This window comes from Neobacillus sp. KR4-4 (genome assembly GCF_042136325.1).
GTDB lineage: Bacteria > Bacillota > Bacilli > Bacillales > Cytobacillaceae > Neobacillus.
This window is the reverse complement of the sequence record NZ_JBHHJU010000001.1, coordinates 1-57,671: the sequence shown is the minus strand read 5'-3', so window position 1 is coordinate 57,671 and position 57,671 is coordinate 1. Positions and strand designations below refer to the sequence as shown.

At 40.3% G+C, this 57,671-nt stretch carries 54 protein-coding genes, 8 tRNA genes, 2 rRNA genes and 1 riboswitch; of the genes, 25 read left to right on the top strand and 39 right to left on the bottom strand.

Features of this window, described 5'->3' with window-relative positions; all coding sequences use genetic code 11:
* Nucleotides 1-39: 39 nt before the first annotated feature.
* The 10 genes from ACE198_RS00320 to ACE198_RS00275 form a co-directional block, all read right to left on the bottom strand.
* A complete protein-coding gene (locus ACE198_RS00320) occupies nucleotides 40-825 on the bottom strand; it encodes a DeoR/GlpR family DNA-binding transcription regulator (RefSeq protein WP_375374278.1) in 786 nt (261 codons plus the stop codon).
* A gap of 319 nt (nucleotides 826-1,144) precedes the next feature.
* Nucleotides 1,145-1,936 carry a triose-phosphate isomerase gene (locus ACE198_RS00315; RefSeq protein ID WP_098576090.1) on the bottom strand — a complete coding sequence of 264 codons (792 nt, stop codon included), beginning with the start codon at nucleotides 1,934-1,936 and terminating at the stop codon, nucleotides 1,145-1,147.
* Between the two features lie 47 nt (nucleotides 1,937-1,983).
* Nucleotides 1,984-2,883, bottom strand: coding sequence for a sugar phosphate isomerase/epimerase family protein (locus ACE198_RS00310; protein ID WP_375374277.1), 900 nt, complete (start codon nucleotides 2,881-2,883; stop codon nucleotides 1,984-1,986).
* Nucleotides 2,884-2,969: 86 nt separating this feature from the next.
* Nucleotides 2,970-3,782 (bottom strand): class I fructose-bisphosphate aldolase, encoded by an 813-nt coding sequence (locus ACE198_RS00305; RefSeq protein ID WP_251462017.1) that lies wholly within the window; start codon nucleotides 3,780-3,782, stop codon nucleotides 2,970-2,972.
* A 75-nt stretch (nucleotides 3,783-3,857) separates the two neighbouring features.
* The gene (locus ACE198_RS00300; RefSeq protein WP_375374276.1) at nucleotides 3,858-4,781 is read right to left on the bottom strand and encodes a dihydrodipicolinate synthase family protein; all 924 of its coding nucleotides are present in this window, start codon (nucleotides 4,779-4,781) and stop codon (nucleotides 3,858-3,860) included.
* A gap of 45 nt (nucleotides 4,782-4,826) precedes the next feature.
* Nucleotides 4,827-5,495, bottom strand: coding sequence for a dihydroxyacetone kinase subunit DhaL (gene dhaL, locus ACE198_RS00295; RefSeq protein ID WP_375374275.1), 669 nt, complete (start codon nucleotides 5,493-5,495; stop codon nucleotides 4,827-4,829).
* The gene (locus ACE198_RS00290) at nucleotides 5,485-6,516 is read right to left on the bottom strand and encodes a dihydroxyacetone kinase subunit DhaK (protein WP_098576095.1); all 1,032 of its coding nucleotides are present in this window, start codon (nucleotides 6,514-6,516) and stop codon (nucleotides 5,485-5,487) included. Before ACE198_RS00290 ends, dhaL begins: the two co-directional genes overlap by 11 nt.
* A gap of 214 nt (nucleotides 6,517-6,730) precedes the next feature.
* Complete coding sequence (locus ACE198_RS00285) at nucleotides 6,731-8,050, bottom strand: MFS transporter (RefSeq protein WP_375374274.1); 1,320 nt, start codon at nucleotides 8,048-8,050, stop codon at nucleotides 6,731-6,733.
* 143 nt (nucleotides 8,051-8,193) lie between these two features.
* On the bottom strand, nucleotides 8,194-9,093 hold the full coding sequence (locus ACE198_RS00280) for a sugar phosphate isomerase/epimerase family protein (RefSeq protein ID WP_098576097.1): 900 nt from the start codon (nucleotides 9,091-9,093) through the stop codon (nucleotides 8,194-8,196).
* Complete coding sequence (locus tag ACE198_RS00275; protein ID WP_375374273.1) at nucleotides 9,093-9,920, bottom strand: sugar phosphate isomerase/epimerase family protein; 828 nt, start codon at nucleotides 9,918-9,920, stop codon at nucleotides 9,093-9,095. Before ACE198_RS00275 ends, ACE198_RS00280 begins: the two co-directional genes overlap by 1 nt.
* A 385-nt stretch (nucleotides 9,921-10,305) precedes the next feature.
* Here ACE198_RS00275 and rpiB point away from each other — a divergent pair, with 385 nt between their 5' ends.
* The 3 genes from rpiB (at nucleotide 10,306) to ACE198_RS00260 (ending at nucleotide 12,786) form a co-directional block, all read left to right on the top strand.
* The gene (rpiB, locus tag ACE198_RS00270) at nucleotides 10,306-10,770 is read left to right on the top strand and encodes a ribose 5-phosphate isomerase B (RefSeq protein ID WP_375374272.1); all 465 of its coding nucleotides are present in this window, start codon (nucleotides 10,306-10,308) and stop codon (nucleotides 10,768-10,770) included.
* A 57-nt stretch (nucleotides 10,771-10,827) separates the two neighbouring features.
* Nucleotides 10,828-11,790 (top strand): class II fructose-bisphosphatase, encoded by a 963-nt coding sequence (glpX, locus tag ACE198_RS00265; RefSeq protein ID WP_375374271.1) that lies wholly within the window; start codon nucleotides 10,828-10,830, stop codon nucleotides 11,788-11,790.
* Between the two features lie 150 nt (nucleotides 11,791-11,940).
* The gene (locus ACE198_RS00260) at nucleotides 11,941-12,786 is read left to right on the top strand and encodes a DUF2935 domain-containing protein (RefSeq protein ID WP_098576100.1); all 846 of its coding nucleotides are present in this window, start codon (nucleotides 11,941-11,943) and stop codon (nucleotides 12,784-12,786) included.
* A 62-nt stretch (nucleotides 12,787-12,848) separates the two neighbouring features.
* Here the strand turns inward: ACE198_RS00260 and ACE198_RS00255 are convergent, their stop codons facing one another.
* Nucleotides 12,849-13,811, bottom strand: a complete 963-nt coding sequence (locus ACE198_RS00255) for an alpha/beta hydrolase (RefSeq protein ID WP_375374270.1) — start codon at nucleotides 13,809-13,811, stop codon at nucleotides 12,849-12,851.
* Between the two features lie 240 nt (nucleotides 13,812-14,051).
* Here ACE198_RS00255 and ACE198_RS00250 point away from each other — a divergent pair, with 240 nt between their 5' ends.
* Nucleotides 14,052-14,834: a GNAT family N-acetyltransferase gene (locus tag ACE198_RS00250; protein WP_375374269.1), complete on the top strand. Its 783-nt coding sequence runs from the start codon at nucleotides 14,052-14,054 to the stop codon at nucleotides 14,832-14,834.
* A gap of 178 nt (nucleotides 14,835-15,012) precedes the next feature.
* Here the strand turns inward: ACE198_RS00250 and ACE198_RS00245 are convergent, their stop codons facing one another.
* The 3 genes from ACE198_RS00245 to ACE198_RS00235 all read right to left on the bottom strand — a co-directional run bounded on the left by ACE198_RS00245 (nucleotide 15,013) and on the right by ACE198_RS00235 (nucleotide 18,716).
* Entirely contained in the window at nucleotides 15,013-15,798 is a 786-nt protein-coding gene (locus tag ACE198_RS00245) for an SDR family oxidoreductase (RefSeq protein ID WP_375374268.1), read from the bottom strand.
* A 148-nt stretch (nucleotides 15,799-15,946) separates the two neighbouring features.
* Nucleotides 15,947-17,419, bottom strand: coding sequence for an alpha-ketoglutaric semialdehyde dehydrogenase GucD (gene gucD / locus ACE198_RS00240; RefSeq protein WP_375374267.1), 1,473 nt, complete (start codon nucleotides 17,417-17,419; stop codon nucleotides 15,947-15,949).
* A 79-nt stretch (nucleotides 17,420-17,498) separates the two neighbouring features.
* Nucleotides 17,499-18,716 carry an iron-containing alcohol dehydrogenase gene (locus ACE198_RS00235; protein WP_251463320.1) on the bottom strand — a complete coding sequence of 406 codons (1,218 nt, stop codon included), beginning with the start codon at nucleotides 18,714-18,716 and terminating at the stop codon, nucleotides 17,499-17,501.
* 281 nt (nucleotides 18,717-18,997) lie between these two features.
* Between ACE198_RS00235 and ACE198_RS00230 the strand changes: the two genes are divergently transcribed.
* The 7 genes from ACE198_RS00230 to ACE198_RS00200 all read left to right on the top strand — a co-directional run bounded on the left by ACE198_RS00230 (nucleotide 18,998) and on the right by ACE198_RS00200 (nucleotide 26,123).
* Nucleotides 18,998-19,903, top strand: coding sequence for a LysR family transcriptional regulator (locus ACE198_RS00230; RefSeq protein ID WP_251463321.1), 906 nt, complete (start codon nucleotides 18,998-19,000; stop codon nucleotides 19,901-19,903).
* A 268-nt stretch (nucleotides 19,904-20,171) separates the two neighbouring features.
* On the top strand, nucleotides 20,172-20,954 hold the full coding sequence (locus ACE198_RS00225; RefSeq protein WP_375374266.1) for an IclR family transcriptional regulator: 783 nt from the start codon (nucleotides 20,172-20,174) through the stop codon (nucleotides 20,952-20,954).
* A gap of 404 nt (nucleotides 20,955-21,358) precedes the next feature.
* A complete protein-coding gene (locus ACE198_RS00220; protein WP_251463339.1) occupies nucleotides 21,359-22,591 on the top strand; it encodes an MFS transporter in 1,233 nt (410 codons plus the stop codon).
* A gap of 307 nt (nucleotides 22,592-22,898) precedes the next feature.
* Nucleotides 22,899-23,999 (top strand): amidohydrolase family protein, encoded by a 1,101-nt coding sequence (locus ACE198_RS00215; protein ID WP_251463323.1) that lies wholly within the window; start codon nucleotides 22,899-22,901, stop codon nucleotides 23,997-23,999.
* Between the two features lie 23 nt (nucleotides 24,000-24,022).
* Nucleotides 24,023-24,397: a Rieske (2Fe-2S) protein gene (locus ACE198_RS00210; protein ID WP_251463324.1), complete on the top strand. Its 375-nt coding sequence runs from the start codon at nucleotides 24,023-24,025 to the stop codon at nucleotides 24,395-24,397.
* 206 nt (nucleotides 24,398-24,603) lie between these two features.
* Nucleotides 24,604-25,845 carry a CynX/NimT family MFS transporter gene (locus tag ACE198_RS00205; RefSeq protein ID WP_375374265.1) on the top strand — a complete coding sequence of 414 codons (1,242 nt, stop codon included), beginning with the start codon at nucleotides 24,604-24,606 and terminating at the stop codon, nucleotides 25,843-25,845.
* 110 nt (nucleotides 25,846-25,955) lie between these two features.
* Nucleotides 25,956-26,123 (top strand): hypothetical protein, encoded by a 168-nt coding sequence (locus tag ACE198_RS00200; protein WP_155928503.1) that lies wholly within the window; start codon nucleotides 25,956-25,958, stop codon nucleotides 26,121-26,123.
* 106 nt (nucleotides 26,124-26,229) lie between these two features.
* On the opposite strand, the gene ACE198_RS00195 is transcribed toward ACE198_RS00200, so the two are convergent.
* The gene (locus tag ACE198_RS00195) at nucleotides 26,230-26,763 is read right to left on the bottom strand and encodes a hypothetical protein (RefSeq protein WP_375374264.1); all 534 of its coding nucleotides are present in this window, start codon (nucleotides 26,761-26,763) and stop codon (nucleotides 26,230-26,232) included.
* Nucleotides 26,763-27,233 (bottom strand): hypothetical protein, encoded by a 471-nt coding sequence (locus tag ACE198_RS00190; RefSeq protein ID WP_375374263.1) that lies wholly within the window; start codon nucleotides 27,231-27,233, stop codon nucleotides 26,763-26,765. The genes ACE198_RS00195 and ACE198_RS00190 overlap by 1 nt, the downstream gene beginning before the upstream one ends.
* Before the next feature lie 251 nt (nucleotides 27,234-27,484).
* Here ACE198_RS00190 and ACE198_RS00185 point away from each other — a divergent pair, with 251 nt between their 5' ends.
* From ACE198_RS00185 to ilvA, 4 genes are all read left to right on the top strand, one after another.
* Nucleotides 27,485-28,567 (top strand): branched-chain amino acid aminotransferase, encoded by a 1,083-nt coding sequence (locus tag ACE198_RS00185; RefSeq protein WP_375374262.1) that lies wholly within the window; start codon nucleotides 27,485-27,487, stop codon nucleotides 28,565-28,567.
* Between the two features lie 148 nt (nucleotides 28,568-28,715).
* Nucleotides 28,716-29,498, top strand: a complete 783-nt coding sequence (locus ACE198_RS00180; RefSeq protein WP_375374261.1) for a cation:proton antiporter — start codon at nucleotides 28,716-28,718, stop codon at nucleotides 29,496-29,498.
* Nucleotides 29,380-30,762, top strand: coding sequence for a cation:proton antiporter (locus ACE198_RS00175; RefSeq protein WP_375374479.1), 1,383 nt, complete (start codon nucleotides 29,380-29,382; stop codon nucleotides 30,760-30,762). Before ACE198_RS00180 ends, ACE198_RS00175 begins: the two co-directional genes overlap by 119 nt.
* A 171-nt stretch (nucleotides 30,763-30,933) precedes the next feature.
* Nucleotides 30,934-32,106, top strand: a complete 1,173-nt coding sequence (ilvA, locus tag ACE198_RS00170) for a threonine ammonia-lyase (RefSeq protein ID WP_098576169.1) — start codon at nucleotides 30,934-30,936, stop codon at nucleotides 32,104-32,106.
* Nucleotides 32,107-32,505: 399 nt separating this feature from the next.
* Here ilvA and ACE198_RS00165 read toward each other — a convergent pair whose 3' ends face one another.
* On the bottom strand, nucleotides 32,506-32,844 hold the full coding sequence (locus tag ACE198_RS00165; protein ID WP_375374260.1) for a zinc ribbon domain-containing protein YjdM: 339 nt from the start codon (nucleotides 32,842-32,844) through the stop codon (nucleotides 32,506-32,508).
* A gap of 646 nt (nucleotides 32,845-33,490) precedes the next feature.
* Between ACE198_RS00165 and ACE198_RS00160 the strand changes: the two genes are divergently transcribed.
* Both ACE198_RS00160 and ACE198_RS00155 read left to right on the top strand, forming a co-directional pair.
* Nucleotides 33,491-35,701, top strand: coding sequence for an HYR domain-containing protein (locus ACE198_RS00160; protein ID WP_375374259.1), 2,211 nt, complete (start codon nucleotides 33,491-33,493; stop codon nucleotides 35,699-35,701).
* A 227-nt stretch (nucleotides 35,702-35,928) separates the two neighbouring features.
* Entirely contained in the window at nucleotides 35,929-36,072 is a 144-nt protein-coding gene (locus tag ACE198_RS00155; RefSeq protein WP_375374258.1) for a hypothetical protein, read from the top strand.
* Between the two features lie 753 nt (nucleotides 36,073-36,825).
* Here the strand turns inward: ACE198_RS00155 and hxlB are convergent.
* From hxlB to ACE198_RS00105, 10 genes are all read right to left on the bottom strand, one after another.
* Nucleotides 36,826-37,374 (bottom strand): 6-phospho-3-hexuloisomerase, encoded by a 549-nt coding sequence (gene hxlB / locus ACE198_RS00150; protein WP_375374257.1) that lies wholly within the window; start codon nucleotides 37,372-37,374, stop codon nucleotides 36,826-36,828.
* Complete coding sequence (gene hxlA, locus ACE198_RS00145) at nucleotides 37,368-38,009, bottom strand: 3-hexulose-6-phosphate synthase (RefSeq protein WP_251463328.1); 642 nt, start codon at nucleotides 38,007-38,009, stop codon at nucleotides 37,368-37,370. Before hxlA ends, hxlB begins: the two co-directional genes overlap by 7 nt.
* 136 nt (nucleotides 38,010-38,145) lie before the next feature.
* Nucleotides 38,146-39,123: a LacI family DNA-binding transcriptional regulator gene (locus ACE198_RS00140; RefSeq protein WP_375374256.1), complete on the bottom strand. Its 978-nt coding sequence runs from the start codon at nucleotides 39,121-39,123 to the stop codon at nucleotides 38,146-38,148.
* A gap of 33 nt (nucleotides 39,124-39,156) precedes the next feature.
* Nucleotides 39,157-39,282, bottom strand: a complete 126-nt coding sequence (locus ACE198_RS00135; RefSeq protein WP_257148606.1) for a hypothetical protein — start codon at nucleotides 39,280-39,282, stop codon at nucleotides 39,157-39,159.
* Entirely contained in the window at nucleotides 39,275-40,558 is a 1,284-nt protein-coding gene (locus ACE198_RS00130) for an MFS transporter (RefSeq protein WP_375374255.1), read from the bottom strand. The genes ACE198_RS00135 and ACE198_RS00130 overlap by 8 nt, the downstream gene beginning before the upstream one ends.
* 1 nt (nucleotide 40,559) lies before the next feature.
* The gene (locus tag ACE198_RS00125) at nucleotides 40,560-41,519 is read right to left on the bottom strand and encodes a sugar kinase (RefSeq protein WP_375374254.1); all 960 of its coding nucleotides are present in this window, start codon (nucleotides 41,517-41,519) and stop codon (nucleotides 40,560-40,562) included.
* Nucleotides 41,507-42,274 carry a sugar phosphate isomerase/epimerase family protein gene (locus tag ACE198_RS00120; protein WP_375374253.1) on the bottom strand — a complete coding sequence of 256 codons (768 nt, stop codon included), beginning with the start codon at nucleotides 42,272-42,274 and terminating at the stop codon, nucleotides 41,507-41,509. Before ACE198_RS00120 ends, ACE198_RS00125 begins: the two co-directional genes overlap by 13 nt.
* A 189-nt stretch (nucleotides 42,275-42,463) precedes the next feature.
* The gene (locus ACE198_RS00115) at nucleotides 42,464-43,429 is read right to left on the bottom strand and encodes a quinone oxidoreductase family protein (RefSeq protein ID WP_375374252.1); all 966 of its coding nucleotides are present in this window, start codon (nucleotides 43,427-43,429) and stop codon (nucleotides 42,464-42,466) included.
* A gap of 108 nt (nucleotides 43,430-43,537) precedes the next feature.
* The gene (locus tag ACE198_RS00110; RefSeq protein WP_375374251.1) at nucleotides 43,538-44,047 is read right to left on the bottom strand and encodes a hypothetical protein; all 510 of its coding nucleotides are present in this window, start codon (nucleotides 44,045-44,047) and stop codon (nucleotides 43,538-43,540) included.
* Nucleotides 44,044-44,517, bottom strand: coding sequence for a hypothetical protein (locus ACE198_RS00105; protein WP_375374250.1), 474 nt, complete (start codon nucleotides 44,515-44,517; stop codon nucleotides 44,044-44,046). Before ACE198_RS00105 ends, ACE198_RS00110 begins: the two co-directional genes overlap by 4 nt.
* A gap of 210 nt (nucleotides 44,518-44,727) precedes the next feature.
* Between ACE198_RS00105 and ACE198_RS00100 the strand changes: the two genes are divergently transcribed.
* The 6 genes from ACE198_RS00100 to ACE198_RS00075 all read left to right on the top strand — a co-directional run bounded on the left by ACE198_RS00100 (nucleotide 44,728) and on the right by ACE198_RS00075 (nucleotide 50,913).
* Nucleotides 44,728-45,489 carry an SAM-dependent methyltransferase gene (locus ACE198_RS00100; protein ID WP_375374249.1) on the top strand — a complete coding sequence of 254 codons (762 nt, stop codon included), beginning with the start codon at nucleotides 44,728-44,730 and terminating at the stop codon, nucleotides 45,487-45,489.
* A gap of 366 nt (nucleotides 45,490-45,855) precedes the next feature.
* A complete protein-coding gene (locus tag ACE198_RS00095; RefSeq protein ID WP_375374478.1) occupies nucleotides 45,856-46,275 on the top strand; it encodes a MarR family winged helix-turn-helix transcriptional regulator in 420 nt (139 codons plus the stop codon).
* A 13-nt stretch (nucleotides 46,276-46,288) separates the two neighbouring features.
* Nucleotides 46,289-47,503, top strand: a complete 1,215-nt coding sequence (locus tag ACE198_RS00090; protein ID WP_375374248.1) for an MFS transporter — start codon at nucleotides 46,289-46,291, stop codon at nucleotides 47,501-47,503.
* A 94-nt stretch (nucleotides 47,504-47,597) separates the two neighbouring features.
* The gene (locus ACE198_RS00085; RefSeq protein WP_251463336.1) at nucleotides 47,598-47,783 is read left to right on the top strand and encodes a hypothetical protein; all 186 of its coding nucleotides are present in this window, start codon (nucleotides 47,598-47,600) and stop codon (nucleotides 47,781-47,783) included.
* A 97-nt stretch (nucleotides 47,784-47,880) separates the two neighbouring features.
* Nucleotides 47,881-48,060: riboswitch (Lysine riboswitch) on the top strand.
* A gap of 129 nt (nucleotides 48,061-48,189) precedes the next feature.
* Nucleotides 48,190-49,077 (top strand): 4-hydroxy-tetrahydrodipicolinate synthase, encoded by an 888-nt coding sequence (gene dapA, locus ACE198_RS00080; protein ID WP_375374247.1) that lies wholly within the window; start codon nucleotides 48,190-48,192, stop codon nucleotides 49,075-49,077.
* 162 nt (nucleotides 49,078-49,239) lie between these two features.
* Nucleotides 49,240-50,913 (top strand): ribonuclease J, encoded by a 1,674-nt coding sequence (locus ACE198_RS00075; RefSeq protein ID WP_375374246.1) that lies wholly within the window; start codon nucleotides 49,240-49,242, stop codon nucleotides 50,911-50,913.
* 73 nt (nucleotides 50,914-50,986) lie between these two features.
* On the opposite strand, the gene ACE198_RS00070 is transcribed toward ACE198_RS00075, so the two are convergent.
* Both ACE198_RS00070 and desA read right to left on the bottom strand, forming a co-directional pair.
* Nucleotides 50,987-51,505 carry a response regulator gene (locus ACE198_RS00070; protein WP_375374245.1) on the bottom strand — a complete coding sequence of 173 codons (519 nt, stop codon included), beginning with the start codon at nucleotides 51,503-51,505 and terminating at the stop codon, nucleotides 50,987-50,989.
* A 91-nt stretch (nucleotides 51,506-51,596) separates the two neighbouring features.
* On the bottom strand, nucleotides 51,597-52,631 hold the full coding sequence (desA, locus tag ACE198_RS00065; RefSeq protein WP_375374244.1) for a Delta(5) desaturase DesA: 1,035 nt from the start codon (nucleotides 52,629-52,631) through the stop codon (nucleotides 51,597-51,599).
* A 316-nt stretch (nucleotides 52,632-52,947) separates the two neighbouring features.
* Here desA and ACE198_RS00060 point away from each other — a divergent pair, with 316 nt between their 5' ends.
* Nucleotides 52,948-54,393, top strand: a complete 1,446-nt coding sequence (locus ACE198_RS00060; protein ID WP_375374243.1) for a DEAD/DEAH box helicase — start codon at nucleotides 52,948-52,950, stop codon at nucleotides 54,391-54,393.
* Between the two features lie 246 nt (nucleotides 54,394-54,639).
* Entirely contained in the window at nucleotides 54,640-55,359 is a 720-nt protein-coding gene (gene sleB / locus ACE198_RS00055) for a spore cortex-lytic enzyme (RefSeq protein WP_375374242.1), read from the top strand.
* 56 nt (nucleotides 55,360-55,415) lie between these two features.
* Here the strand turns inward: sleB and ACE198_RS00050 are convergent.
* The 10 genes from ACE198_RS00050 to ACE198_RS00005 all read right to left on the bottom strand — a co-directional run.
* Nucleotides 55,416-55,489: transfer RNA gene (locus ACE198_RS00050), tRNA-Ile, on the bottom strand.
* A 4-nt stretch (nucleotides 55,490-55,493) separates the two neighbouring features.
* A tRNA-Gly gene (locus ACE198_RS00045) sits at nucleotides 55,494-55,567 on the bottom strand.
* 20 nt (nucleotides 55,568-55,587) lie between these two features.
* Nucleotides 55,588-55,662, bottom strand: a tRNA-Gln gene (locus ACE198_RS00040).
* 15 nt (nucleotides 55,663-55,677) lie between these two features.
* Nucleotides 55,678-55,753: transfer RNA gene (locus ACE198_RS00035), tRNA-His, on the bottom strand.
* A 280-nt stretch (nucleotides 55,754-56,033) separates the two neighbouring features.
* Nucleotides 56,034-56,126: transfer RNA gene (locus ACE198_RS00030), tRNA-Ser, on the bottom strand.
* Between the two features lie 21 nt (nucleotides 56,127-56,147).
* Nucleotides 56,148-56,224, bottom strand: a tRNA-Met gene (locus tag ACE198_RS00025).
* 18 nt (nucleotides 56,225-56,242) lie between these two features.
* Nucleotides 56,243-56,318, bottom strand: a tRNA-Val gene (locus ACE198_RS00020).
* Between the two features lie 38 nt (nucleotides 56,319-56,356).
* A tRNA-Glu gene (locus tag ACE198_RS00015) sits at nucleotides 56,357-56,431 on the bottom strand.
* A 39-nt stretch (nucleotides 56,432-56,470) separates the two neighbouring features.
* Nucleotides 56,471-56,587 (bottom strand): 5S ribosomal RNA (rrf, locus tag ACE198_RS00010).
* A 57-nt stretch (nucleotides 56,588-56,644) separates the two neighbouring features.
* Nucleotides 56,645-57,671: ribosomal RNA gene (locus tag ACE198_RS00005) — 23S ribosomal RNA — on the bottom strand; the annotation flags it as partial.

Here is a 57,671-nt window from a genome sequence, read left to right as displayed (position 1 = left end):
TCTGCCCTTGTCTTAACTTTACCATTTGATTATTATGCCTTATTCTGCAATCTCCAGTTCAATTCCATTGGAAGTGAAAAAATAACTTATTTCTTCAGAAACAGGTTCGTCCGTAATAAAAATGTCGATTTCATTAGGACGCGCAAACGTTGCAATGGAACTTTTGTCAACTTTACTATGATCCAGCAATGCAATGACTTTATTCGCAACGGAAACCATGACCTTTTTTAATTCTACTTCATATAAGCTAAAATCAGAGAGGCCATCGCGAATATTAAAAGCGTGGGCAGATGTGAATAAAATATCAATATTAATTTTCCGTAATAGCTCCTCCCCTAATAACCCTTCGATGGAATTAGAATTGTTCCTAACGATTCCGCCAATGATAATGACGGTTAAATATGGATTCTCTTTTAACATCGCCGCTGTTGCAATTCCACTTGTCACGACTGTTAATCTCTTTTTTGTGTCGCACAAAAATTTGGCTAGTTCGAAACAGGTTGTACTCGCATCTAAAAGAATACATTGCCCCTCTTGTATATACTTAAGCGCACTCTTACCGATCCTTTGTTTTTCCGCGCGGAATTTCTTTTCGCGAATTTCATAGTTTTTTTCAAGTTGATCCGATTCTTTATTAGTTTCTTCCGCTTTCAGCATCGCCCCGCCATGTGTACGTAATAGCAAGCCTTGTTTCTCCATTTGGTTTAAATCCGATCGTATGGTGGCTGCAGAAATATTAAGCAAACCGGTCAAATCATTTACAGTTACGACTCCCTTTTCTGTCAGTAATTCAATTATTAAATTTCTGCGTTGATCTGCGAACATAGTTCCACCCTTTCATTTATTTTCGAAAGTTTACTAAACATTCTACCGAAATAATATATTTATTCATATTATATAGCTAAATGGCTAAAAAGTCCTGTTTAATCACCGAATATGCTAAAATATTTATTTTTTCCATTTAAATCTACTTTCACTTTATTTTGTTTTATTTTGCTTTACCGCGTTAATTAAATATATTTGAAAATAAAGGAAAACAAAATTTCATATTTCTTACCAAAGTAACCAATAAAATCGGAAAAAAAAGTCCCCTCCGAAGTAGAGAGAAGACTTCGCTTCTCTTCCTACTAAAGAGGAGATTCAATCATAGAACTTGACTTGCTTTACTTTCTAGATGTAATTCAAGTTGCTTTAGAATGACTTGGAAACTGTCGATGTTCCAAGCAGCTCTGCCAATAAAGAGTCCATTCACATTTTCTAAATCGATATATTCAAGAAAATTATCATGATTCACACTGCCGCCATACAAAATCGGTATTTCACGGCCAACTTCTTCAAAAAGCCCTTCTAATGTATGTCGAAGAAAGTCATGGATTTCAGAAACATACCCGGCATCTGCAGGAACGCCCTGCTCGCCAATCGCCCAGACAGGTTCATAAGCGACCAGAACCTCCCTTGCCTGTTCCCTGGATACTCCCTGCAGGCAAACCTTTAGCTGTGCTGCCAATGTTTCTTTCGAAATCTGCTGTTTCTTCTGCTCTATGTTTTCTCCAATGCAAATCAGAGGCTTCATTGAATAGCGTAAGGCAGCATGAACTTTTTTATTAATTGCTGCATCCGTTTCATTAAAATATTGTCTGCGTTCCGAATGGCCAAGCTCAATCATATCAATACCAATTTCAGTTAGCATTCGCGGAGAAATCTCTCCTGTAAATGCACCACTATCTTCCCAATGCATGTTTTGGGCCCCCAAATAAATATCGGAACCAGCGGTTATCTCTTTAATAGGAAGAAGGGATGTATGAGAAGGAATAATAAATAATTGGAGATTCGAAGTGATCGCTTTTGAAATCTGTCTAAGTCCTTTCGTAAAGTCGATTCCTTCTGCGATGGTCTTTGTCATCTTCCAATTAGTCCCGATCCAAATCTTATTCATCTAGAAACCTACCTCCCTCGTCCAATCTTTTCTTGTTGATTCTATCATTATCTACTGGCTACTAAATTTAATGCTTTTTCTAAAATTGACCGGACGATTGTTTCATTCTCTTGGTAATTGTCCTTATCTTTCCCTCTTACTTCCACAGCGACACGGAGCCCATGTTCGGATTGGAGACTAAGTTCGTCAGCTTTTCGTAAAATATCACTGATTTTCTCAATAGTTAAGAAGCCTGGTTCTCCAATAGGCATATGGAAATCCCCATATAATTCACTGTTCGGATCGACCACCGCATTGGAAAAATGAATCTGATGAATCTGTGCTTTTGCTAGTTCTAATGCCTCCGAAATGTCTTCCTTATTTAAGGCAGCATGCGCGGTATCAAAGGCTAAACCAATATTGCTGTGCTTTTTAGCCACACTTGAAAGCAATTCAACGGTATCACTCATTGGACCAATCAGACGTTTTTTATGGGCAAAGCGATCCAAATGTTCGACCAACACATTCATTCGATATTTGCCGGCTTCCTCGCAAATATCACATAACGCTTCATAAAAGCCTTCCATCGCTTCAAGTCGACGCTCTGGGCCTGGATCTGGACCTGGAACAAAGGCAATATTGCTTGCCCCGCACTCTGCAGCCAAATAGATATTCTCTTTAATCTGACGAACGGATTCAGAGCGCAATTGTGAATCCAACGAGGAAACATCCAGCTTGTTTTTATCTATTAAAAAGGTTAACCATTGTGTTAGTTGAAAGTTGTATTGTTCCTTTAAGGCCAAAATACGTTTTCTCTCTTGATGGTTTTGCCCGTCTGCTATTTCATACGAGCGATAAAAACCATCAACAGCCATTTTTTCTAGCAAATTGACAGTGAAATCTTTTTCTTGTTGCATTGGAAAATAAATTTCAGGGACAAGCAGGGATGGAATAAACCGGGTACTCATTTTACATTTCTCCTTTATCGATAGGTTATCAAATGCTTCTCTTGTTATTCCTAACTATCAGTTAAATGACACAGCCATCCTATGTCTTAGGCTTGAAGCAGAGCAAAGCTAGATTGATAGCTTTGGTAAGCATCTGCGGGCGTTCCATTTTGATGAATAATTGTATTTAACCCCGCCACGACACCAATTGGATTTTCATCTAGGGTAATATTCCGACCAACAGCCACACCTTTTGCGCCCACATCCATGCAATGTTTTACATAATTGAAATAGTCAAGGATGTTATCCGTTTTTGGCCCCCCTAACACAAGAACGGGCCGTTTGGCAGCTTCAATGATTTTCACATCAGCTGGATCTCCAGTTAATCTAGTCTTAATAATATCTGCTCCCAACTCTGTCCCGATCCGTGCTGCTGCGGCAATCGTCTCGATTTGATTGGATTCTGGGCTTGTCACATGATAGCTATACGGCAGCGTCTCACACATATATGGAACATTCCAATTATCTGCCGCTTTGGCAAGTTCCCAGGCCATTTTGTGTGAGGCCGTTTCACCATCCGCACCGGGGAAAGTCATCGAAATAACACTGTCTGCCCCAAGCTTTAGTGCATCTTCAACCGAAAGAATGTCCGTAGTCTGGGGAATCCGTGCATCAAATACGCTGGTAGATAAGTCAGCACGGACAACCAACCCAACGTCCTTAAAGGACTCTGCGTATAATTTTGCCATTCCATATGTAACAATGACAGCATCAAGCCCGTTCTCAATCAGCTGTGGCAAAAGGGCAATCGTTTGATCAATTCCTGCCGTCTTGGTGGAGAAATAGTATCCATCCAACGCCAGTGTAATTGATTTACCATCATTTGAAAAAATGCGTGACATTCTTCTTGTTTTGGACATAACCGGCTCCCTTTCTTTGTTTACATCTCTAAACCTTGTAAAAAAGATCCCACGGTGGAGATCTTTTCTTCTAAATTATTTAACTGGTGCACTTTCTAATAGGTCCGCTTGAACGAGAATCTTTTTAAGCTCCTCAATCTTTTCAGCACTTAATGACCTTGCTGGTGCTAGAACGTTCGTGGAAATATCCATTCCCCGCAATTTCATGGCTTCCTTTACCACACTTACAAACGGTGAATCAAGTTTGTACATAGTTGGCAATACGGCCATTCGTTGGTGGAATGATACTGCTTCATCAATACGGTTCTCTTTGAACCCCTTGTAAACACCAAGCGCTAATTCCGGAGCGAAATTAACAGAAGCACTAATCGCACCATCACCGCCAAGAGTCAAGGTTTGTAGGAAATGATCGTCAAAACCAGAGAACACCACAAAATCCGGATGTTTCCCTTTCATGGTTAAAATCATGTCGCGAATATGTGAAACACTTTCAACTGTTTCCTTGATTCCAACGATATTCTCATGTGCATCAACCAATTTAAGGACAAATTCCGGAGTTAAATCCTGTCCTGTCATGGTTGGGAAATTATAAAGTAAAATCGGTAAGTTAACAGAATTGGCAATTTCACTATAATGAGCAAATAAGTTTTCTTCAGTTAAATTCCAAAAGTAAGGGTTGATGACCACTACCGCATCTGCTCCTACTGATTCGGCATGTTGACTGAGCAGCACGACTTCACGTGTATTCGTGCTTCCTGTACCAATTAAAACTGGCACCCTGCCGTTTACATATTCGGTTGTGAACGAAGCTACTTCTTTGCGTTCTTCCACAGACATTTGTGAAAATTCGCCGCCTGTTCCTAAAAAGAACAAACCATCCACACGAGCTTCAATTAAGAAATCAATAACAGTTGCCATTCCTTTTTTATCAAGTCTGCCTTGTTCATCAACAATAATTGATACTGGTGGAATAACTCCCTGGAATTTTTTATTTGTCATTTTAATTTCTCCTGCCTGTTTAATAGTTTTATCACAATACCAACTTTATTGTTGAACGGCGGCTTTCTCGACCCATTCTCTCATTGATTTGAACATGATCCAGACGGTTGTTGCTCCGGCATCTTGGTGACCGATTGCTCGTTCTCCAAGTGATTTTGCCCTGCCAAACTTCGCGACATATTGCTTCGACTTTTCTACACCGCCTGCTGCATGTTTTTCAGCAAGGGCAAGTCCTTCTAGTAAACTATGATTTGCTTCCACACTTAGTTTTAGTCCGTCCACGGCAGGCTCTAGTGCGTCAATCATCGTTTTATCTCCTAATTCAGCCTTCCCGCGTTCTTTAATAGATTTCACGGATCCTTCAAGAATTTGGGCTAATAGCGGCAGGGTCAGTTCCTCTTGTGGTTCAAGACCTTTCACACCGCCAGTAAACAATGTTCCAAAAATAACACCAGAAGCCCCGCCCATATTCGCAATCATCGACATACCTATTGTTTTAAAGACGTCATTGATGGTTGTAAACTCTTTTTTGGTCAAATTTTCTTCTGCCTTTGTAAATCCAACTGCCATGCCAATTCCATGATCTCCATCACCAATAGCGCTATCAATTTTGGTTAAAAACGGTTTGTTCTCAATGACTTGTTCACCAACATACAAGAACATATTCTTTACTTGTTCAGCATTCAACTTAACCTCTTGGACACTATTTGGCATAAACGTTCCCTCCGATTTTTGCAGGTATTAATCCTTTTTTGTAATACGGTGAATCTGCAGGTGCATTATATAAATCTTTTAATTCATCATCCAACTTCAGTAATGTGATTGAGAATCCAGCCATTTCTTGTGTTGTACAATAGCTATTTACATCCATGTCATACGCTTTAATCTCTTTTTCTTCTAAAATTTGTGCCACTCTGCGGTTTATGATTAATAGTTCCATTAGTGTTGTGGACCCGAGGCCATTCACTAATACAGCCACTTCATCGCCAGCCTCAATATTGCTTTCCTCAAGAAGCTTTGCCAATAACTTATCTGTTAACTCATCAGCAGGCATCATTTTCGTGCGTTCCATTCCCGGCTCCCCGTGGATGCCCATGCCAATCTCAATTTCATCGTCACCTAGTGTGTATGGCAGCTCTACCGCACCGGGAATCGATCCTGGAGCTAAGGCAACACCAATGGAGAACGTATGGTCATTCGCTTTCTGGGTTACTTGTGTAACTTCTTCTAATGACAATCCTTTTTCTGCCGCAGCCCCAGCAATCTTAACGACGAAAATATCTCCGGCAATCCCCCGGCGATCTCCTTTTCGTTCAACAGGAGCGGATGCTACGTCATCGGTTACGAGGACTGTCTTTGTCTGAATATCTTCCATTTCTAGTAATTCTTCTGCCATGCCGAAGTTTAATACATCGCCAGAATAGTTTCCGTAGATAAATAGAACTCCCTTGCCAGAATCCACTGCCTTCGCTACTTCAAATACATTCGTTGGCGGCGGAGCTGCAAAAACATTCCCCAATGTGACCCCATCAGCTAGTCCTTCCCCCATCAGCCCCAAAAACAATGGTTCGTGGCCGCTGCCGCCACCAGTAACGATCGCCACTTTATCCTTGAGATTCCGGCGAATGATTCCGTTTACATTTTCAACTTTTTGATAAGTACTTTTATAAGCTGCTAGAAAGCCCTCAATTGTTTCTTCAACTACGCGTTCGGGTTGGTTAATAATCTTCTTCAAACTAAACTCCCCTTTCTATTAAAACAAAACTCTTTGTATTTTCATTTGTTTTTATTTGTTTTCATTTATAATCATAACCTTCATGTTTTATTGTGTCAATTTTCATTTTATTGAAAATCGATTAAATTTTCTCTCTTTCTTCGACAAATATCAACATTTCTTATTAAAAGAATAAGAGGGCTACAATTAGCAGCCCTCTTATTCTTCTTCATCATTATGCTGCTTTAGTTGGTTTAATTGGCTCTTTTACAACAAACCAATAGAAGAAGGCTGCAAATCCAGCTATAACCCCACCGGAAATAAAGGCTATGGAATAAGAACCTGTTGCATCTAAAATGATACCTGTTACTAATGGCGCAAATGCTCCACCGAAGTATCCACCGAAGTTCTGGATCGCACCGACAGATCCAACCATGGCAGGAGGTGCTACGTCACCAGACAATGCCCATGCACTGCCAGTAATCGCTGAAACCACACAAAGTGCTAAAGTCATCAAAGTAATCGTGATCCCTAACCCATGTACAAATGGAAGTGCAATAACAAACGCAGCAGCTAAAAGTGCACTGATCGCAATCAGACCACGTTTCGCGTTAATTGGAGAACAAATTCCTTTATCCGCTAACACCTTTGTGATGTAACCGCCGCCTAAGTTTCCGACAATCCCTCCGAAATATGGAATAGCCGCATAAATACCGAGTTCTTTAAAGGTAATATCTTGTGTTTTTAATAGATATAAAGGTAAGAACGTAAGGAAAATATTCCAAATCCAAATCGTACAGAAGAAGCCGCCGATCATTCCCCAGACACTTCTATACTTAAATAACTCTCTCCATTTGATATTGGTTGATTCAACAGTATCATTGCTTGCGCCGCCTTCAGCCTTAATATAATCATATTCCTCTTTAGAAAGCAGCTTACTCTTATCAGGTGTTTTGTAGAATTTCATAAATAAAAGGACAAAGACAATACCAACTGCACCAGTAATGAAGAATAATGCACGCCAGCCAAATGCAACCTGAATAGCCACTAAAATAGGTGGTGCAATAGCAGGACCAACCTTTGATGAGGCATCCCAAAACCCAGTTGCTAATCCCCGTTCACTCTTAGGGAACCATTGGGCAGTAATCTTAGCATTAGAAGGCATACATGGCGCTTCCCCGACTCCAAGTAAGAACCTTGCTCCAACTAAGGTAAGCAGCTTGTTACATGCTCCTGTTAAAGCAGTTGCAATACTCCACCATAGAACAGCAATCGAGTAAATTCGCTTTGCTCCGAATTTATCAATTAACCAGCCAGAAGGAAGCTGCATACAAGCATATGTCCAAGAAAAGATCGTTCCTAATAGACCGATATGCGTCATATTTAGGTTTAAATCTTCAACCATCGCCGGTGCTGCAATGGAAAGATTGGTTCGGTCTAAATAGTTAATAATTCCACCGATTAATAGCCAAATAACAACGGTCCAACGGAAATTCTTTTTTGGTTTCGCTGCCTTGACCGGGAAATCCGTCTGAAGCGCTTGTTCTGTTTTCATGTTATTCCTCCTACATCTATTTTTATTGGTGTTTATTAATGTCTTTAGATAGCGCCTACATATGTGGTAAAAAAAGCTACCCCGATCTTATGTAAAAAGAAAAGGATAGTGCTGCTAAAAAAGCTCTAAAGGCAGCAATCGAATTATTTACTTCCGACTAAGTTCATCGCACTCTCCAATGCAGCCCGGATCGTTCTCTCATTCGCAAAATAATCAATCTTATCTCTGCCTTGCACCTCTATTGCTACAGGTAAACCTTTTTCTGCCTGGATACCTAGTTCATCGGCTTTTTGCAAAATACGAGACATCTTTTCAATCGTTAGAAAGCCTGGTTCACCAATTGGCATATGGTTATCTCCATATAAAGGGCTTTCGGGGTCTAGGACGACATTTGCAAAATGCAGACGGTCCATGGTTGTTTTTGCCAATTCTAATGAGGTAAAAATATCTTCACGATTAAGCGCCACATGGGCTGTATCAAACACGAGACCAACATTCGAGTATTTTTCCCTCACCTTTGAAATGATAGGAACAGCTTCACTCGTAAGACCTAAAACTCGCTTTTTATGCACTTCGCGATCCATTGCTTCTATGGATACATGCATATTAAACGTGGATGCCTCCTCGCAGATTTCACATAGACTTTCATAAAAAGCCTCTAGTCCCTGCTTGCGGAACTGAACACCTGGATCTGGACCAGGGACAAATGCAACCGTAGAAACGCCGCACTCCGCTGCCAAATATAGGCTTTCTTTTATCTTTTTAACGGTTTTTTCTCTTAAACTAGTATCTAGGGCGGACACATTGAGGTCCGTCTGATATGTCAAGAACGTTAACCACTGCAAGATTGATAAGTTATTTTGTTCCTTAGCCCGCAAAATTCTTTTTCGATCCTCTTGGTCATAGCCATAACCAATTTCAAACGAACGATAGAAGCCTTGAGAACCTAGGTTTTCAACTACACTTGCAGCGAAACCTTTTTCATCTTTTACCGGGAAAAACACTTCCGTGACGAGCAGCGATGGGATAATTCGGTTACTCATTAAATTCTTACTCCGTTAACAATAGGCTTTAATTTTTCATCTACATATTTACTAATATCATAGATGCATTGATCAGCATTTGTTTTCGTTTCTTCTGTTTCTTCCTCAACCATAATCCAGCCGTCATATCCATAATCAACTAATGATTGAACAATGGCAGGAAAATCGATATCACCGGTGCCCATCTTTTTCCACTCAAAGCTTTTTGAACAATCTTTAAAATGAACATGTTTGATAATTGGTAAATACTTTTTAACCACTTCGACTGGGTCCATTCCTCCAGCTGCAATGTGGCCAACATCTGGTGTGTACGCAACATATCTTGTATCTAATTCCTCAAAAAGAAGGTTGTAATCGCTTTCTGTTCTGAAATAAGAAGTTGCCGGAGAATGTGGATGAAACACCGCAACGATGCCATTTTCTATCGCACGTTTACTTACTGCATTCACACAGCTTATAATATCTCGTTGACGTTTTAATAGATTGTCGCGATTTGGCCCCACTCGTGGAGGTAAGTTTAATTTTGCATTCGGGAAGTGTTTTAGATAGTTAATATAATAATCGGCCCGCTGCTTTTCTTCTTCCGATTCTGTGTCACTTTCCCAGCTGAACGGCAAGGTAATTGCTGCTAATTCAAGATCCAAGCTATCTAGTTTTTCTTTTAGTTTTTCAGGTGCTTCATTATATTTCCCCAATAAAGCATATTGAACGTCAATCCCCTTGAATCCAGCTTTCTTCACTGTATCAATCATATGATCCAAGCAATCTACTTTTTCATCATAATCTAGTACCCATGTTGATCCGTGACATCCAAACTTAATCGTCATTTTCGATTTCCCCCTTAATTAAAATTAAACTACTTCATACTGCGAAATTTTTCATAACTCAGCAAATGTTTGCAAAAAGGTAATAAGCAAACAAGTTGTTTGTCTATTTAGAATATTATCATTTGTTTTTGTTTTGTCAATTGTTTTTAGAAAAATATTTTTTATCTGAAAACAAACGAAAGAAAAAATCTAAAAAAGTAGTGAAAATCCAACAAACTCCTGTTTATTTCATTTCTTTCATATAATACACCGATTTAGTAATCTGTCATGAAAGTAATTATCACAATCGTTTGTTTTCATTATTTTTCGATTACCAAGAAAAACATTGACATAAACGAAAATAAATGAAAAAATATGACTAATAAATTAAATTGGAGTGATAATTATGAAAATTGGAATTGGTTCAGATCACAATGCTTTTCAAATGAAAGAAGAAATAAAGTCATATATTAGTAGTTTAGGGCATGAGGTTGTCGATTATGGATGTTATTCAGAAGATGAAGTCGATTATCCTGGCTTGGCCTTTAAGGTAGCAACTGATATCACAGCCAACCAACTAGAACGAGGCATTCTCTTCTGTGGAACCGGGATTGGAATGTCAATTGCTGCTAATAAAGTTCCGGGAATTCGCTCTGCCCAATGCCATGATGTTTACTCAGCAGAACGCGCACAGCTTAGCAACAACGCACAAATCATGACCATCGGAGCTAAGGTTATCGGTGTAGAACTTGCTAAAAAAGTGGTCTCAGCTTACCTAAGTGTTTCCTTTCAAGGTGGTAATTCCGCAAGAAAAATTGATCAAATCATGGACCAAGAAAAAGAATACCTGCTTAACGGTTCATGCAGCTAAGCTAGCTTCTCTTAGACTTGGGGACTCACAGCTTATTACTAAGAGGAGGAAAACACGATGCAGACAAAAAGTCAGCCCTGTACGATTGGGCTAGTGATGGATTTCCTTGCAGTCTCACAACAAGCAGCGATTGCTGCATACCCTTGGATCGGTAAAAGGAATAAAATCATTGCGGATGGTGCTGGGACAACTGCAATGCGAGACCGCATGAACCTAATTGATATGCAAGGAACCATTGTTATCGGTGAAGGTGAAATGGATGAAGCCCCTATGTTATACATTGATGAAAAACTCGGAACTGGAACGGGGCCATTTGTTGATATCGCTGTCGATCCTATCGAGGGAACAACATTCCTGGCAAAGGGGCAAGAAAATTCACTTGCAGTCATTGCTGTGGCTAAGCGAGGAAGTCTGCTGCATGCCCCGGATATGTACATGAAAAAGATCGCTGTTGGTCCGAAAGCAAAAGGCTGCATTGATATCGAGTTACCGCTAACAGAAAATATCAAAGCTGTGGCGAACGCACTTGGAAAGGATGTAAAGGAATTAACTGTCATGATTCAGGACCGGCCGCGGCATGAAGAACTAATGAATGAAGTCATATCAGCTGGTGCCCGATTGAAGTTATTTTCAGATGTGGATATTACAGGAGCCATTGGAACCGCTTTAGATGAAGTTGATGTTGACCTATTAGTAGGAACTGGCGGTGCGCCAGAGGGAGTCATTGCTGCCACTGCCTTAAAATGCCTTGGAGGTGACTTCCAAGCGAAACTTCTTCCCCAAGATGAGGCTGAATGGAATCGATGTATGAATATGGGAATTTTACATCCCGAAAAACCCTTAACCATAGATGATATTGTCAAAACGGATGACTGTTTCTTCGTCGCCACAGGAATCACCAATGGGGTTCTGCTGAACGGGGTAAAGAAAAAGGATAACGGGACAATGCTCACCCACTCACTAGTTACCATTGGCGGTGAAACGAGAAACTCCCAATATATCAAGTCGGCTTTTTATTAATGTGCACTAATTATCTTAAATAGAATTATGTAGATACATTCTCCAGCAGCTTATACATGAAAAATTATAGCTTTATTTTTTGATGGAATTTTTTAATGGATAAGTTAATAAGTATATTACGACAGTAGTATATTTATTAGGAGGGTCGTAATGCATAGTGGTGAAGGCTTACATCCTGATACAGGTGTTACATCCAGATTATTTGTTGAGCGATCATTAAATGAAATACGTTTTTGGGCCAGGATTATGAAAGAGCACTCTTTATTTCTTCGATTAGGTTTTAGAGCAGACGACACACAACTAATCCAGGAGGCCAATCAATTCTACCGAATATTTGAAAACATCGAACAAAGAGCACATTCCTTTAACAATCAAACCGATCCTGAACAAATAAGACGATTTAATACAGAAGTCCAGCAAGCGGCAGGTAATATTTTTGTATTTAAACGAAAGATCCTAGGATTAATTCTCACATGTAAAATGCCAGGAGCAAATAATTTCCCTCTATTAGTTGATCATACCAGTCGGGAAGCAAATTATTTTAGAAAGCGCTTAATTGAATTAAATGAAGGGAAATTACAATCGCTTCCAGATGCAATTATTAAAGAAAATGTCTTCTTCTTAAGGATTATGGCAGACCATGCCAAATTTATTGGTCATCTCCTTGATCCGTCAGAAAGGAAACTAGTTGATGTAGCGCGTGATTTCAGTAATGATTTTGATCAATTGCTGTATCAAGCAAGAGACTTAGATTCTATGAAGCCACAATCTCAAACCGTTCCTATGTTAGATCAATTCCTTGATCAAAATCGTGTGTCGGTTTCCTCTCTAAGGGACTTCAAGAAAACCGCTCGTGATTTAATTGAACAATGTAAAATAAAGAGTATCATTCATCCGCTATTAGCAGATCATGTTTACCGTGAAGCTGATAGATTCTTAGAAATAATTGATATGTTTGATGCTCATCTAACAAGCGGCAACCCGCCATCTAGATAGTAGAAGAACCTCTACTTAATGTTAAAAAGAGGCGAACAGCTAATGCTCGCCTTTTTTTACGTTTATTTATTTTTCACTGTTATCTTCCGGTGCAGTACATGTTTTACGGCACCCACATACTCAGCAACGGCACGCTGACTAATAGAAGCGTTCGGATTTAGTCCTTCAAATCCATGATAACATCCAGGATAAAGGTGGAATTCCACATCAACGCCAGCCTGGCTGAGCTTTGTTACATAAGTAAGTGTCTCGTCACGGAATGGATCTAATTGCCCTACGCACGTATAGGTATATGGGAGCCCCGTCAGGTCGGTTGCTCGCGCCGGCGCCGCATATTCCGAAACATTTTCTGTACGATTTTCCCCATTGAGGTACATGGACCAGCCTTTTTCATTCAGGTCATGGTTCCAAATCATATTTCCAGTTATCTCCAAACTAGATGGAGAATTATTGTGATCATCAATCATCGGATATAGCGGCATTTGGAAACATAATTTAGGACCTTTTCGATCGCGGGCCAATAGGGCTAGTGCTGCCGTTAAGCCTCCGCCTGCACTAGCCCCCGCTGCTCCAATGCGGGACGAATCAATACTTAAGTCATCAGCATTTTCAGAAACCCATTTTAGGGCAGCATAGCAATCTTCCAAGCCTGCTGGAAATGGATCCTCTGGAGCTAATCGATAATCGACAGAAATGACCACACAATTCGCATCAATGACAAATTGTTGGCATAAAGCATCATTATCCTCAGGTGTTCCAAGGACATATCCGCCGCCGTGAATCCACAAAAGAGCAGGCAATCTCTCATCTTTTTCTTTTGGTTCATAAATTCGTACCCTAACTTCAAGGTTAGCCTCTGGACCAGGAATCATCCGGTCATAAATAGCAACATGCTCGTCTATTGGTATTTCGATAGAATCTGCCGCCTCCGCCATAAATTGTCTAAATTCTTTTAGGTTGTCCAAATCAAGCGGTGGAAATAATTCGAGCGTCTCTCTCAATTCAGGGTCAATTCTATTCTTCATCGATAATCCCCTTTACTAGCAATCTATTTTAGAAACTTCAACAATAATTTATACGCTTACAAGATAGTGGGTATGACTTTTTTTGGACAACTTTCAGTTATTCAGATATTAAAACTTATGGATACTCCCCCTTGTTTCACAACAATATGGGAAAATTCAGGGTTTAGGTTCTAGAATTCTATAAAACACTTGAAATTTTCCAATTATTTCGTTACCTTTTGAAAATAAGGGGGAGTTGCCATGATTAGAAAACTTACAGACCAAGACCATCAACGGGTTCTTGCTTTTTTAAGTGAGGAACCATCTATAAATCTATTTATCATCGGGGATATTGAGGCATTCGGTTATTCTTCGGAGTCCCAAGAACTCTGGGCCGAATTTAATGAAGAGAATATAATAATAGCCGTACTTCTAAGGTTCCATCAATCTTTTATAGCTTATGCAAAAGAAGATTTCGATACAAGCGGCTTTGTATCGATTATGAAAAACTACAGCCAGCCCATTCTCTTATCTGGAAAATCGGATATTGTAGCAAAATTTGAAGCATATGATGAGCTTCAACTTGGTAAAAAACAAGTGACTTATTTTGCCGAGTGTCGTACCAATAAATTCCTGTCTCCTGACGAAGTCGTATATAAAAAGGCTAGCATCGAAGACGTTGATCAAATTTTAGAACTCCGCAAATCTATTGAAGAATTTTATGTTAGAGATGATGCCCGGGATGTTTTGGTACAATCCATTGAGGCGAATACATCAAGAACCTATTTTACAGAGGAAAATGGGGTTATGACCGCTTGTGTTTCAACCGCAGCGGAAAATTCAATGTCGGCAATGATTGTAGGTGTCTGCACCAGAAAAGAGTATCGCCGAAAAGGCTTAGCCACTTCTATTATGAAAAAAGTGGTTCAGGATGTCCTAAATGAAGGCAAAACCCTTTGCCTATTTTATGATAATCCTGAAGCAGGCCGGATTTATAAGCGGCTGGGCTTTAAGGATATTGGAATGTGGACCATGCACCGCTGATCGTTCTGTTCAATGGCTCGAACACCAAAAGAGACTGATCATCGCTCATTGGGAAATTACTTCGAAGAGAGATTGGTTTCATTTATCACCTTAACTACTAACTGTTTAACATTTTCAATTTACCAATGAATTTAAACAAGACAGAGAGCATTTTGCCCACTGTCCTCTTTTCTGCTAACTATATGGACGTAACCATCCCGCCATCTACAAGTACAGAACTACCGGTTATATATGTACTTGCATCTGATACAAGAAAGGTTACAACTCTGGCGAACTCTTCGGGTGTGCCATACCTTCCTAAAGGTATGGCTCTTTTAGACTGAATCTCTGCTTCTTCTAAGGAAATCCCCTGCTTTTCAGCATTCAGTTGATCAAGATGAGTAGTCCTGTCTGTTTGGATTCTGCCTGGAGCAACTGTATTAACTAAAATATTATAAGGTGCAAGTTCTTCAGCAAGTGTTTTAGTCAGCCCTACAATTCCTAGACGGAATGTATTAGAAAGAATGAGGCCTGGAATTGGCTGTTTAATTGATGTGGAAGCAATATTAATAATTCTTCCTCCACCCTGCTTCATGTCAGGCAGCACTTCACGGATAATTCTAATGTAGCTAAAGAGATTCAATTCGAATGCTTTTTGCCAATCTTCATTAGAAATCTGTTCAAACGTCCCTCCAGGAGGACCCCCCGCATTGTTAATCAAAATATCGATTTTTCCAAACGTTTCGCGGGTGAACTGTACCAATGAATGGATATCATCTAGATTCGTAATATCTGCACGATGATAGGCGACCCTGCCTTTCCCGAGCTGATGTAATTCCTCCTGTACTTTTTGCAGCTTTCTCTCATCACGACTCGAAATCACCACGTTTACTCCTTCTTCTACTAATTGTGCGGCGATGGCTTTTCCAAGGCCCTGACTCGAGGCGATTACAATAGCGTTTTTCCCTTGTAAATTTAAATTCATATGTAAGCTCTCCTTATTTTTCATTTTTCAATTATCATTTTCAGCCCAGACTTTATGCAACGATTTATGGCGTCACCAAAGCTCATCCGGATACTTGATAAATAGAAGTCCCTCGTAAAAAAACGAGGGACTTCCTATTAACTTATGATTATGCTTTTACAAACACCGTTTTAATAGAAGTAAAGAACTCGATCGCAGCCTGCCCTTGTTCCCGCGAATGAGAACTAGACTGCTTCATTCCGCCAAATGGAGCTTGGAGTTCAACACCTGCTGTTTCCGCATTTACTCTTACAAGTCCCGCTTCCATTTCGTTAATGAAAGAGAACATGTTACTGATGTTTTTCGTGTAAATAGATGCGCTCAAGCCAAACTCTGTATCATTTGATTGTTCTAATGCTTCCTCTAGGGTATCGACTTTAATTAATGCAAGAACCGGACCAAAAATCTCTTCACGTGCGATAATCATGTCATTTGTGACATTTTCGAACACCGTAGGCTGTACGAAGAAACCGTTTTCCGTTCCGTTTTCTGCTGGTCTTTCGCCGCCATATAGGAGGGTCGCTCCTTCTTCCTTCCCTTTTTGAATGTATGATAGGACCGTATTTAATTGATTCTCACTAGCGCACGGTCCCATCCACGTTTCCCCTTGCATTCCGCATCCAACTTTTAGTGCACTAACCTTTTCCAAGAGCTTTTCCTTAAACTCATCATACACGTCAGTCTGTACGAAAACGCGGCTTGTTGCCGTACATTTCTGTCCGGTCGACCTTAGGCCCCCGCTAATCGTGCCTTCCACAGCAAGATCAAGATCCGCATCATTTGCAATAATAACAGGATTCTTACCACCCATTTCAAGCTGGTATTTTGCTCCACGCGCAAGAGCTCCTTGTCCCACCATTTTACCTACAGTGTTGGAGCCTGTAAAAGTGATGCCATTTATATCAGGATGTTCAATGATCCTCTGACCAATAACACTTCCCTGACCTGTGACCAAATTTACAACCCCTGCTGGGATACCTGCTTCGGCAAAACACTCGATTACTTTAGCAGCGGTAACAGCAGTCTCCTGAGCTGGTTTCAGCACAACCGTGTTTCCATAGATTAGAGCCGGGGCCATCTTCCAAATCGGAATAGCTACAGGAAAGTTCCAAGGTGAAATAACACCGACCACACCGAGAGGTACACGTGTGGTAAACATGAGCGCTTCACTATCCGTAGATGGAATAACGTCACCGATTTTTCTCATCCCCTCGCCAGCATAATAGCGAAGAATAGCTATCCCGCGTGCCGTTTCCCCTTTTGCCTCTGCGAATGTTTTTCCCATTTCTTTTGTCATTGTTTCTGCAATATCACTAAGACGTTCTTCCATTATATTGGCTGCTTTATATAAATAATCGGCTCTTGCAGCTCCAGAAAGTTTTCGCCATGCTTTTTTCGCCTGCTTAGCCGCTGCTACGGCTGCATCCACATCCTCTTGAGAGGAAGACTGCACGTAGCCAACGATTTCATTTTTGTTTGCCGGGTTGATGCTGCCAGTCACTTTGTTTGCTGATGACTCAGTCCACTCTCCATTAATAAAGTTTTTATAGGTTAATACACTGTTTTCAACAATACTCACCATAATTAATCTCCTTCTCCTCGTTAATCGATTTGTACATCAGTTTGCCAAAAGTTAAATGTATCGACGGAATTTATAATCCTTATGCCAAAATTAATGTTTCTTCCTTATTATATATATCTTTTTGAAACTCTTCTAAATTACCATAGTAAGCATTTTCAATGATCTGTTTAATATCAGCAGGCCTTGTCAGTCTAGGGTTAATAAGAACGTTTCCGCTCCTCATTGAATCTTCTACTAATTTAGACAAATATTCTAATGAGACGCCCAACTCCTTAATATTTAAGGGAATTTTCATGGCTTGATTCATTTCAATAACAGATTCTATTGCTTTTCCAGCAGCCTCCTGTATGGATAATCCGCGAACATCCTTTCCTAAAGCGATCGCGATATCTTTATATTTATCGGCACATGCTGGTAAGTTAAATTTCATAACAAAAGGCAATAGCGCTGCATTTGCGATACCGTGCGGAATGTTAAAGACTCCGCCAAACGTATGAGAGATAGCGTGAACATTCCCTAAGCGTGATTGGGAAAACGCAACGCCAGCCATCATAGAGGCTACCAGCATTTTTTCCCTGCTTTCGATATCCGTTCCTACGAAGTAAGATTTGGTTAAATTTTCGCCAATCATTTTAATCGCCTGCATCGCGAATCCCTGGCTCACTGGGCTCGCTGCTTTGGATGTATAGGATTCTATTGCATGGGTTAAAGCATCCATACCCGTCGCGGCTGTGATTTCTTGTGGAAGATTCAAAGTAAGAGTCGGATCCAGTATGGCCAGAGTTGGAAACAACATCGGGCTAAGGACTGCTAATTTAAAGTGAGTTTCTCTGTTGGTTACAATAGTGGAATTCGTAGTTTCGCTCCCTGTTCCTGCCGTAGTCGGTATTGCGATAATTGGAAGTGGCGGCCTTTTAATTTTGCCCACCCCTTCATACTCCAAGATATGGCCGGGGTTGGTAGCCATCGCGGCTATTCCCTTTGCAGTGTCTATGCTGCTTCCACCACCTATAGCTAACACAGCACCATGATTAAGTTGCTTGAGATAATCAGTTCCTCTATGTATTGTTTCAGCTGATGGGTTTGGTTCTACTTCATCGTAAATGTCATAGCGCAAGTTCGCAGCCAGGAGCGATTTCTCAATTCCTTCTAAAAGATTCGCTGCCCTAACCCCTTTATCTGTAACGATTAGAACGCTAGTAACACCTAATTCCTTTACCATTTCTCCTGTTTTTTCTGATATCCCTTTTCCGCACTCCACTCGGGTTGGCATAAAATACTTATAACTCATTGACATGTCTAGTTAACTTCCTCTCTACTTTTAGATTCAAGCCCATTTTGACAGTAATCAAGTGAATCATCCCATTTGGGAATAGAACTAACTTTGTACGAGCTTACTCATTGTTCGACGTGATTCAGCAAGGAAAAGACCTCACAAAAGTAAAAATGTTAAAAAATATTAATAATTTTCTTGCAATTTAGTGTTTACGCTTACAAATAGCATACAAGAAATGTTATAATCGGTCTACACGAATATTCTGATTATTATCATCATTAAAACCGATTTAGGAGGTAGCCATGGAACTAAAACAGTTGATGATTTTTCAAACTGCAGCCCAAGAACTGAATTTTACACGTACCGCGGAAATTCTTTGTTTTGCCCAATCAAGCATCACTGCACAAATTAAGTCACTGGAAGACGAGCTTGGTGTTCCACTGTTCGAACGATTAGGAAAAAGGGTAATCTTAAGTCAAGCAGGCCACCGTTTTAAGTTATATGCGGATAAGATTCTTGGGGTTGCTGAAGAGGCAAAGATGATTATCGGGGAAAATGTTGAGCCAAGCGGGACACTGACTATATGTGCTTCGGAAACACAGTGCACATATCGTTTGCCCTCATTGTTGAGACAATTTCAAAATAGTTTCCCTAAAGTACAACTTGTTTTTCGTCCTGGAATATCTGAAGCGGACTTCGGTGGCCTTCTTGCTAAAGGTGCTTTAGATGCAGTGTTAATATCTATGACTCCTATTGTTGCGGATAACCTAATTGTTGAACCGCTAGTTGCAGAGCCTATTGTGATTGTAAGTCATCCAGATCACTTTTTAGCCCAGAAGCAGAAAGTAACTGCTTTAGACTTAAATGGTCAGCCACTACTTGTGACAGAGGAATGCGATTACCGTCGTTTATTTGAAGATTCACTGACGGAGGCTGGTGTACAACCATTAAGCAAACTTGAACTTGGTGATGTAGAAGCCATAAAAAAATGTGTTATGGCAGGTATCGGAATAGCAGCTCTGCCGAAGATTGCAGTGGAGACAGAAGTGGCTCAGGGGCGACTTGCGGAACTCAAATGGGTTGGATCTGACTTTCCGATCGTCACTCAATTAGTTTGGCACAAAGACAAATGGATGTCACCCGCTTTAAGCGCATTTTTGGAAGTGACTCGGGAGAACATACGAAAAGAGAATATCACCTTCCAATAAAAAAATTAAATATTGACTGAAAACGACCATGTTGTAGGACAATTTCCCTTTTGGAAGTTGTCCTTTTTTCATAATTTGTTTAGGTCATAACCCCTGCTACAATCGCATTTGTACAGTCTTTACTTTGAAAACTCCCATCGGGTATTTATGCAAATAATCACAAATCTCAGAAAATACACTTGATTTTTTATTTTTTTTAATTTACGATTTACCCAGTGGAAAATGGGTAACGCCATTCACTAAAATAATTGTCGAGGAGGTGATATATGTGACGGAAAACAAGCGTGCATCCTATGGAAATGTTTCCCACGCATTAGATATCTTAATGTTTTTTATAAAACACGAGGATTGTAGTTTGGGAGAAATGGCTGAGAGACTTGACCTCAAAAAAAGTTATTTATCCAAATTGTTAGATGCTTTAAAAGACAAAGGGTTTATTGCTCAGGATAGCGATACAGGAAAGTATAAGCTGGGGTTATCCTGTTTAGAGTTGGCCACTGCATTTGAAAACAGACTGGATATTCGGAAAATAGCCCATCCACATCTTGTTGAATTATCATCTACCACTAAAGAACTGGTTCACTTAGGGGTAATGGATTCAAATGTTGTTGTTCTATTGGAACGAATCATGAATCAAGAGTCTGGCTTGAGATTGCAATTCCATTTATCTTTAACCTCACCTCCTCATTCGACAGGATTAGGTAAAGTGTTATTAGCTTACAGTGACCAAACAATGGTTGAAAACTATCTATCAACCGCAAAATTGGAACCTTCTTCTCCTCATACAACGGTTGATCCAAACAAAATTCGTGAGGAATTGGAACAGGTAAGGCTTAAAGGTTATTATTTGTCGTATGAAACATTTGAAAGTGGTGTATCGTGTGTAGCTGCTCCTGTTTTTTCGCGTCAGGGCAAAATTATTGCTGCCATTAGTATATGTGGACCAACAGTTAGGATTTTGTCTAAACAGAAAGAGTTGGTAAAACATCTACTTGCCACTACCTCTAGAGTAAACAGTGCATTAGGATACGACCTTCAACTTTCCCAATAGGCTATACATAATAGAATGTTGCTGGGTCAAAAAAGGCAGGAATGCCTTTAATCAGAATGTGAACGCTTACTTTTGTCTGATAAAACCTTTTAATCATGCGATTCTATTAAATTATTATTTAATAATAGGGAACACGACCATCATGACATTCCTCCAAGAGATTATTAATTACTACTTTTTTCAGAGGGGAAGTTCTTTTCCTTTCAACACGAAAAAAATATACGAAATATTTGTAGCTATCATGTCTTTTAACTATTTAACACTATTTTCATTGTAAAAATGTTAACAACATTTATAGAGGAGGAATGTACATGTCACAAGCTCGTGCGACCGAGGTTGTTCAGAGAGAAATTTCTAAAAAAGAAGTTTCTAAAAAGGGAACAAACAGAGCTTTATTAGCCAGTATGGTTGGAAGTTCAATTGAGTGGTTTGACTTTTTTCTTTATGGTTCAATGGCTTCTCTGGTATTTAATAAACTATTTTTTCCGAGTCACGATCCGGTAGTTGGGTTAATGCTTTCCTATCTATCGTTTGGCCTTTCATTTTTCATTCGCCCATTAGGTGGAGTTATTTTCAGCCATATTGGCGATAAAATTGGGAGAAAGAAAACACTGATACTAACTTTATCCTTGATGGGTGGAGCTACCTTTTTGATTGGTTTATTACCAAATTACAATACTATTGGGATTTGGGCCCCAATTTTACTTATTACTCTGCGCTTGTGCCAAGGGCTTGGAATTGGCGGGGAGTGGGGCGGTTCTGTACTATTAGCGGTTGAATATTCAAAAAAGGGAAACCGCGGGTTTTATGGCAGTATCCCACAACTCGGAGTACCAGTCGGAATGCTGCTTGGAGTAATGTCTATCTCATTGCTAAATAAGCTGCCAGAAGAACAATTTCTATCATGGGGATGGCGCCTGCCGTTTCTCCTAAGTACTATATTGATTTTCATTGGCCTTTGGATTCGTAACGGTATAGATGAAACGCCGAGTTTTAAAAAGGCAAAAGAAAGCGGTAACATTGCTAAACTCCCAATCGTGGATACTTTCCGTTATCATTGGAAGGCTGTGTTAATTACTGTAGGGGCTAAATTTGTAGAAACAGGACCATATTACATCTTCGCAACATTTATTATCGCTTACGCAACTGGATATCTTGGTTATGAAACGTCGACAGTGCTGAATGCAGTTGCAATTGCTAATTTAGTAACGATTTTCATGGTCCCTTTGATGGGGAAATTGTCAGACAAAGTGGGAAGAAAAGCTGTATATATGGGTGGAACAATTGGGTTGATTGTATTTGCCTTCCCGTACTATTATCTGTTAACTCTTAAGTCTGCCCTATGGTTAACGGTTGCCACCGTTATTGCGATCGGAATTATATGGGCTCCGATTGAGGCCGTAATGGGAACAATGTTCTCGGAAGTCTTTAGTACAAATGTACGTATGACTGGTATTTCTGTCGGAAATCAGATTGGTGCAGCTGTGTTTGGAGGTACCGCTCCTATGGTTGCACTTGCATTGTTAAATGTTTTTAACGATTCTTGGGTTCCTATAGCGTTTTATCTAGTGATTGCGGGTGTTATTTCTCTCATTTCTCTTTTCGCAATGCGCGATGGCAGAAATATAGAGTTGTAACAAGGATTATCGATAACCAATGAACGTTTTGGTAACAACTATCCTTCGTTAAATCTCTTATAATTATTGGTACAGGATTAGTCATTTTTGATTTGCACCGAATGCACGGGGGCATATCAGGTCGATTGGTCCAGAAATGAGACCGATCGAGCCATTATGATCCTGTGTAATTTGCTTGAATTTTTTCTTCATTCGGATATGAAATTTCGATAGTTGATGATCCCAAAAACAACTTATGGGGAAAGCAATTTCACGGTAACACCTTAACTTGCCGGAAGTCTATAAAATAAATGGAGGTAATGAAAGTATGGAGACAACTATGAAAAAGAGGTCATCCAAACCGGGCGTTGATTACGGAATTATTGATTGTGATGTCCATCAAACATTACACAGCTATGAGGATTTAAAGCCTTATATGCCTAGAGTATGGTGGGATCGACTAAAGGAGCCAGGCGGTACATTTCCATCACTCGTTTGGAGACCAATCCCTTTGGGACGCAGAGATGCATCACCTGGAAATGGAATGACTCCAGGGTCAGACCCAGAATATGCAAAAAAGGACTTCCTTGATCGATATAACATTACAAAAGGTATATTAACTGGTAGTCTTCTAACCATTTCCACACATAATAACCCGGATTATGCTGCTGCGATAGCTACAGCATTTAATGATTGGACCATGGATAATTGGATCGCTAATGATGATCGCTGGTTAGCATCTATTGTTATCGCAACACAAGACCCGTTATTGGCAGCAAAAGAAATCGATCGCCTCGGATCGCACCCAAAAGTATGTCAAGTAGTGATTAGTCCAGCATCAAGCCAACCTTATGGTCAAAGATGGTTCTACCCTATATTCGAGGCAGCTGTACGAAATAATTTGGTAATCGCTCTCCATAGTGGAGGAGAGGGCGAAGGGATTAATACTCCGCCTATCTCAGCGGTAGGACAGCCGACAACAAATTTAGAGCGACACAACATTTTGCCGATTCATCAAATGTCACAATTAAACAGTATTGTTTGTGAAGGTGTCTTTGAAAGATTCCCGACGTTGAAAGTGGTTGCAGTAGAAGGTGGATTAGGATGGTTACCGCATCTAATGTGGCGGATGGATAAGAACTATATTGCCATGCGAAAAGAGGTTCCTTGGTTGAAGCGTAAACCAAGTGAATATATCATGGATCATTACCGTTTTACGACACAGCCTATTGAAGAGCCGGAAAACTTTCAAGAAATGATCCAGATGCTTCAGTTAATGCGAGCTGAAAAAACAGTCATGTTTGCAACAGATTATCCGCATTGGGACAATGATGATCCAAAATTTGTACTTAGTAAACTGCCAGAAGAGATGCGTAGACGAGTAGCATACGAAAACGCAGCTGAATTGTATCATATTAATGCCAAATAAAGTGAACAGGGAGGTCAATCGACATGACGGAAGCTCTTCAAAAAGTAAAGCCTAAATATGCAGTAGCAGAAGTTGGGGATATTGAAGTTGGCAGTTGTAAAATTGTGACGGTTAATGGACGCAGTATTGGAATTTATTATGATGGCAGCAACTATCACGCCATTCGTAATGTATGTCCCCATGAACAAGCTGAATTATGCAAAGGTACATTTTCAGGAACGACATTGCCTTCAAAACCGCATGAATACATTTACGGCATGGAAGGTGAGGTATTACTCTGCCCTTGGCATGGATGGGAGTTTAACATCCATAATGGTGAATGTCTTGGGGATCCAAGGTACAAGGTAAAAATCTACCAAGTATCCGTTGAAAATGATAAAATTATGGTACAAATGTAGGCTGAGGAAGCAAATTTTCTCGGGTATGGTTCAATGTCTGGAGATCCATTAATTCTTTCAAGCTGTTGGGTTGTTTTTCCTTAACAGCTTGTTTTTATGTTTGGAAAAATAATGAAATGGAGTAGTAGAAGAGAAAATCAGTAGAATCTAATAAAATATTCATACAATCTGCCTGTATATAACCAGGAAAGGTAAAGGAGAATTCCATGACTTCAAAAGGCAACATCACTAAAAAACGTGCTTCCCTTCCCCTGGGAATTTGGGTACTCATCTTAGGAATCATATTTGCAGGCGCTAACCTTAGGGCTCCCCTTACAAGTGTAGGCCCTATCATTGAAACGATTCGCCAAGATACTGGAATGTCTCATACATTAGCAGGTATGTTGACTACTTTACCATTGCTTGCGTTTGCTCTTTTTTCACCCCTTGCTCCAAAAATTTCTCGTCGTGTTGGATTAGAATATACACTATTTGGAGCCTTGCTTTTGCTAGTAGCAGGGATAATCATACGCTCTATACCTTACATAACTGCATTGTTTATCGGTACAGCAGTGCTTGGTATAGCAATCGCATTATGCAATGTGCTTTTACCCAGTTTGATTAAACGAGAGTTTCCCAATAAAGTCGGTATTATGACAGGTATATACGCCGTGTCTATGAATTTGTGGGCAGCTGTTGCCTCGGGAATTACTATTCCCATCACCGAAGGGGTAGAATTTGGATGGCGAGGTGCTCTTGCTTGTTGGGTCCTTCTTTCTATCATTTCAATTGTTTTCTGGATTCCTCAAATACGTGTTCACCACCAGACAACAAGTTCTCTTGATACAGGAGGATCTTTATGGCATTCTCGTCTTGCATGGAACGTCACTTTTTTCATGGGTTTACAATCTACAGCCTTTTATGTTGTGGTAACTTGGCTCCCTTCGATTCTTCAACAACAAGGGATTAGCCCATCTGGAGCAGGATGGCTGCTATCATTAACACAATTTGCAAGCCTTCCAGCCACATTAATTGTGTCAATTCTTGCTGGTCGCTTTTCTAATCAACGTTGGCTGGTTGGGCTCTCAGTAATCTTTTTACTCTTAGGTTACGCCGGACTTTTTAGTGGCATTACCTCTTTAGCACCGTTATCCGTCATTTTAATCGGCGTTGGAATAGGGTCAGCGTTTGGTCTGGCTACTCTGTTTTTTGTACTACGTACACATAACGCACATCAAGCTGCCGAATTATCAGGTATGGCTCAATCAGTTGGTTATTTATTAGCAGCAATAGGGCCGACTCTTTTTGGATTTATACACGATGTAACTCACAATTGGACTATCCTTCTTCTAATTTTGGGTTTTGGAGCCTGTCTTCTCTTTATTGTTGGTATGGAAGCCGGAAGTAGTAATTTTGTAACCACAAATCAGGGCAATTACAGAGCCAGTACGATAAAAAAGAAGGCATAGCAAGTAAAAAAAATGGTATTGAAATGCCCTCGAGCTAATAACAGATCCTGCTTTGAATAATTAAATTAATGCTACATATACTACTCTTTAGATTTAGGGGGGGTGAGTATATGCCAAATCAACAAAACAACCAGCAAAAAGGGAAAACCAATCCTAATCAACAAGGGGCCGGGTCTCAGTATCACGAGGAGCATGCGAGTAATGTTCCGGATTATGGAGCAAACACGGTGGACCCCAATGCTTTTACAAATGCCGCTGAAAACAATGAACAATCTTGATTTTTTTTAGACGCCCATTTGTGGCGTTTTTTTACTGTTGTCGAGATTAACTGCTTATTTGATCTCTCTTCAATAAGGAGATTAATTACTATCTCTGTTGAAACATTTACCATTTATCAGCTCCACTATCTGAATGGATTGGCGTACGCTTTAATTTTTCAAAAGTGCCTTTTAAAAAAAGAAAGAAAAGCAAATAAATACATAGCGTCACGAGATATATCGGAAAGGAATACGAAAACTTCCATCCCTTGTACGTGAATACATGTAACTTAAAGCTAAGCACCTCAACTCCTAGTGAAATGATTGCCCAGGATACAATGTACCAAAATACCCCTACCCCTTTTACACTCCATTTATCATAAAAATAAACAAAGGCATAGCCAAAAGGGGGGTATAGGAACCAAGCAATAAAGTCGAACCATTCATATTTTTCTACATCGTTGATATCGTATAAATCAAATTTTGTTCCGGCCAATATATGATCAATGACTTGAGCATATGCCATGCTAAATAGCAGCATAAGAATGGCTATGGAAAGCGGAAATCGCTTAGGAAGAAGCAGAATAAATGTGTATGTAACCACTATGGAAATGGTAACGAACCACTCATTGGTATCGAAGTTCTCTGGTGAAACTAACATTATTGTTTCAACTCTTTCAAAACTAATTTTCGAAACAAATGGTGACACCCAACGCTAAATAACCAAATGGTGACCCATTGTATAAGATCATACTGCCAATTCCAATTCACATAATTTACGGCATCTACTATTTTTGCTAAATTTTCTAACCCCACGATCAGCAATATGGTAAAAAGCGAAAGTCCAATTTTCATTAACTTATGATCCGTGGAATATAGGCGGTCAATATTCCATGTCACTACTAGGGGGTATAATACTAGAAAAGTGAGATAAAATGTTATAATCCCTGCAATCTTATCTGATAATTGAATGCTCTCAAGATTTAACATAACAATATCCATCACATTGCTATCAATATATATGACAAGGATTATGATAAAAGCCAGTTCAAGTATGTTTAAATTTTTAGGCATGACCGTAAAATATATGATCACAAGTGAACATATGGTTGAAAAAATCACCAATGACATCTGTGTAACTCCCTTTATTCTTTGTCCTGTCTAAGTATTAATTTTTAGTTTTGGCATTTTTCTAGGTAATTATGTTTGTTTTTCTAAAAATATATTTTTGGAATTATTCGATTTTTTAATCAAGAGAATGGCAGTGAGTGCTGCTTAGGTGTTATAGTTAGATAATAAAGTTTATTTCATTTAGAATTTCCACAAAGCAAAAAGCCTACTAATCATCAAGATAAAGTAGAGAATCGATAAGAGGTGTAAGCATGAAACAAGAAATTGGATTTGTTCAAAGAGAAGTATTAAAGGAAAAACCTGATTTTGCTTCACTTGGTTTTGGGAAGTATTTTAGTGACTATATGTTTGTCATGGATTATCAACATGAAATCGGCTGGTATGATCCAAGAATTACTCCTTACGAACCTTTAACTTTAGAGCCGTCTGCCATGGTTTTTCACTATGGACAAGCAATCTTCGAGGGAATGAAAGCCTATAGGACAGCTGATGGTGCAATACAGCTTTTCCGTCCAGAGAAAAACATGAGACGTTTGAATGAATCTTGCGAAAGACTATGCATTCCGCAAATTGATGAGGAATTTCTATTAAAAGCCATTAAACAATTAGTTTTAACCGAAAAAGATTGGGTTCCTAATGGTGAAGGTACTTCTCTTTACATTCGTCCGTTTATTTTCTCAACGGAACCATATCTTGGCGTCCGTCCGGCGAAACAATATAAATTGCTTGTAATTCTTTCGCCATCTGGAGCTTATTATGGAGACCAATTAAGCCCTGTTAGAATTTATGTAGAAGAACATTATGTTCGCGCGGTAATTGGCGGAGTGGGTCATGTGAAAACTGCTGGAAACTATGCAGCCAGTCTGAAAGCGCAAGAAAAAGCAGATGAAAATGGATTTGCTCAAATTCTCTGGCTTGATGCGAAAGAAAATAAGTATGTCGAAGAAGTTGGCAGCATGAATATCTTCTTCAAAATTAATGGTGAAGTGGTCACACCACGATTAAACGGAAGTATTTTACCAGGGGTAACACGTGATTCCGTGATTGAATTACTAAAATATTGGAATATTCCTGTACGGGAAGAGAAAATTTCCATTGAAGAGGTATTTGAAGCACATGCACGCGGAGAGCTTGAAGAAGTGTTTGGTGCAGGAACAGCTGCTGTTATTTCCCCTGTTGGCGAATTAACTTGGAATGACCAGGCGATTACCATAAATGAGCGTCAAATCGGCGAACTCTCGCAGCGGATTTATGATGAAGTGACCGGCATTCAACTTGGTAAAAAAGAAGATCCGTTTAACTGGACAGTGAAGATTGAACAGGTAGAAGTGTAAAAGGAAAACCGGGCAAATCGCCCGGTTTTTAGTTTTGTGGCGAACAGTGTCTTCACTGTTCGCCTATTTTTTTGAAAAAGAAATTTCCCTCTCTATGTGTTGAAAAATATCCTTGTTACACAAAATACTTTAAGAGAGGAGACCTGCAATGGAATTTTTTCTACTTATCCTTTTATTACTTGCTGTCATTGGATTATCTAGTTTCATCCATCACTTTTTTCCATACATACCAGTGCCGCTGGTTCAAATTGCGCTTGGGGTGTTACTTGCTTCGCTGCCGTTAGGCATTCATATCCCCATGGAGCCGGAGTTGTTTTTCGTATTGTTTATCGCTCCCCTGCTTTTTCATGATGGAAAAAATGTTTCACGGCACGCACTATGGAAATTACGAAAACCGATCCTCCTACTTGCCCTCGGTCTAGTATTTGTTACCGTATTTACGATTGGATATTTAATTTATTGGCTGATTCCGTCCATTCCACTGCCAGCTGCTTTTGCTTTGGCTGCGATTCTCTCTCCGACCGATGTCGTTGCTGTGGGTGCTATTTCGAGCCGGGTGAAGATACCGGAAACGATTATGCATATCCTTGAAGGGGAGGGCTTAATGAACGATGCCTCTGGATTGGTTGCATTTAAATTTGCGGTTGCCGCAACGGTTACAGGTGCTTTCTCATTAGCTCAGGCAAGCGGGAGTTTTATCGTAATTGCGATTGGCGGTCTAGCAGGCGGTTCACTTCTAGCCATTCTAATCATTCAACTGAAAATCTTTATTCGCCGGCTGGGGATGGAGGATGGAGGATGTGACCATCCACATGTTGATTCAACTTCTTACCCCATTCGTGATTTTTTACCTTGTGGAGCATGTTCATCTCTCGGGTATTTTATGTGTGGTTGCGGCAGGGATTGTACATACCATCTACCGCGAACGTGATCAATCTCCTGCGATGAAATTACAATTGGTTTCACAAAACACGTGGACGGTGCTTATCTATATCTTGAACGGATTGGTGTTCCTTCTATTAGGTCTGCAAGTTCCAAGTGTTATCAGTGAAATTTTCAAGGACCCGTTGTTTAATAATTGGGAAGTGAGTAAGTATATTTTCATCCTATCCGCTGCCCTTCTCTTCTTGCGCTTTTTATGGATTGGTGCGGCATGGAAGTGGGAGTGGCTCAAAAAGGAAATCGAAATGCCTTCAATGAGAGCGATTGGTATTATCACTATTTCCGGAGTCAGAGGGGCGGTCACCCTAGCCGGAGCATTCACCATTCCCTATGTCCTAGCCGATGGAGCCCCTTTTCCTCAGCGTTCTTTAATTATTTTTATAGCCGCTGGGGTTATTCTGGTCACACTCCTAACGGCCAGTATCTTCTTGCCAATTCTTACTAGAACAGAAAAAGGAAAAGTAAACGCTAATGAACAACGGGAAATAATGGCACGAGAGGCGAAGCTGCGGACAATTGATTCCGCTATTCGGTCGATTCGTGAATTGATGAACGATGAGAATCGCGGTGCTGCGGTTTCGGTTATTGCCTCATACAATCAAATTAGAAATCAGCTGAACATGGAAAATAATAAAAACTCCGAGCACTTAAAACTACTGGAAACTGAAATTCGGATGAAGGCCTTGGAAGCTGAAGCCCTTTATATTGAAACATTAAAATTAGAGGGGAAAATCGACCGAGAAACGTATTATTTGTCCGATGAACATATTCAGAGGATGAGGCTTGCTGTAACCAATCGGATGCGCTTTAGAAGATTATTTATTGGAACACTTGCTAAAAGAAGTGTCTTCAAACTAATTCAGTTAATCATTCCGAAAAGCCAGCAACAGCTTGAAACCCGCCAGGCGCAATTGAAGAAAATGATTCAGTTAAAAGTGAATATGGCGAAAGCTGCCATTAAGTATTTAAATAACCAGATGACACCTGAAAATGAGCATGTGTATTTAGTGATTATTGGAGAATATAGCGAAATGCTCACGAAATTTAAATTGGCGAAAAAGGGGGCCGACTCTGCTCATTACAGGCATTTACAAAGAGAATTGCGTGCAAAGGCATTCCAGGCGGAACGAGATGAAATTCAGAAATTGTACGAAGAAGGAGAAATCACTGCCGATATCATCCGGAAAATTCGCAAGCAGATCAATATTCGGGAGGCCTACTGGATGGAAGAAAGCAGTCTCCATACTCATTAGTAATCCACCGCACAATTGTACAGAGAAGTGACAGCCGGCACAGACCATATGCGTCTTTTTCTTCTTTTCATGACATAGTTTATTTGCTCCAGTACATCCTAAAAAGAAGAATTCTGTGACGGAGGAGAGAATACATTGAACATTGATGATATCATCGTAGCGCGTGAGAAAATGAAGGGAATTGTTCATACCACTCCCCTCGATTATTCGAAGACTTTTAGTCAGCTCGCTCATAATGAAATTTTTTTAAAGCTGGAAAATCTCCAAAAAACAGGCTCCTTTAAAGTAAGGGGCTCTTACAATAAGCTAAATTCGCTCTCACAGGAAGAACTTTCAAAAGGTGTTGTCGCAGCATCTGCTGGAAACCATGCGCAAGGAGTAGCGTATTCGAGTCAAATGCTTGGAGTACCGTGCAAAATTGTAATGCCTAAAGGAGCTCCACTTAGTAAAATTCTAGCCACAAAACAATATGGTGCAGAAGTAATTTTAGAGGGTGCCACATTCGATGATGCTCTCTCCTATGCATTAAAACTTAAAGAGCAACTCGATGCCACCTTTATTCATGCTTTTGACGATGAGGCAATCATGACAGGGCAAGGTACGGTCGGGTTAGAAATCTTTGACCAGCTTCCTGATGTGGAGGCGGTTGTTTGTCCAATTGGCGGCGGCGGGCTGATTGCTGGTGTGGCCATGGCAATTAAGGAAAAAAATCCCGATATATCGGTTTACGGTATTCAAGCACTAGCTTGCCCAAGTATGAAGCAGTCCTTGTTTGAAAATAAACCTGTGATGGTTGACTCCACTCCTACAATGGCGGATGGAATTGCCGTTAAAAAACCTGGGTTGAAGCCCTTTGAAATTGTTCAAAAATACGTGGATGATGTTTTTTGCGTCGATGAAATGGAAATTGCCAGGACCATGCTCATGTTGATGGAAAGAAATAAACTATTAGTAGAAGGATCAGGTGCTGTATCACTTGCTTCCCTACTTTATGAAAAGTTGAATATAAGGGATAAAAAAGTGGTGGCTGTATTAAGCGGCGGCAACGTGGATATGAATTTTATTTCAAGAATTATAGAACGCGGTTTGGTTGAATCTGGAAGGTATGCGATTTTTACCATTACCTTAAAAGACAAACCAGGTGAACTGCAACGAGTCTTAAGCTCGATTACAGATTTGGATGCGAACGTTCAATCTGTTAATCTCCATCGAATTGGCAAAGATATTTATCCCGGCTATGCCCAAATTGAGATTTCAGTCGAGACAAAAAACCACGATCATATTGAGCAGCTGCATAAAGTTCTTATCGAGAAAAACTATCGCGTGGAAATGGGTCATTGTTAGAGTTATTTAGAGCTTGGGCGTCCAAGCTCTTTAACTTATTTATACTAGGTGCCCAATAATCTCCTCGTTTGTACATTGTAGAAAATCTGGGAGATCCTCTCGATTGGAAGTTAGTTGAAAATAATAAGTAACATCTTTGTCCTGATAAGATTGATAGCGTAATATATTCTTTTCACAAGCAAGTTTACTTATGATCTGTTCATAAAATTGCCCCTGCGTCATACAATCCTTCGTACCTAAATGAATGATCCCTTTAGTTGATTTTCAATGATGAAGCGTAGTTGCTTTGCTAATTGAACATCCAAAAGATTGTTACACACCAAATTGTTATAGACATCGATTGTTTTATTATTTTTTATGCTTTCTTTTAAGCTAGGCATGCTACCTAGCTCTTTGATTCTACAACTTCTTTACAAATTCAGATTTTAAACTCATTGCTCCAAAACCATCAATTTTGCAATCAATATTGTGGTCTCCATCCACTAAACGGATGTTTTTAACCTTTGTACCTGCTTTTAAGACTGATGAGCTTCCTTTAACTTTCAGGTCTTTAATAACGGTGATCGAGTCCCCATCATTTAAGACATTTCCATTGGAATCCTTCACTACTTTTAGATCTTCTTGTTCTGCTTCTGATTCTAAATTCCATTCATGAGCGCATTCTGGACAAACAAAAAGACTTCCATCCTCGTACGTATATTCAGAATTACATTTTGGGCAGTTCGGTAAATTAGACATTTGTAGAATACCTCCATTCATCCCTGTTATTCTATTACATCCGATGGGCTCTAGTCTATATCTGTTTAAGAATGCAAAATATATTCAAAACAGGCCACACCCTCCACTTGCTTAAAACCTTCCTTAATGTATAAAGCTTGTGCCCGCTCATATGATGGTCCTCCCCATCGACTCTTTTCTTAAAGTAGCCAAATAAATCATATTTTAAGTCCAAAAAAACATTGCTTATTACTTCAAAATATAAAGCGAAAAATGAACTTGAATACATTTCAAGCAGGGATGTATTTTTCTTCGAAAAGCGGCAAAGAACAATGAAAACACGCTACTTTCAAAATTTAGAACTTGTTGAAAAACTTCTTTTAGGAATAAACCAGATTGTAAGAAAGGGAATCCATTTAATTGGTTTCCCTCTTTCATTTTAAAAGAAGTTGATTGAAATGAATATGCGTTATATTTGTCCAAGCAATATTAAATTTATTTTCATATTTTAAAGGACAACTATCGTAAGGGGAAAAAATTTAAGGAACAGAGCAAGTGGCATTTTCATGCAAATACGATTGCCCCGGTATGGGTTTAATCGGTAACAACATTTCTGGCACCAACAGACAAATTTCTTTATGACTAAATAGAGGTGATATTTTACAAGATGTTAGAAGAAAATTTAAAAAAGTTAAGTTTACCAATTCAACCGGAAGAGGAAGCAAATCCATCCATAATTGTTGAGCAAGCAATTAATTCTACAGATATACAATTATCAACAAATCCAAGACCTGATAACGAACCTACTGTGGCAGCCAACCCGAATAACCCCATGTCCATCGTAGCAGCTTCACACGCATACGGGTTGCCTAATGGATTTGCCCAATTTGGTGTATATCGTTCAACTAATGGAGGAAACACATTCACTTCGTCTTTACTTCCATTACCGGCAGGATTTGACTTTACCTCAGATCCTGTAATAGACGCCGATTTACACAATCGATATTTATTAGCTGGTATAGCTGTTAAACAGGTAAACCCAGAAGAGGCGTCCATCATTGTGTATCGATCCGTGGACGATGGCCAAACTTTTTCGAATGCCATTATTGTTTCTGACTTAGTTGGGAATGGCATCTTTGATGACAAGGAATTTCTTGCTTTCGACAAAACCCCGACAAGCCCATTTGAGGGGAATGCCTATATTAGCTATACCAGGTTTACCAATAATGAAAATAATTCACAGATATTGCTTCAAAGATCCACAGACGGAGGAATAACATGGAACCCAGCAGTTCCTATTACACCGGTACTAGCAGGGCTTCCTTTTGTGCAGGGGTCAAATGTTCAGGTAGGTCCGAATGGAGAAGTGTATGTTGCTTGGGTTGAGGGGGATTTCAATAATGCTTTATTCCAAATTCGCCGGTCAGTTGATGGAGGTGTGACATTTGGGCCTACTGTTACTGTCAGTCCGATAGTTCGAGTTCCATTTTTTCTAACACCAAAAGTCCCGCAATGGGCCTTCCGTATTCCTACCTTTGCATTTCTTGCGGTAGATACTTCAGGATGTTTTGGTTCTGCAAATTTTGCAAGAGTATATGCTGTATGGCAGGATTTTCGTACTTCGAATGCTCATATCCTTATGTCTTTTTCCGATGATGGCGGAGTGACTTGGTCGACTCCTAGTCGTGTTGACAACAGTCCTGAGAATACCCAAAATTTTTTCCCATTTGTTACGGTTTCCGCGTGTAGTGGCACCTGCAGCGTGATTTACTATACAAACCGGGTATCAAGTCCGCTTTTGGATGTTTTTGCTGCAGTATCAATTGATGGAGGAACCACCTTTACAATTTCGCAAATAACAGACGTTTCATCCAATCCTAATGGTACTTTTGGTAATCCTGCCACTTTTATTGGTGACTATATCTTTTCAGCCATGATTCCACCGAGTTTGCAGACACCGGAAAAGCTAGTCTCTGTTTGGACCGACTTTCGAACTGGAAATCAGGATATATTTGCGAACATCAGTGATCTCACCCGCACTTCTCCTACCATTATCTGTACTGGAGATATTACAGTTGGCAATACTCCGGGACAATGTGGGGCTGTCGTGAACTATCCTCCTCCCCAAGTAGTGGACAGCTGTCCGGGTGCTATTGTTTCATGCTCACCACCATCTGGTTCTTTCTTTCCGGCAGGAGCTACAACGGTCACTTGCACGGCTACAGACCCGTGTGGAGGGGGATCGGCAATATGCTCGTTTACTGTAACTGTAAACGATATAGAACCACCGACAATCAGCTGTCCTACTAACATTACCGCTGCAAATGATCCAGGGCAATGCGGGGCTGTCGTGAATTATCCGCCACCCACTGTCAGTGACAACTGTCCCGGCGTTACGTCTTCTTGTTTACCAGCATCAGGTTCCTTTTTCCCTGTTGGAAGTACAACCATTACATGCACTGCGACCGATGCTGCCGGAAATACTAGTACGTGTTCGTTTACTGTAACAGTAAACGATACTGAGGCACCAGTGATTCATTGTCCCGCCGATATCATAGTTGGTAATGATTCAGGTACAGATGGGGCAATCGTTCACTTTACTCCTACCGTAAGTGATAACTGTCCAAATCCTACATTTTTCTGTACCCCTTCATCCGGTTCCTTTTTTCCACTTGGGACAACACCCGTCACGTGTACTGCAACAGATGCTTCTGGAAATACTAGCACTTGTTCGTTCAAAGTCACAGTCATCACCGGACATGACGGAAGCAGCGGCAGTCATGGTAGCAGTGGCCGTCACGGAAGCAGTGGAAAGCCTAAACGTCCTGGAAAGGGAAAAAAAGGGAAAGGGAAACCTGGGAAGGGCGGTCGTTTTTAAAAGACCATTCTTCTTAAGTAAAATCTGCTCCTTGCAGCACCAAGGAATTGAAACCAGGATTTTTTAGATTAAATCCATTACCTGTAGAAATCGAACCTTTTAAACTTAAAAAATAAATGACTCTATTCGGAGTTTTTTGCTCAGTAGTATAATTTTTTATCAGATTGTCCAATCCCTTTCGAAATCAGCATAGTATAAAATAACATTAAAACTAAGAAGGGACCTTTATGAAGTTTTTAAATAGTTTTTTTAGAATAGGGATTGGCTCTCATCTTGTTGTATTACTGGCTATGACACTCCTCCCTGTTTTCATTGTGACAGATCAATTAGATGTTTTCGAGAAAATCATCTCCAATATTTCGGAAAAATAAAGCTGCCTATAAAAATGGGCAACTGTACTGACTGTCTTTTACGATAGTCACCGATCGTAACCTCAATAACTTCTGAAGCTCTTGCTCCTGTTTCAAATAATAATTAAACACAATTAAAGGTGGATATTCCTCGCCAAGCTCTTTGGGACGAAGTTTGTAATGATACTTACCATTCATTGAAACTTTGGGGGGAAATTGATTGCAGATGACTGATCCGAAAAGGAATATTCAATAAAAAGGTTCCTCACAATTGTGAAATATATATCGATGAAAATGAAGTAAGGGTAAAGGAGATATCCGTTACCATACAAAATAACCTAATTTAGTTTTTTATGATAAAAATGGTGACTGGCTTTTGGTGTTTACAACACCTGCCACCAATTTCAGGATTGGTTACTTTTTCTGCATATAAAAAGCGCCTGACAGCTGCCACGACTACTCCTGTTACCTGGGCTTGATAATCATTTACCTAAGAAACTAACCCGTAACAAAAAAAATACATTTTTCGATTAGATTTTCCTAAATAGCTCATTAATCAAACGTATGATTAGTTTTCCTCAATAAAGCCAATAACCTTGTCAGGTTTCAAAACCTCTACCCTCATTTAGACATAACCCCCGATTAAGAATACATCTTCAACTTATATATTCTTGAAAACGACCTCGATTCCTTGTTTTCACTTTCTAGTAAAAAAAGAGTGCCTGACACCAATTCGGTGAATACCGAATTGGTGTCAGGCACCATTCATTGTTCCTATTCTAAATTGCTGTGCCGGCCGAATGCTAGTGTGTGGTCAACTTTATTGAGCTTGCTGTAAAGCAAACATAGGGTATCAAATAGAATATGAGCACATTGGTCGAATAATGAACCTAGCGGCTGGATTGTTTTCAATTCGTTCTCACGTCGATACTTTGTTGCTGCTGGTACATGGAGAATTTCCGTTGCCGCTGCTGCTAATGGCGACTCGGGATTGGTCGTCACAGCCATTACCGGACAGCCAAGGGAGTTCGTTTTTTCAGCAGTCCAAACCACATTTTTCGTTGTACCTGAACCGGAAATGGCCACTAAAAGATCCCCTTCAGCAATCGATGGTGTAATCGTTTCCCCTACAACATACACTGTTGCTCCCAGGTGCATTAAGCGCATCGCAAATGATTTAGCCATTAATCCGGAGCGTCCTTCACCGATAACAAAAATCCGCTTTGCCTTTTGCAATTGAACCGCTAACTCCTGAAGCTGAGCCTCTTCCACTTGGCTAAGAACCGTTTCTACTTCTTTTAAAATAGTAGGAATTACTAACATGTCGTTTTCTCCTCCGTTTTTGAAATAACTTGTTTAAATCGTGCCGCTGCCACGGATGGGTTTTCCGCTTTCGTAATCGCTGAGCCGATAATGACCACTGCTGGATGTATAGATTTGATGAGATCCTCTATCGAACCCAGCTTAATCCCTCCTGCTGCTGCCACCTGAAACCCTGAGAAATCACTAGGCTTAGTTCCTTGATTTTGATCGCCTAATTCCTCTTGTTGATCCTTACTCACATGCTCGCAAAAAATGGCATCATTGTATTTCCGTAATGCTTGTTTTTGTTCATCCGATGTATTTAATAAATCAATCATGACTTTTTTTTGATAACGATTGGCCACTTCCATACATGTATCAATGGTCACTAGTGGAGAAACTCCCATGACTGTTGCCACATCTGCTCCCGCTTCAAAACAAAGTTCAAATTCATAACGGGCATTATCAATCGTTTTAATATCTGCAACAATTTGTTTATTTGGAAAGGCTTGTTTTATCTCTTTAATACTCTTTACGCCGAATTCCTTAATGAGCGAAGTACCAACCTCAATCCAATCAATGGAATCCTCCACTTTTTTCGTTAATTCGATTGCTTCAGCTATATCCATTCGATCCAAAGCCAGTTGTATATTCATAATCAAACTCCTTTATATGGGTTTGTTAATAAACCTATTTACTAAATCGGTTTATGAAAAGATTATACTTCATTTGTAAGCGTTTTTCAATATGTGCCTGAACCTTTGTCATGGTGTCAGGCACCACTAAATCTTTTTACATCATTCTACTTGGAAAGACAAACACTTCAGGGGGTATGTTGCTTTTGTTAATCTGTTCAAATAATAGTTCAGCTGCCTTTTTTCCCATTTCCTTTGCTGGCTGTACGATGAAGGAAATCGGCGCCTCTAGCAAATGTGCAAATGGAATATTATCAAATACGACCAATTCAAGTTCTTTTCCAAGCTTAATACCCTTTTCCTTTAGAAATTCCAAGACCGCCAGTAAGACTCGATCATTTGCTGCAAAGATGGCCGTTGGCTTAACAGCTAAAGAAAAAAGTTGTTCAATTTTGCTTTTCAATTCAGGGATACTCGCTTTGATAATGAAGTCTGGATTTACCTCCATACCGGCATGGGCAACAGCCTTTGTATATCCTGCCAACCGATCGATACGGGTACTAACTGTCAGCGGCTGGACCACAAATGCAATATTCTGGTGACCCTTCTCAATCAAATGCTGCACAGCCTTATACGTAGAATCCGTATTATCGGTAATGATGGAAAACACATCAAGATTCTCTACTTTTCTATCAACAAAAACAACGGGATAGTCCTGTTTGACCATCCGTTTGTATAAATCATTATTTTTCCCTGTAGGAAAAATAATCAAACCATCTACCTGCTTAGCCCGTAACATTTCAATATATTTCTTTTCCTTTTCAGGATCATCATCGGCATTACAGACAATGGCGTGCAAATCATGTTTATGACAAAAATCCTCAATAGCACGGCTGATTTCCGTTGAAAAATAATGCGTAATATTAGCGACAATGATTCCCACCATCGAGGTTCGTTTTTGTTTCAAGCTTCTAGCAATAAAATTCGGCTGATAGCCAAGTTCTTCAATTGCTTCTTTAATTTTTAGTTTCGTTTTTTCCCCCATATATTCAAACCGATTATTTAAGTATTGAGAAACGGTACTTTTTGATACACCGGCTGCTTTTGCGACGTCGGCCATTGTTACTTTTTCCATGCCTATCTTCCTCTTTCCTCTTGGTCACTGACTTCATTTTAGCGGCAAATCTACTAACTTTCCAGTTATGACGAACGGATTGTTCTTAAAGATGAGAACCTCTATAAATAAGAAACAGCCTTGGAAAGATTCCAAAGCTGCTTCCACTTTTTTAAGCACTCATTTTAACACCTTTTGGCTTGCTTTTATCCTTTTTTGCCGATTTAACCGCTAAGATGGTTAAAATTGCAGAAAGGAATAGAGAACCTGCCATAAAGATATATGAAGTACCGAATCCACCAGTAGCATCATTTAAATATCCTACGATATAAGCACCAACAAATGAGCCTAACGCACCCATACTGTTAATAAGGGCCATCGCACCGCCAGCAACATTACGCGGAAGGATTTCCGGAATGATGGCAAAGAATGGACCGTATGGAGCATACATGGCACCGCCAGCAATCACGAGTAAGACAAATGAAATCCAGAAATGTTCTGTTCCAATCGCATAAGAAGCATAGAAAGCGATTGCACCAATCAATAGGAATGGCCAAACAAATGCGTTTCGATTCAATGTTTTATCAGAGAAATAAGAAGCTACAAACATAAGGATAATAGCTAAAATATAAGGAACTGAAGATAACCAGCCTGTTTCTACAATATCCATATTTGGTGCGGCTTTAATAATCGATGGAAGCCACATAACAAAACCATATACCCCGATGCTCCATAAGAAGTATTGTGCACTTAACAAAATAACTGGTTTTGATTTAAAGGCTTCGCTGTAATTTTTTACAGGCTTAATTCCTTCTTGCTCTTTTGCTAATTGTTGTTCAAAATCATCCTTTTCTTGTTCAGTTAACCATTTCGCATCTCTCGGTTTGTCATTGACAACTTTCCACCAAATAAATGCCCAAATAACAGCCGGAAGACCCTCAGCGATGAACATCCATCTCCAGCCCACAGAGTTAACTAAATAACCAGAAACAATTGACATCCATAATACGGTTGCAGGGTTTCCTAAAATAAGGAATGTATTTGCACGAGAACGTTCTGCTTTCGTAAACCAGTTACTTAAGAGTACCAGCATGGACGGCATAACCGCACTTTCCACAACTCCAAGTAAAAAACGAATCACAAATAACAATTTAATATTCGAGATCATACCTGTAAAGGAAGCTAATAAACCCCATGCAATCAAGGACCAGAAAATGAGAACCTTCGCACTCTTTTTCTCGGCAAATGCCGCACCAGGTACTTGGAAAAAGAAATATCCTAAGAAGAATAGAGAACCAAGTAAAGAAGAAGTACCAGCAGTAATATGAAGATCCTCCGCTAATCCTGAAGCCGCACCGAATCCATAGTTGGCACGGTCAAGATAAGCTAAACTGTACGTGATAAAGGCAATTGGAATAAGACGTAACCATCGTTGTTTTGCAATCGTTTGTTTCATGTTATTTCACTCCCTCTAATTGATTTTCTATATATTTTTCTAACACTGCTTTGGTTGGATAGCCATCATTATCACCAGGTGATTGAACCGCTAACGCACCAATCGCATTGCCTCTTAAAACCGCATCCTGAACGTTTAAACCTTCGAGTAATCCACTGATCACCCCAACCGCAAAACCATCGCCGGCCCCAACGGTATCAACCACTTTTTCCACATGAAAGCCGCGAACGGTGCCTTCTTCTGTAGCTGTTTTATAAAAAGCTCCCTCAGCCCCAAGCTTAATGACTACCAGCTCTACGCCCTTTTCTAAATAGAAGGAAGCGATTTCACGAGGTTCCTTAAAGCCTGTTAAGATTTCACCTTCAGTAATACCTGGTAACACATAATCTGCTTGGAACGCCACCTCATTGATTTCCCTTACCATTTCTTCTTGTGATGCCCAAAGGGTTGGTCTTAAATTCGGGTCAAAGGAAACCTTTTTGCCGTTCTTTTTCATAAAGGTTAGAGCGTGTTTTGCAAAGGCTCTTGTACTTTCCGAAAGAGCTAATGGAATCCCCGTCATATGCATGTGCTTTGCATGCTGAAAGTACTCTTCATTGAAATCCTCGCAGTTTAAATGGCTTGCCGCCGATCCTTTGCGAAAATATTGAACCTCTGGGTCGCCCTCTAAAACCATCGATTTCAACTGGAACCCAGTCGGATAGTGTGGGTCAATCAAAACATGCCCAGTGTCAACGTTTTCATTTTTGATCCGTTCGATGACAAATTTTCCAAACGCATCGTTTCCGACTTTACTCGCCCAACCTGAGCGCAAGCCCAATCTAGCAAGTCCAATGGCCACATTTGTTTCTGCTCCAGCAAGTTCACGGGTAAATTGGCTGACTTCGTGTAAGCGACCTGGATGATTGGCCATAAACATAGCCATTGCTTCTCCAAAAGTAATTGTATCTAAATGTTGCATGATATAGCCTCACTTTCCATAATCATCTGAACAAACTCTCGTGTTCTCTCCTTCGGTTCGATGGGAAACTCAAGCGCCTTCACCATTTCAGCGGGAAAATGATTCATGACCTTCTCCCAACTGTGACTTCCGTCTTTTTGCAGCGGCACCGTAATAAACTCTCCATTATCATCTTCTACCTGTTTTAAATGCAAATACATGACATATGGTGCAAGCTTGCTGACGGCTTCGTCTACTTCTTGACCAGAATAATACCAGTTTCCGGCATCAAAAGTCATTTTAACAGGTGTGCTCTGCTCGGAGGCGCTTTCAAAAAAGGATGTTAAATGATGGATATTCCCCCCATGAAGCGTTTGATCATTTTCAACGAACAATTGAACTCCCTGATGCTGATCCAAAAAGGTATTCAGTTCGATAAGATCAGATTGGACTTTTTGAAAATGGCCAAGTGATACTTTAATCCATTTAGCACCGAGATCTTTTCCTTCTTCAAAAATCTCATTTAATTCCTTCTTGTTCAATTGGTGGTCCTCTTTCCATAACTCAATCGGAGCCGAATAAACTGTGAATAATTGATATTGTTCAATTTCTTGTTTAATTTGATGTAGTGATGGATCTTCGTCCGACAATAATTCGCGTCGAATCTCAATTCCATAAGCACCTGAATCTGCAATAAGCCTAATAAATGAAGTTTGCCCCTTCTTCAAGACTTCAAATCTATCAAATGCGTTTATCGGGACAATTACATTATTCATAACAAAATCCCCTTTTAAATAAATACTTGTGATCATAGGATAAACCGTTTTAGTAAATCGGTTTAGTAAATCGATTTATACATATTATAAACCTAGTGAAAGCGCTTTTGCAATAAAAAATTTAATTTTTTTTGGTGCCTGACACCAAAAAACACCCCCACATTGTGGAGGCATTTAATTGTTAGGGCATTATGGTATTAATAATATTTTCCCTGTGCTCTTTCGGCTTTCTAAATAACGGTGTGCCTCTTGTCCATCGCTTAGTGCAAAGGTAGTTGGTTCAGATACTTTAACCCTTCCTTCCGCCATCCACTGGAACAGCTCAGTTGAACGAGTAATTCGTTCTTTTCGAGAGGTAAGCACATTCCATAGGTCTCCCCCCGTCAAGGTCTTGGATGTATCCATTAACATTCTTGGATCCACTAAAGCTGGATCCCCTCCTGCCATTCCGTAAAATACTACCGTCCCGCCAATGCGAGTGACATCAAAACTGTCTTGCAGCGTTGAACCTACTGATTCATAGACCACATCGACACCTTTACCATTTGTTACATCGAGGATTTGCCTCTTCCAATCATCTTTGTACAAGAACACTTTATCCGCTCCCGCTTCTTCTGCTGCCTTCGCTTTTTCCAAGGATGAAGTTAAACCTATAACTGTTCCGCCTAGTAATTTTCCAATTTGAATTAAAAGCTGCCCGACCCCGCCTGCTGCTGCATGGACCAGTACGACATCATTCTTTTTCACGGGATAACTATCCTTTGTTAAATAATGAGCCGTTAATCCTTGTAACAGCACGGAAGCCCCTTCCGCAAATGAGATTGTTTCAGGCAGAGGAATCACCTTTTCCACAGGAACGGCTACGAACTCTGCATTTGCATGTGGGACATCGGCAAAGGCTACCCGGTCGCCAATTTGGATATCTTGGACATTTGCTCCTACCTTTGCGACTATTCCTGCCCCTTCATATCCTAAGATATAGGGAGGCTCTCCCACGAGGTGATAATTTCCCTTCCTTCTATATATATCGGCAAAATTAAGACCAATTGCTTTCATATTAAGGAGGATTTCATCTGGATCGATTGCCGGTTCCACGATTTCTGTATACTCCAGAATCTCTGGCCCGCCAAATGTATTAAACACTAATGCTTTCATATCGATAACCTCATTCAAACTAAATTTGCACTACGCTCTTATTAAAAAGAATTGTGCTATGGATTGCAACTAAGGTGGCTTTCATATGTCGGTTCCTGCTCTCTATCATCAATACCTAGGATTCCTCTGCATGGTGATTTCTCTAAGTTTCTTTTTGCTAAAACGGAAAAGTAAAATCAACAATACAGCAGTCACCGGATAAAAAGGAATGGAATAATAAAGTTTCCAACCCGTATATGTCAAAGCGCGGTTTTTCACATTCATCCATTCAAATAAAAGGGAAAATCCCGTCCAACAGAGAATATAACAAACCGTTTTTTTGCCATAAAGTTCAAACTTATCGTAGCCAAATAAGAATAGTAAGGAAGCGCAAGGATACATGAATAAATGAAATAATGCACCCGACAGTTCATAGGTTGAATTATCGCCATATATATAAAGTTTGAAGGGAGTCGCTAGTAGAAAATAATCAATAGTTGAAACATATCCGATATTAAATACCCAAATAATTATGACGATAATAGGTGAAAAATATTTTTTTATCGGTAAAAACAGACAAATAATCATTGTCGTGGTTAGGATGAAAAACCATTCATTCCAATCAAAAGTAACATTCATTCGTACCAGTCTCCTTTATAAAGGATCCTTCGAAACCATTGCATAAATACAATTAATACACACAGATCAAACATCCAAATCGATAATGACCACCAAATCTGCCAATGAACATGTTTAATCACGCCTAAATAATCTGCTAAATATTCCATCCCTGTTAATAGGATAATAAAAGATATCATTAATAGCAGTTTTCTCAAGAGTGTGGTTAAGATGAGAAAAAAGTGAAGAAAGGTAACCATAAGTATGGGAAAAAGAATAATTCGGTTTATTACATGTGAAAATTCATAACTAAGGTTCTCAGGGATGGTTAACGTTTTAAAATTCATATAGCAGAGAGCCGAGAAGTTTTGATATAGATAGGAACTAACCGCCCAATAAACGATGACTTCAAGAATATGAAGCATTTTCTTTTTTCTAATAAAAAGAAATAAAGCAAGCAAATTTAAGACGATATAGAAGAATAAAACCATTCAAGATGTCTCCTTTGTTGTTTGCCTATTCCTCTTTGATTAAGAATTTAAATCCAACCAACAGGGCTGATAAATTGTCTTATTTAACTAGCCCTTTTCTCTTATCTTGTCATATTCATCATAATTTATTTGGGTTTCATTTTAACTTGCTTCATTTTCCATTGTAAGATACGCTTCATACAGACCACATGGACAAGGAGATATTTATATATGGATAGAAATAAATTTTCAGCAATTGCCCACTGCGACCATGCCTTTAGTAATCCAATCAGTGAAGACAAGATCATGAAGATGCTCGATATCATCTCTCCCAATGCAAAAGATAAAGTAATTGATATAGGAGCAGGAAAGTGCGAACTGTTAATCCGCTTGGTGGAAAATTACCACGTAGCCGCTACAGCTATCGAATTGTATGAAGGGTCCATCGAGGAAGCAAAGCAAAAGGCACACGGCAGAATTCACGAAGGCAGCATCGAGTTTATTGTGGAAGATGCCGCCTCAGCAGTCGAAGGATGCGAGGAAGATGGGTATGATTTGGGGATTTGTATTGGTTCAACCCACGCATTAGGTGGATTGGAACCCACCTTACAGACATTAAAACGTCTAGTTAAGCAAAATGGTTACATTCTGATTGGCGAGGGATATTGGAAACAGACTCCAAGTCCTGCTTATTTAGAAGCGCTCGGAGGCGCTGATGAGTCGGAATGTAAAACCCATGCAGATACTGTTAAAGCTGGCGAGGAACTAGGATTAATCCCGCTTTGGTCTTATGTAGCCAACGATGATGATTGGGACGATTACGAGTGGCTTTATTCGATGTCCGTCGAGAACTATTGTCTTGAGAATCCAGATGATACAGATTGTGATGCGATGTTGGAGCGGATTCGAACTTGGCGCCGGACCTATTTGACCTGGGGCAGGGATACGTTGGGATTCGGTCTGTATTTATATAGGAATAACAAAAACAAATAACCTTACAAGCCTTATATACCAAGGCTTCAACCCTATTTAATCAAACGTTTGATTAGTTTTTCAGCAGTATTTTCCGACCTTTTTTAATCAAACGTTTGATTAGTTTTTCCACAAAAAAAATTCTCACTCCAGAAAAATCCTTTAATACTAAGGCCTCGCCCCCATTTAATCAATCGTTTGATTAGTTTTTTCAAAAATACCCTATACCCTCATAAATCTATATATCTCAAGGCTTCAGCGCTTTTTAATCAATCGTTTGATTAGTAACCACAATTAGACTTATAAAACCACATCTGTTACACTAATATAGTTACCCAAGGTAATTATTACTCTAGCTAACTATTCGACTTATTTGAGGTGATTTAAATAAAGACTTCACAAAAATTCTTTCATCAATTATTGATGCTTTACCGTCCGTTTGAAAATAAATTGAATTTCCATTTGGCTGAGCATCAACTTCACAGAGCTCAATGGTCCATTTTTCACTGCTTATCCAATAATGGACCTGCTACACTTGTGGATCTTTCTCATTATTTATATGTAGAAAAGCCCACAGTTACTAGGACTATTAATCGATTAGAGGAACTGGGCTATGTCGAACAGGTTCCTAGCCATGATAAACGTGAAAAGCGGATACAGCTGACAGAACTAGGAAAAAAAGTATATATGGAAGTTCGTGTCACGATTGATCAGTTTGAAAATGACATCTTAAAAGGTATCTCAGAACCTGAACAGCTTGAAACCATCCAGGTTATGGGGATCATTCGAGATAATATTATTAAGTAAGGGGTTAAATAACGTGAATCAACCAAGAGCTAAACTTTGGACTAAAGATTTTACGATTGTTTCCGGGGTCAATTTTTTCGTCACTTTAGTCTTTTATTTATTAATTGTCATCATTGGTGTCTATGCAGTAGACGAATTTCATGCTTCCACAAGTCAAGCTGGTCTTGCCACAGGAATCTTTATTGTTGGTTCATTAATTGGCAGGTTTTTAATCGGTAGATTTATTGAGTCTATTGGAAGGAAGAGAACATTAATCATTGGTGCCATCCTTTTTATTTTCACACTTCTTTTATATTTTCTGAATTTCGGGATTACCTTCCTGCTTATAACACGACTACTCCATGGGATTGCAGCCGGAATGGTTGGTACAGCAACAGGAACGATCGTGGCCCAGATTATCCCTGCTTCACGGAAAGCTGAAGGAATTGGCTATTTCAGCATGAGCGCAACATTGGCTACCGCAATTGGCCCATTCATTGGCCTATACATGACCCAGCATACGGATTTTCAAATGATATTTATTTTCTCCCTTGTAATAGGGATCATTAGTTTAGTCACAGCGTTCTTTGTAAATGTGCCTCAATTAGAAGGAACACCCCAACCAACTGAAACAAAAGGATTTAAACTTTCTAATTATATTGAGCCCAATGCATTGCCAATTGCAGTTATTACATTAGTAGTAGCTTTTTGTTATTCCAGCGTTCTTTCATTTATTAACTTCTATGCAATAGAAATTGACCTAGTAAGCGCGGCAAGTTTCTTTTTCTTAGTTTATTCTATTGCCGTGTTGTTATCACGCCCCCTTACCGGCCGTATAATGGATTTAAAAGGGGCAAACTATATTATGTATCCATGTATTATTGCCTTTGCCGTTGGTTTGTTTCTGCTTAGCACCGCAAGCATCAGCATTATTTTATTAGCAGCAGGAGTATTAATCGGCCTTGGTTTCGGTAACTTGCAATCAAGTACCCAAGCCATAGCAGTAAAACTAACTCCTCCCCATCGGATGGGATTGGCAACTTCCACTTTCTTTATCTTTCTTGATGCGGGTCTGGGGTTCGGTCCATACATCCTCGGGTTTATTATACCGTTAACAGGCTATCGTACTTTGTATGTCATTTTAGGTGCAGTCGTTCTTGCATCGATGGTTCTTTACCACTTCCTGCACGGTAAGAAAGAACTTCCAAGAAGAACCAGGGTGAATGAACCAACACCTGGCACTCATTGATTTCTAGCACCACCCTTCAGGCGGCAGACATAAAACCCGTCTTAAGCAAATATGATTAACATAACAATCCTAAATAAAGGGGTCGGTAAATTTGATGATTTTTAATAAAATTGCATTATCCTTCGTAGTTTTCTTTTCCATCAGTATGATCATAAATACTTATTTAGGAGAAAAGGAACAGATTCAATCGGATGTTATTTATTTTGTGATGAACGGGTTTGCATATATTGTATCTGCATTAGAAGTAGAAAAAGAAGAACAGGGGTTAGAAACTGCATAAACTTTACAAATATAGTTCCTTTTCCCCCTTGAAACAAAAGGAATATTCTGATATATTTACTATTAATTATATATTTTTCTTACTTCAATACTTTTGAAGTGAGGATAGAGGTGCAAAGACCATTAGTACACAACTGGAGGATAATGAGGTCCAACGATGGTTGTAAAAAGGGGAATTTGCCGAAGTTTCATTGATTCTCATTATCATGAAGCTGGTTCTGCTATTGAATAAATACAGAACTGTCATATAGGAGACTATATGGAGGGCTATCTTACGCACGGGAACTTAGTTTTATTTATGTTTCTACTGCAACAGTGAACCCTCACTGTTGCTTTTTTGCGTTGAATTTTGAATGGCCTTGCCCACCTCTAAATTTTATAAAAATTTATTAAAAGGGTGAGAAAAAATGAATTTTGGCCAAGTTTTAACCGCAATGGTTACACCATTTGATCAAAATGGCGAGGTTGATTTTAACGCAGTAAGAAGATTAGTAGATTATTTAATTGAAAATGGGACGGACGGTCTCGTCGTTGCCGGTACAACCGGTGAATCTCCAACTTTAACGACGGATGAAAAAATCGCTTTATTTAAAGCTGTTGTCGTCGCAGCGAGAGGAAGAGTCCCAGTTATTGCTGGCACTGGCTCGAATAATACACGGGCATCTATCAGTTTAACAAAGCAAGCTGAAGAAACAGGTGTAGACGGGATCATGCTCGTTGCTCCATACTATAACAAACCTTCCCAAGAAGGTATGTATCAACATTTCAAAGCAATCGCTGAATCTACATCATTACCGGTTATGCTTTATAATATCCCTGGTCGAAGTGTGGTCAATCTGTCCGCAGAGACCATTGTTCGCCTATCCCAAATCGAGAATATTGTTGCTGTTAAGGAAGCAAGCGACAACCTGGATGACATGGCTGCTATTATTAGCCAAGCCCCTAGTGATTTTACCCTTTATAGTGGGGATGACAGCTTAACACTGCCGGTTTTAGCGATTGGCGGTGCTGGAGTTGTATCTGTTGCTTCTCATGTAATTGGCAATGAAATGCAAGAAATGATAAATCATTTTAAAAATGGACGCGTCCAAGAAGCGGCTCACTCTCATCGCCAACTGCTGCCTCTTATGAAGGCATTATTTACGGCTCCTAATCCGGCCCCAGTAAAAGCAGCCCTGAACATGAGCGGGGTGCAAGTTGGTGGACTTCGATTGCCATTGCTGCCTTTGAGTCACGATGAAGAAATGGCATTGCAAGTGGTTTTACCTGGACACCAAGTCAAAACATTAATTTAAATACTGGTAGGCTGTCAACACATAGGGAATTTTGAATTCCGTGCTGTTGACAGCCTTTTATTTTTCGGACCCTGACTGAAATTTTTTCACTTTCCCTTTCCAATAAAGTCCAACCAAAAGGGCATACTATTCATATTTACATGGAATAGGGAGGATATTTACTTGCAAACCAATAATCAGCAATTATCCATTTTTGCTTTAGGCGGTATCAATGAAATCGGAAAAAACATGTATGTGGTTCAATATGCAGACGATATTTTTATTATTGACTGCGGCGGGAAGTTTCCAGATGAGAGTTTATTAGGAATTGATTTAATTATCCCTGATATTACCTATTTGGTAGAAAATCAGGAGAAAATCCGTGCTTTGATTGTCACTCATGGACATGAGGACCATATTGGCGGGATTCCGTATATATTAAGAAAATTGAACGTTCCTATTTACGCTACCCGCTTTACCTTGGGCCTGATTGAATTAAAAATTGACGAACACAGGTTGAATGGCAACACGAAACTCGTGACGATTGATTCAGATTCCAAGCTTGAGTTTGGAGAAACAACCGTTTCCTTCTTCAGAGTAAGTCATAGTATCCCGGATTGTCTCGGCATTGTTTTTCATACTCCTGAGGGGAATGTCGTTCATACTGGGGACTTCAAATTTGATTTAACACCGGTGAATAATCAACATTCTGATATTCATAAGATGGCTGATATTGGTGAGCAAGGTGTCTTAGTTTTAATATCAGAAAGTACCAATGCCGAGCGTAAAGGGCTAACGCCATCCGAGCAAATGATTGGTGGCACTTTAGATGAAGCCTTCATGAAAGCAGAAGGAAAAATCTTTATATCTACGTTTGCCTCGAATGTAAATCGTGTCCAGCAGGTCGTCGCCTCTGCCATAAAATCCAATCGAAAGATCGCCCTGCTTGGCCGTAGTATGGTAAATGTCGTTTCTGTTGCGATAGAGCGCGGGTATTTAAACGTGCCAGAGGGAATGCTCATCGAAGCACGGGATGTTGACCAACTGGCGCCGGAAAAGGTTGCCATCCTATGTACCGGAAGTCAGGGGGAACCTATGGCGGCCCTTGCGCGACTAGCAAGCGGGAACTACCGGGATGTTTCCATTTATCCTGGGGATACAGTTATCTTAGCTGCCTCCCCAATACCGGGCAATGAAAAATATGTGTCGAGAATCATCGACAACTTATTTCAACTAGGTGCTAAAGTGATCTATGGCTCGGGTAGTTCAACGGGCATGCACGTTTCGGGGCACGGTTATCAGGAAGATTTAAAGCTCATGCTTACCTTAATGAAACCAACCTATTTTATTCCGATTCATGGTGAATATCGAATGCTGCATCATCACCAGATGTTAGCAGAGTCCGTGGGCGTAGAAAAGGGAAATACATTTATTATTAAAAATGGTGATGTAGTTGATGTCGAAAATTCCGTAGCACGTCAGACCCGGTCCATTCCAGCTGGGGATACGTATGTTGACGGGATGGGCGTTGGCGATGTTGGGGACATTGTGCTCAGGGACCGGAGGCAGCTTTCTGAAGATGGAATGCTCGTAATTGTGATTACCATTAGTAAAGGAGACCGGAAGATCATTTCTGGGCCTGACACGATTACCCGCGGGTTCGTCTATGCCCGTGACTCAGACCAGCTCCTCAAAGAGATTAACCGCCTTACTAAGAAAACCATTAATGACCTCCAAACTGAAAATATCCGCCAATGGAATGTCATGAAACAAAACATCAAGAAAAGCGTCGGACAATACGTATTCGCCCAAACAAAAAGAAAACCGATGATTCTCCCTATTATAATTGAAATATGAAAAAGGGTGTCAGGCACCATGTGAAAAAATTTCACATGGTGCCTGACACCCAATGTTTTAATTACCTTCATTTTTAACCTGTTGGCAATTTTATTTTATCTAGTATAGTGGTGAGATAGTTTTTGACTGTGTTGATTTTTGTATGTTCTTTGAGGTGATGTTGGCGGATTACTTCCATATCTTGTTTTTGGTCAATGGGGTCTTCATCCATTAGTTCGGCGTTATAAATTTTATCCCCGTTATGAATGCTGCGAATGGAATTGGCTAGTTCATCACTAGGGCTATCCTTCAATAAAAACCCACTTACCTCCGCCCGTAATGCACGCATATAATATCCACTTCGCGCAAAGGTAGTTAGGATAATCACCTTGCAGCCAAATGACTTTAATGCTTCTGCTGCCTCTAGCCCACTCATTTCAGGCATCTCTATATCCATAATACAAACATCAGGCTGAAGTTGATGCACTAGTGAAAGCGCCTCTTCCCCATTGCTCGCCTGACCGACCACTTCCATATCTTCTTCCAAATTCAAGAGAGAACCCATTGCTCCAAGCAGCAGTTCCTGATCCTCTGCAATAACGATTCGAATCATGTAAGCTCTCTCCTTATCCGGCAGTTGTTATGTAAATAACAACTCCCCTTAATGAAGGGGAGCTAGCCTGTTATAATGGGACCCTTAGTTGTTAAATTTCCGGTTTCACTTGTTGGACAGTGAACTTTTTCTTTGCTAAAACTCTAACTTCTTTAAAGGTTACAAAGTTTTTTCGCTCTTCATCCCATAAACGGAAGCGAAGAGACTTTAAGCTCGTAGCAAGCGTAATTGTTGGAACCTTTTGTAATGGAGGCGTGTTTTTATGTGCCTCTTCCAATTTATAGTTAGGTACTCTTGGGCTTAAATGGTGCACATGATGAAAGCCAATATTTCCAGTTAACCATTGCAATACTTTTGGAAGTTTATAGAATGAACTTCCTTCTACTGCCGCTTTCACATATTCCCACTCTTTATCTTCTTCAAAGTAAGAATCCTCAAACGTATGCTGTACGTAGAACAGCCATACACCTAATGCGCCTGAAATCATGAAAATTGAGCCTTCAACTAAGAGAAATGACTGCCATCCGATAGCCAAACAAAGCAAACTGATTAAGGCTACAATGAGAATATTGATTAAATATGTGTTATTACGTTCTTTTCTTTTTGCACCTTTACGATTAAAACGATTCTTAAGAAGGAACACATAGATCGGACCCAACCCAAGCATTACCAAAGGATTGCGATAAAAGCGATAAGCCAAACGAAGTTTTAGTGGTGCTGCTAAATATTCATCTACTGTTAATGTCCAAATATCTCCTGTACCTCGTTTATCCAAGTTCCCACTTGTAGCGTGGTGAACGGCATGTTCATATCCCCATTTATCGAACGGGAAGATTGTTAGTACCCCCATCATCGTGCCAACGATTCGATTCGTGCGCCGGCTTTTAAAAAAGGAATAATGGGTGCAATCATGAAAGATGATAAATATCCTTGTGAGAAATCCTGCAGCAAGGATGATTGGTACGAGTGCTAACCAATAGGAAACGGATAGGCTCAAATAGCCAAGGTACCATAAGGCAATAAATGGTACGACCGTATTAATAATCTGCCATACGCTTTCTTTTGTCGTTGATTTTTCAAAGGGAGCCACTTGTTTTTTTAGAGTCTTCGTATTTTGTAAGGTCATTTTTTGAATTCCCTTCCTTCTTCGTGTCGTTATATCAAAGTATAGAGAAACAAGTTTGTCCTTGTTAGTAGCAGGTGTCATGTGCAGGATATGACAAATGTCACATTACAATAATATTTTCCAGCAAATTGGTGCCTGACACCAGATATACCAACACTTCTGGTGTCAGGCACTTTTTTTGAAATAATTTTAAAAATTATTTTGGGTGAATGGTGTATATCCAGTATAATGGAGCGTATTCAGTTTATGCATATGATATTTCTTCGCGAGAAATCCTAAAGGTAAGCCGGATAATACTAATAAATGAGGTTAATACATGAGTAAAGTAAGTTTTGCGGATTATCATTTAAGTGACGAAATCACAAGAGCACTGACCATTTTAAAATATGACACACCTACCGAGGTCCAAACCGAGGTCATTCCCTTGGCATTGAAGAATCAAGATCTGGTTGTAAAATCGCAAACGGGCAGTGGTAAGACGGCTTCCTTCGCGATCCCTGTTTGCAACATGATTAACTGGGAAGAAAGAAAGCCACAAGCATTAATTCTTACCCCAACGAGAGAACTTGCGGTTCAAGTACGCGAGGATATCACGAATATTGGCAGGTTTAAACGGATTAAGGCCATGGCCGTTTATGGGAAAGAACCATTTTCAAAGCAAAAAGAAGAACTGCAGCAGAAAACGCATGTCGTCGTCGGAACACCCGGACGTGTCATGGACCATATTGACAGAGAGACCCTCATTCTTGATGGAATAAAGTATCTTATTATCGATGAAGCAGATGAAATGCTTAATATGGGCTTTATTGACGAAGTCGAAGCGATCATAAAAGAACTTCCTTCCAACCGAGTAACCATGGTCTTCTCAGCAACCTTACCGGAGGATGTTGAAAACCTCTGCCATAAATATATGAAAAATCCAGTTAATATCGAAATTGCATCAACCGGGGTCACGACAGATACGATTGAACATCTGTTAATCGAGGTTAAAGAAGAAGACAAACTTTCTCTGCTAAAAGATGTAACAGTTGTCGAAAATCCAGATAGCTGTCTTATCTTTTGCAGGACAAAGGAACATGTCGATACCGTTTATTCCGAATTGGAAGAATCGAATTATTCTTGCGAACGACTTCATGGCGGATTAGAACAACAAGATCGATTTGCGGTAATGGATGGCTTCAAAATGGGAAATTTCCGCTACCTCATCGCCACAGATGTGGCCGCACGCGGAATTGATATTGATAATGTCACCCTCGTCATCAACTATGACGTCCCAATGGAAAAAGAAAGCTATGTCCACCGCACTGGAAGAACCGGTCGAGCCGGCAATAAAGGAAAAGCGATTACTTTTGCCACACCATTTGAAGGGAAATTTGTTCGGGCGATTGAGCGCTATATTGGCTTTGAGATTCCGAAAGTGGAGGCTCCAAAACCAACTGAAGTTGCAAAAGGAAGAGACGCATTTGTAGAAAAAAGCGGCGGCCGCCGTGTCGTCAGAAATAATAAAACGGCCCGGATTAACCAAGGTATCATGAAGCTTCATTTCAACGGTGGAAAAAAGAAGAAGATGCGCGCAGTCGATTTTGTTGGGACGATCGCAAAAATCCCTGGTGTCACAGCCGAGGATATTGGCATTATCACCATCCAGGAGCAAATGACCTATGTTGATATTTTGAATGGCAAGGGCGCACTCGTCTTACAGGCAATGGAGAATGCCACCATTAAGGGAAAGAAAATTAAAGTTAGCAAAGCCCTAAAATAACATTTTACTTAGAGCGATTATCCATGATAATCGTTCTTTTCATTTGCACCCTAACATAAAATACCCTCTGTTCTGTAATACAGGAGTTGCTCCTAATTTAATTGTTACTGGCTCTGTTGCGAGACAATATGATCGTATTTCTAGTAATTTGGATACCGCTATCGGGCGGTATTCTTTTTTTCATCTTACATAAAAGGATAATTTTTGAAGAAAATAACGTTATTACTGTTCTTAGGAGGCAATATTTTGCTAGAAAAAGCTTTCATTAAGACACGGCTGATTTTTATTGTACTTTTTGTTGTATTCATCACCACTAGTGAACAAAGTAATGACGTATTAGCATTTACAAGTCAAGTGCTCCAAAGGGGCTCATCGGGAGAAGATGTTATTGAGTTGCAGTCACGACTCAAATATAACGGCTTTTATACAAGTAATATTGATGGTGTATTTGGCTGGAATACCTATTGGGCCGTACGGAATTTTCAAGACCAATTTGGTCTTCCTGTCGATGGAATTGTAGGAGCTAAAACAAAGGCAGCTATTGTGAAAGCAACAAAGTATGAAAAAACTAATTCATCAGGTAACAATTCAGCTAATGTCACAGGCAATTTCTCACAAAATGATATTCAATTGATGTCAAACGCTGTTTACGGGGAATCACGTGGTGAGGAATACACAGGGCAAGTCGCTGTTGCAGCAGTTATCTTAAATCGGGTCAGCCACTCATCGTTTCCAGATACAGTTGCAGGTGTCATCTATCAACCAGGAGCCTTTACTGCCGTGGCAGATGGACAAATTAATTTAACACCCAATGAGACTGCGAAAAAAGCAGTTATGGATGCCATCAACGGCTGGGATCCTAGTGGCGGAGCCATATATTATTTTAATCCTGATACCGCGACAAGTGGTTGGATATGGAGTCGGCCACAAATCAAAAAAATTGGGAAGCATATTTTTTGTAAATAGTGAATGTAAAAAAACGACTTAGAAGTTGTAAGAAACTTCTAAGTCGTTTTTTATGATGGGCCTAAATGGACTCGAACCATCGACCTCACGCTTATCAGGCGTGCGCTCTAACCAGCTGAGCTATAGGCCCATATTGGAGCGGGTGATGAGAATCGAACTCACAACATCAGCTTGGAAGGCTGAGGTTTTACCACTAAACTACACCCGCGTTATTAAAAATAAGAAAAATGGCTGGGCTAGCTGGATTTGAACCAACGCATGTCGCAGTCAAAGTGCGATGCCTTACCGCTTGGCTATAGCCCAATATTATAATATCAATGGGGCGACTGATGGGAATCGAACCCACGAATGTCGGAACCACAATCCGATGCGTTAACCACTTCGCCACAATCGCCAAAATAATCTATATATTAATAGTAGGAAACCTACTAGAAAAAAATGGCGGTCTGGACGGGACTCGAACCTGCGACCTTCGGGTTATGAGCCCGACGAGCTACCGGACTGCTCCACCCCGCGACGATAAAAAATTTGAAGTTTTCACATGCTCTTAGTATTACGACCGCCCCGATTTCAGAAAGCATATTCAAGCAGCGGCTCAATTGTTGCGCTGAAGATTATTCGAAGCAGTTTATTCGAACGTGCTCCACCCCGCGACGATAATATATTAAAAATAATGGAGGAGGAAGAGGGATTCGAACCCCCGCGCGGTATGACCCGCCTGTCGGTTTTCAAGACCGATCCCTTCAGCCAAACTTGGGTATTCCTCCAGATATTAATAAATAATTGATTGGTAGCGGCGGAGGGGATCGAACCCCCGACCTTACGGGTATGAACCGTACGCTCTAGCCAGCTGAGCTACACCGCCAAAGAACAAATATAATCATGGTGGAGGATGACGGGATCGAACCGCCGACCCTCTGCTTGTAAGGCAGATGCTCTCCCAGCTGAGCTAATCCTCCAAAATACTGAAAGTTATTTTCACTAGCATGAAAAACTTTGGTGACCCCTACGGGATTCGAACCCGTGTTACCTCCGTGAAAGGGAGGTGTCTTAACCACTTGACCAAGGGGCCATATTAAATATTGACGAAAAAAATAACCCAAAAGGGCTAGCCTGGCAACGTCCTACTCTCACAGGGACGCGTGTCCCAACTACCATCGGCGCTGAGAAGCTTAACTTCCGTGTTCGGTATGGGAACGGGTGTGACCTTCTCGCCATTACTGCCAGACTATATGAGGTTTTATTCCCTCAAAACTAGATAATTGACAATCATCATATTAAATATTAGGTTAAGTCCTCGAACGATTAGTATCAGTCAGCTCCACATGTTACCACGCTTCCACCTCTGACCTATCAACCTGATCATCTTTCAGGGTTCTTACTAGCTTGCGCTATGGGAAATCTCATCTTGAGGGGGGCTTCATGCTTAGATGCTTTCAGCACTTATCCCGTCCGCACATAGCTACCCAGCGATGCTCTTGGCAGAACAACTGGTACACCAGCGGTGCGTCCATCCCGGTCCTCTCGTACTAAGGACAGCTCCTCTCAAATTTCCTGCGCCCACGACGGATAGGGACCGAACTGTCTCACGACGTTCTGAACCCAGCTCGCGTACCGCTTTAATGGGCGAACAGCCCAACCCTTGGGACCGACTACAGCCCCAGGATGCGATGAGCCGACATCGAGGTGCCAAACCTCCCCGTCGATGTGGACTCTTGGGGGAGATAAGCCTGTTATCCCCGGGGTAGCTTTTATCCGTTGAGCGATGGCCCTTCCATGCGGAACCACCGGATCACTAAGCCCGACTTTCGTCCCTGCTCGACTTGTAGGTCTCGCAGTCAAGCTCCCTTGTGCCTTTACACTCTGCGAATGATTTCCAACCATTCTGAGGGAACCTTTGGGCGCCTCCGTTACTTTTTAGGAGGCGACCGCCCCAGTCAAACTGCCCACCTGACACTGTCTCCCACCCCGATCAGGGGTGCGGGTTAGAATTTCAATACAGCCAGGGTAGTATCCCACCGACGCCTCCACCGAAGCTAGCGCTCCGGCTTCTCAGGCTCCTACCTATCCTGTACAAGCTGTACCAAAATTCAATATCAGGCTACAGTAAAGCTCCACGGGGTCTTTCCGTCCTGTCGCGGGTAACCTGCATCTTCACAGGTACTATAATTTCACCGAGTCTCTCGTTGAGACAGTGCCCAGATCGTTACGCCTTTCGTGCGGGTCGGAACTTACCCGACAAGGAATTTCGCTACCTTAGGACCGTTATAGTTACGGCCGCCGTTTACTGGGGCTTCGATTCAGAGCTTCGC

Coding starts and splice junctions, on each gene's coding strand:
- ACE198_RS00305 (WP_251462017.1), bottom strand. CDS start 3,782: ATGTCCAAAACAAGAAGAATGTCACGCATTTTTTCAAATGATGGTAAA.
- ACE198_RS00185 (WP_375374262.1), top strand. CDS start 27,485: ATGAAACAAGAAATTGGATTTGTTCAAAGAGAAGTATTAAAGGAAAAA.
- dhaL (WP_375374275.1), bottom strand. CDS start 5,495: ATGCCAAATAGTGTCCAAGAGGTTAAGTTGAATGCTGAACAAGTAAAG.
- ACE198_RS00165 (WP_375374260.1), bottom strand. CDS start 32,844: ATGTCTAATTTACCGAACTGCCCAAAATGTAATTCTGAATATACGTAC.
- ACE198_RS00260 (WP_098576100.1), top strand. CDS start 11,941: ATGCATAGTGGTGAAGGCTTACATCCTGATACAGGTGTTACATCCAGA.
- ACE198_RS00205 (WP_375374265.1), top strand. CDS start 24,604: ATGACTTCAAAAGGCAACATCACTAAAAAACGTGCTTCCCTTCCCCTG.
- dapA (WP_375374247.1), top strand. CDS start 48,190: ATGAATTTTGGCCAAGTTTTAACCGCAATGGTTACACCATTTGATCAA.
- hxlA (WP_251463328.1), bottom strand. CDS start 38,009: ATGAATATACAACTGGCTTTGGATCGAATGGATATAGCTGAAGCAATC.
- ACE198_RS00160 (WP_375374259.1), top strand. CDS start 33,491: ATGTTAGAAGAAAATTTAAAAAAGTTAAGTTTACCAATTCAACCGGAA.
- ACE198_RS00200 (WP_155928503.1), top strand. CDS start 25,956: ATGCCAAATCAACAAAACAACCAGCAAAAAGGGAAAACCAATCCTAAT.
- ACE198_RS00285 (WP_375374274.1), bottom strand. CDS start 8,050: ATGAAAACAGAACAAGCGCTTCAGACGGATTTCCCGGTCAAGGCAGCG.
- ACE198_RS00255 (WP_375374270.1), bottom strand. CDS start 13,811: ATGAAGAATAGAATTGACCCTGAATTGAGAGAGACGCTCGAATTATTT.
- ACE198_RS00140 (WP_375374256.1), bottom strand. CDS start 39,123: ATGGAAAAAGTAACAATGGCCGACGTCGCAAAAGCAGCCGGTGTATCA.
- ACE198_RS00060 (WP_375374243.1), top strand. CDS start 52,948: ATGAGTAAAGTAAGTTTTGCGGATTATCATTTAAGTGACGAAATCACA.
- ACE198_RS00110 (WP_375374251.1), bottom strand. CDS start 44,047: ATGAATGTTACTTTTGATTGGAATGAATGGTTTTTCATCCTAACCACG.
- ACE198_RS00280 (WP_098576097.1), bottom strand. CDS start 9,093: ATGAGTAACCGAATTATCCCATCGCTGCTCGTCACGGAAGTGTTTTTC.
- ACE198_RS00130 (WP_375374255.1), bottom strand. CDS start 40,558: ATGAAACAAACGATTGCAAAACAACGATGGTTACGTCTTATTCCAATT.
- ACE198_RS00310 (WP_375374277.1), bottom strand. CDS start 2,883: ATGAGTACCCGGTTTATTCCATCCCTGCTTGTCCCTGAAATTTATTTT.
- ACE198_RS00215 (WP_251463323.1), top strand. CDS start 22,899: ATGGAGACAACTATGAAAAAGAGGTCATCCAAACCGGGCGTTGATTAC.
- hxlB (WP_375374257.1), bottom strand. CDS start 37,374: ATGTTAGTAATTCCTACTATTTTAAAAGAAGTAGAAACGGTTCTTAGC.
- ACE198_RS00230 (WP_251463321.1), top strand. CDS start 18,998: ATGGAACTAAAACAGTTGATGATTTTTCAAACTGCAGCCCAAGAACTG.
- ACE198_RS00210 (WP_251463324.1), top strand. CDS start 24,023: ATGACGGAAGCTCTTCAAAAAGTAAAGCCTAAATATGCAGTAGCAGAA.
- ACE198_RS00180 (WP_375374261.1), top strand. CDS start 28,716: ATGGAATTTTTTCTACTTATCCTTTTATTACTTGCTGTCATTGGATTA.
- rpiB (WP_375374272.1), top strand. CDS start 10,306: ATGAAAATTGGAATTGGTTCAGATCACAATGCTTTTCAAATGAAAGAA.
- ilvA (WP_098576169.1), top strand. CDS start 30,934: ATGAAGGGAATTGTTCATACCACTCCCCTCGATTATTCGAAGACTTTT.
- ACE198_RS00250 (WP_375374269.1), top strand. CDS start 14,052: ATGATTAGAAAACTTACAGACCAAGACCATCAACGGGTTCTTGCTTTT.
- glpX (WP_375374271.1), top strand. CDS start 10,828: ATGCAGACAAAAAGTCAGCCCTGTACGATTGGGCTAGTGATGGATTTC.
- ACE198_RS00300 (WP_375374276.1), bottom strand. CDS start 4,781: ATGACAAATAAAAAATTCCAGGGAGTTATTCCACCAGTATCAATTATT.
- ACE198_RS00115 (WP_375374252.1), bottom strand. CDS start 43,429: ATGAAAGCATTAGTGTTTAATACATTTGGCGGGCCAGAGATTCTGGAG.
- ACE198_RS00315 (WP_098576090.1), bottom strand. CDS start 1,936: ATGAATAAGATTTGGATCGGGACTAATTGGAAGATGACAAAGACCATC.
- ACE198_RS00220 (WP_251463339.1), top strand. CDS start 21,359: ATGGTTGGAAGTTCAATTGAGTGGTTTGACTTTTTTCTTTATGGTTCA.
- ACE198_RS00070 (WP_375374245.1), bottom strand. CDS start 51,505: ATGATTCGAATCGTTATTGCAGAGGATCAGGAACTGCTGCTTGGAGCA.
- ACE198_RS00085 (WP_251463336.1), top strand. CDS start 47,598: ATGATTTTTAATAAAATTGCATTATCCTTCGTAGTTTTCTTTTCCATC.
- ACE198_RS00125 (WP_375374254.1), bottom strand. CDS start 41,519: ATGCAACATTTAGATACAATTACTTTTGGAGAAGCAATGGCTATGTTT.
- ACE198_RS00120 (WP_375374253.1), bottom strand. CDS start 42,274: ATGAATAATGTAATTGTCCCGATAAACGCATTTGATAGATTTGAAGTC.
- ACE198_RS00175 (WP_375374479.1), top strand. CDS start 29,380: ATGTTGATTCAACTTCTTACCCCATTCGTGATTTTTTACCTTGTGGAG.
- ACE198_RS00320 (WP_375374278.1), bottom strand. CDS start 825: ATGTTCGCAGATCAACGCAGAAATTTAATAATTGAATTACTGACAGAA.
- gucD (WP_375374267.1), bottom strand. CDS start 17,419: ATGGTGAGTATTGTTGAAAACAGTGTATTAACCTATAAAAACTTTATT.
- ACE198_RS00275 (WP_375374273.1), bottom strand. CDS start 9,920: ATGACGATTAAGTTTGGATGTCACGGATCAACATGGGTACTAGATTAT.
- ACE198_RS00105 (WP_375374250.1), bottom strand. CDS start 44,517: ATGGTTTTATTCTTCTATATCGTCTTAAATTTGCTTGCTTTATTTCTT.
- ACE198_RS00155 (WP_375374258.1), top strand. CDS start 35,929: ATGAAGTTTTTAAATAGTTTTTTTAGAATAGGGATTGGCTCTCATCTT.
- ACE198_RS00245 (WP_375374268.1), bottom strand. CDS start 15,798: ATGAATTTAAATTTACAAGGGAAAAACGCTATTGTAATCGCCTCGAGT.
- ACE198_RS00190 (WP_375374263.1), bottom strand. CDS start 27,233: ATGTCATTGGTGATTTTTTCAACCATATGTTCACTTGTGATCATATAT.
- desA (WP_375374244.1), bottom strand. CDS start 52,631: ATGACCTTACAAAATACGAAGACTCTAAAAAAACAAGTGGCTCCCTTT.
- ACE198_RS00195 (WP_375374264.1), bottom strand. CDS start 26,763: ATGTTAGTTTCACCAGAGAACTTCGATACCAATGAGTGGTTCGTTACC.
- ACE198_RS00100 (WP_375374249.1), top strand. CDS start 44,728: ATGGATAGAAATAAATTTTCAGCAATTGCCCACTGCGACCATGCCTTT.
- ACE198_RS00235 (WP_251463320.1), bottom strand. CDS start 18,716: ATGTCAATGAGTTATAAGTATTTTATGCCAACCCGAGTGGAGTGCGGA.